The sequence below is a fragment of the Cytobacillus praedii genome (assembly GCF_001439605.1).
Taxonomy (GTDB): Bacteria; Bacillota; Bacilli; order Bacillales; family Cytobacillaceae; genus Cytobacillus; species Cytobacillus praedii.
Genome location: NZ_LMBX01000016.1, coordinates 69148 through 126818 on the forward strand (window position 1 = coordinate 69148; position 57671 = coordinate 126818).

At 38.7% G+C, this 57671-nt stretch carries 53 protein-coding genes and 1 other annotated feature (2 of these 54 only partly in view); of the genes, 45 read left to right on the forward strand and 8 right to left on the reverse strand.

Annotation, left to right across the window (positions count from 1 at the left end; genetic code table 11):
• The 17 genes from ASU02_RS16780 to ASU02_RS16860 all read left to right on the forward strand — a co-directional run.
• Window positions 1–1291 carry the 3' portion of a sigma 54-interacting transcriptional regulator gene (locus ASU02_RS16780; protein ID WP_057765690.1) on the forward strand. The gene continues 776 nt to the left of window position 1, outside the view, so the window shows 1291 of its 2067 coding nt (coding positions 777–2067); its start codon lies beyond the left edge, outside the window; the stop codon is at window positions 1289–1291.
• Between the two features lie 145 nt (window positions 1292–1436).
• Window positions 1437–2342, forward strand: coding sequence for a phosphate butyryltransferase (gene yqiS / locus ASU02_RS16785; RefSeq protein ID WP_057765692.1), 906 nt, complete (start codon window positions 1437–1439; stop codon window positions 2340–2342).
• A gap of 31 nt (window positions 2343–2373) precedes the next feature.
• Window positions 2374–3471, forward strand: coding sequence for a branched-chain amino acid dehydrogenase (gene bcd, locus ASU02_RS16790; protein ID WP_057765694.1), 1098 nt, complete (start codon window positions 2374–2376; stop codon window positions 3469–3471).
• Window positions 3472–3617: 146 nt separating this feature from the next.
• The gene (gene buk, locus ASU02_RS16795) at window positions 3618–4724 is read left to right on the forward strand and encodes a butyrate kinase (protein WP_057765696.1); all 1107 of its coding nucleotides are present in this window, start codon (window positions 3618–3620) and stop codon (window positions 4722–4724) included.
• A 291-nt stretch (window positions 4725–5015) separates the two neighbouring features.
• The gene (gene lpdA / locus ASU02_RS16800) at window positions 5016–6434 is read left to right on the forward strand and encodes a dihydrolipoyl dehydrogenase (RefSeq protein ID WP_057765698.1); all 1419 of its coding nucleotides are present in this window, start codon (window positions 5016–5018) and stop codon (window positions 6432–6434) included.
• A 57-nt stretch (window positions 6435–6491) separates the two neighbouring features.
• Entirely contained in the window at window positions 6492–7487 is a 996-nt protein-coding gene (locus ASU02_RS16805) for a thiamine pyrophosphate-dependent dehydrogenase E1 component subunit alpha (RefSeq protein ID WP_057765700.1), read from the forward strand.
• Between the two features lie 15 nt (window positions 7488–7502).
• Entirely contained in the window at window positions 7503–8486 is a 984-nt protein-coding gene (locus ASU02_RS16810) for an alpha-ketoacid dehydrogenase subunit beta (RefSeq protein WP_057765702.1), read from the forward strand.
• A gap of 307 nt (window positions 8487–8793) precedes the next feature.
• Complete coding sequence (locus ASU02_RS16815) at window positions 8794–10113, forward strand: dihydrolipoamide acetyltransferase family protein (RefSeq protein WP_057765705.1); 1320 nt, start codon at window positions 8794–8796, stop codon at window positions 10111–10113.
• 389 nt (window positions 10114–10502) lie between these two features.
• Window positions 10503–12332, forward strand: coding sequence for a methylmalonyl-CoA mutase subunit beta (locus ASU02_RS16820; protein WP_057765707.1), 1830 nt, complete (start codon window positions 10503–10505; stop codon window positions 12330–12332).
• Window positions 12325–14517, forward strand: a complete 2193-nt coding sequence (gene scpA, locus ASU02_RS16825; protein WP_057765709.1) for a methylmalonyl-CoA mutase — start codon at window positions 12325–12327, stop codon at window positions 14515–14517. The genes ASU02_RS16820 and scpA overlap by 8 nt, the downstream gene beginning before the upstream one ends.
• A gap of 1 nt (window position 14518) precedes the next feature.
• The gene (meaB, locus tag ASU02_RS16830) at window positions 14519–15640 is read left to right on the forward strand and encodes a methylmalonyl Co-A mutase-associated GTPase MeaB (RefSeq protein WP_057765711.1); all 1122 of its coding nucleotides are present in this window, start codon (window positions 14519–14521) and stop codon (window positions 15638–15640) included.
• A gap of 249 nt (window positions 15641–15889) precedes the next feature.
• On the forward strand, window positions 15890–16327 hold the full coding sequence (locus ASU02_RS16835; RefSeq protein WP_057765713.1) for a BrxA/BrxB family bacilliredoxin: 438 nt from the start codon (window positions 15890–15892) through the stop codon (window positions 16325–16327).
• Window positions 16328–16582: 255 nt separating this feature from the next.
• Window positions 16583–17371: a transporter substrate-binding domain-containing protein gene (locus ASU02_RS16840; protein WP_057765715.1), complete on the forward strand. Its 789-nt coding sequence runs from the start codon at window positions 16583–16585 to the stop codon at window positions 17369–17371.
• Window positions 17372–17608: 237 nt separating this feature from the next.
• A complete protein-coding gene (locus ASU02_RS16845; RefSeq protein ID WP_057765717.1) occupies window positions 17609–18268 on the forward strand; it encodes an amino acid ABC transporter permease in 660 nt (219 codons plus the stop codon).
• On the forward strand, window positions 18261–18983 hold the full coding sequence (locus tag ASU02_RS16850; protein ID WP_057765719.1) for an amino acid ABC transporter ATP-binding protein: 723 nt from the start codon (window positions 18261–18263) through the stop codon (window positions 18981–18983). The genes ASU02_RS16845 and ASU02_RS16850 overlap by 8 nt, the downstream gene beginning before the upstream one ends.
• A gap of 102 nt (window positions 18984–19085) precedes the next feature.
• Window positions 19086–20081: an aromatic acid exporter family protein gene (locus ASU02_RS16855; protein ID WP_057765722.1), complete on the forward strand. Its 996-nt coding sequence runs from the start codon at window positions 19086–19088 to the stop codon at window positions 20079–20081.
• Between the two features lie 32 nt (window positions 20082–20113).
• Window positions 20114–20614 carry a L,D-transpeptidase gene (locus tag ASU02_RS16860; protein ID WP_057765797.1) on the forward strand — a complete coding sequence of 167 codons (501 nt, stop codon included), beginning with the start codon at window positions 20114–20116 and terminating at the stop codon, window positions 20612–20614.
• 45 nt (window positions 20615–20659) lie between these two features.
• Here ASU02_RS16860 and prli42 read toward each other — a convergent pair whose 3' ends face one another.
• Complete coding sequence (gene prli42, locus ASU02_RS26460; protein WP_172797656.1) at window positions 20660–20755, reverse strand: stressosome-associated protein Prli42; 96 nt, start codon at window positions 20753–20755, stop codon at window positions 20660–20662.
• A gap of 207 nt (window positions 20756–20962) precedes the next feature.
• On the opposite strand from prli42, the gene mce reads away from it, so the two are divergent.
• The 19 genes from mce (at window position 20963) to ASU02_RS16955 (ending at window position 42643) form a co-directional block, all read left to right on the forward strand.
• The gene (gene mce, locus ASU02_RS16865) at window positions 20963–21373 is read left to right on the forward strand and encodes a methylmalonyl-CoA epimerase (RefSeq protein WP_057765724.1); all 411 of its coding nucleotides are present in this window, start codon (window positions 20963–20965) and stop codon (window positions 21371–21373) included.
• 4 nt (window positions 21374–21377) lie between these two features.
• The gene (locus ASU02_RS16870) at window positions 21378–22928 is read left to right on the forward strand and encodes an acyl-CoA carboxylase subunit beta (RefSeq protein WP_057765726.1); all 1551 of its coding nucleotides are present in this window, start codon (window positions 21378–21380) and stop codon (window positions 22926–22928) included.
• A gap of 128 nt (window positions 22929–23056) precedes the next feature.
• Complete coding sequence (locus ASU02_RS16875; RefSeq protein ID WP_057765729.1) at window positions 23057–24178, forward strand: tripeptidase T; 1122 nt, start codon at window positions 23057–23059, stop codon at window positions 24176–24178.
• Window positions 24179–24560: 382 nt separating this feature from the next.
• Window positions 24561–25037, forward strand: a complete 477-nt coding sequence (locus tag ASU02_RS16880) for a chemotaxis protein CheW (protein WP_057765730.1) — start codon at window positions 24561–24563, stop codon at window positions 25035–25037.
• 95 nt (window positions 25038–25132) lie between these two features.
• Window positions 25133–26419: a DNA polymerase IV gene (locus ASU02_RS16885; protein ID WP_057765732.1), complete on the forward strand. Its 1287-nt coding sequence runs from the start codon at window positions 25133–25135 to the stop codon at window positions 26417–26419.
• Window positions 26420–26506: 87 nt separating this feature from the next.
• Window positions 26507–27916: an NADP-dependent phosphogluconate dehydrogenase gene (gene gndA, locus ASU02_RS16890; protein ID WP_057765734.1), complete on the forward strand. Its 1410-nt coding sequence runs from the start codon at window positions 26507–26509 to the stop codon at window positions 27914–27916.
• A gap of 1064 nt (window positions 27917–28980) precedes the next feature.
• A complete protein-coding gene (gene cpaB, locus ASU02_RS16895; protein ID WP_082631844.1) occupies window positions 28981–29763 on the forward strand; it encodes a Flp pilus assembly protein CpaB in 783 nt (260 codons plus the stop codon).
• A 26-nt stretch (window positions 29764–29789) separates the two neighbouring features.
• On the forward strand, window positions 29790–30950 hold the full coding sequence (locus ASU02_RS16900) for an AAA family ATPase (protein ID WP_057765736.1): 1161 nt from the start codon (window positions 29790–29792) through the stop codon (window positions 30948–30950).
• Window positions 30951–30972: 22 nt separating this feature from the next.
• Window positions 30973–32295: a CpaF family protein gene (locus ASU02_RS16905; protein WP_057765738.1), complete on the forward strand. Its 1323-nt coding sequence runs from the start codon at window positions 30973–30975 to the stop codon at window positions 32293–32295.
• Window positions 32296–32307: 12 nt separating this feature from the next.
• Window positions 32308–33234 (forward strand): type II secretion system F family protein, encoded by a 927-nt coding sequence (locus ASU02_RS16910; protein WP_057765740.1) that lies wholly within the window; start codon window positions 32308–32310, stop codon window positions 33232–33234.
• Between the two features lie 5 nt (window positions 33235–33239).
• Window positions 33240–34178: a type II secretion system F family protein gene (locus ASU02_RS16915; protein ID WP_057765742.1), complete on the forward strand. Its 939-nt coding sequence runs from the start codon at window positions 33240–33242 to the stop codon at window positions 34176–34178.
• 100 nt (window positions 34179–34278) lie between these two features.
• Window positions 34279–34521 (forward strand): hypothetical protein, encoded by a 243-nt coding sequence (locus tag ASU02_RS16920; RefSeq protein WP_053476917.1) that lies wholly within the window; start codon window positions 34279–34281, stop codon window positions 34519–34521.
• 35 nt (window positions 34522–34556) lie between these two features.
• Window positions 34557–35957 (forward strand): vWA domain-containing protein, encoded by a 1401-nt coding sequence (locus ASU02_RS16925; protein WP_057765744.1) that lies wholly within the window; start codon window positions 34557–34559, stop codon window positions 35955–35957.
• A 17-nt stretch (window positions 35958–35974) separates the two neighbouring features.
• Complete coding sequence (locus ASU02_RS16930) at window positions 35975–36367, forward strand: TadE family protein (protein WP_057765746.1); 393 nt, start codon at window positions 35975–35977, stop codon at window positions 36365–36367.
• Window positions 36368–37060: a TadE/TadG family type IV pilus assembly protein gene (locus ASU02_RS16935; protein ID WP_057765748.1), complete on the forward strand. Its 693-nt coding sequence runs from the start codon at window positions 36368–36370 to the stop codon at window positions 37058–37060. It begins immediately after the preceding gene.
• A gap of 47 nt (window positions 37061–37107) precedes the next feature.
• A complete protein-coding gene (locus tag ASU02_RS16940; protein ID WP_057765750.1) occupies window positions 37108–38478 on the forward strand; it encodes a hypothetical protein in 1371 nt (456 codons plus the stop codon).
• 558 nt (window positions 38479–39036) lie between these two features.
• Window positions 39037–39759 carry a hypothetical protein gene (locus tag ASU02_RS16945; RefSeq protein WP_157684524.1) on the forward strand — a complete coding sequence of 241 codons (723 nt, stop codon included), beginning with the start codon at window positions 39037–39039 and terminating at the stop codon, window positions 39757–39759.
• Window positions 39760–39815: 56 nt separating this feature from the next.
• Window positions 39816–41285, forward strand: a complete 1470-nt coding sequence (locus ASU02_RS16950; protein ID WP_057765755.1) for a vWA domain-containing protein — start codon at window positions 39816–39818, stop codon at window positions 41283–41285.
• 503 nt (window positions 41286–41788) lie between these two features.
• Window positions 41789–42643, forward strand: a complete 855-nt coding sequence (locus tag ASU02_RS16955) for a hypothetical protein (RefSeq protein ID WP_057765756.1) — start codon at window positions 41789–41791, stop codon at window positions 42641–42643.
• Between the two features lie 72 nt (window positions 42644–42715).
• Here ASU02_RS16955 and zwf read toward each other — a convergent pair whose 3' ends face one another.
• Window positions 42716–44185, reverse strand: a complete 1470-nt coding sequence (zwf, locus tag ASU02_RS16960; RefSeq protein WP_057765798.1) for a glucose-6-phosphate dehydrogenase — start codon at window positions 44183–44185, stop codon at window positions 42716–42718.
• A gap of 233 nt (window positions 44186–44418) precedes the next feature.
• Between zwf and rnz the strand changes: the two genes are divergently transcribed.
• Window positions 44419–45351, forward strand: coding sequence for a ribonuclease Z (gene rnz / locus ASU02_RS16965; protein WP_057765758.1), 933 nt, complete (start codon window positions 44419–44421; stop codon window positions 45349–45351).
• Between the two features lie 72 nt (window positions 45352–45423).
• Window positions 45424–45642, forward strand: a binding site (T-box leader).
• An 86-nt stretch (window positions 45643–45728) separates the two neighbouring features.
• Window positions 45729–47069, forward strand: coding sequence for a sodium-dependent transporter (locus tag ASU02_RS16970; protein WP_057765760.1), 1341 nt, complete (start codon window positions 45729–45731; stop codon window positions 47067–47069).
• Between the two features lie 42 nt (window positions 47070–47111).
• Here ASU02_RS16970 and namA read toward each other — a convergent pair whose 3' ends face one another.
• The 4 genes from namA to tagU form a co-directional block, all read right to left on the reverse strand.
• Complete coding sequence (gene namA / locus ASU02_RS16975; RefSeq protein WP_057765762.1) at window positions 47112–48134, reverse strand: NADPH dehydrogenase NamA; 1023 nt, start codon at window positions 48132–48134, stop codon at window positions 47112–47114.
• Window positions 48135–48203: 69 nt separating this feature from the next.
• The gene (locus ASU02_RS16980; RefSeq protein WP_057765764.1) at window positions 48204–49340 is read right to left on the reverse strand and encodes a glycosyltransferase; all 1137 of its coding nucleotides are present in this window, start codon (window positions 49338–49340) and stop codon (window positions 48204–48206) included.
• A 144-nt stretch (window positions 49341–49484) separates the two neighbouring features.
• Complete coding sequence (proC, locus tag ASU02_RS16985; protein WP_057765766.1) at window positions 49485–50315, reverse strand: pyrroline-5-carboxylate reductase; 831 nt, start codon at window positions 50313–50315, stop codon at window positions 49485–49487.
• A 381-nt stretch (window positions 50316–50696) separates the two neighbouring features.
• The gene (tagU, locus tag ASU02_RS16990) at window positions 50697–51626 is read right to left on the reverse strand and encodes a polyisoprenyl-teichoic acid--peptidoglycan teichoic acid transferase TagU (protein ID WP_057765768.1); all 930 of its coding nucleotides are present in this window, start codon (window positions 51624–51626) and stop codon (window positions 50697–50699) included.
• 292 nt (window positions 51627–51918) lie between these two features.
• Here tagU and ASU02_RS16995 point away from each other — a divergent pair, with 292 nt between their 5' ends.
• On the forward strand, window positions 51919–52878 hold the full coding sequence (locus ASU02_RS16995) for an MBL fold metallo-hydrolase (protein WP_057765770.1): 960 nt from the start codon (window positions 51919–51921) through the stop codon (window positions 52876–52878).
• A 292-nt stretch (window positions 52879–53170) separates the two neighbouring features.
• Window positions 53171–53962 (forward strand): SDR family NAD(P)-dependent oxidoreductase, encoded by a 792-nt coding sequence (locus ASU02_RS17000; protein WP_057765773.1) that lies wholly within the window; start codon window positions 53171–53173, stop codon window positions 53960–53962.
• A 456-nt stretch (window positions 53963–54418) separates the two neighbouring features.
• On the opposite strand, the gene ASU02_RS17005 is transcribed toward ASU02_RS17000, so the two are convergent.
• Window positions 54419–54619 carry a YqzH family protein gene (locus ASU02_RS17005; RefSeq protein WP_057765775.1) on the reverse strand — a complete coding sequence of 67 codons (201 nt, stop codon included), beginning with the start codon at window positions 54617–54619 and terminating at the stop codon, window positions 54419–54421.
• 159 nt (window positions 54620–54778) lie between these two features.
• Between ASU02_RS17005 and ASU02_RS17010 the strand changes: the two genes are divergently transcribed.
• Genes ASU02_RS17010 through ASU02_RS26725 form a run of 3 tightly spaced genes read left to right on the forward strand, consistent with a single transcriptional unit; the run spans window position 54779 to window position 56610 of the window.
• Window positions 54779–56038, forward strand: a complete 1260-nt coding sequence (locus ASU02_RS17010) for a Y-family DNA polymerase (protein WP_057765777.1) — start codon at window positions 54779–54781, stop codon at window positions 56036–56038.
• A 19-nt stretch (window positions 56039–56057) separates the two neighbouring features.
• The gene (locus tag ASU02_RS17015; RefSeq protein ID WP_057765779.1) at window positions 56058–56390 is read left to right on the forward strand and encodes a YolD-like family protein; all 333 of its coding nucleotides are present in this window, start codon (window positions 56058–56060) and stop codon (window positions 56388–56390) included.
• A gap of 58 nt (window positions 56391–56448) precedes the next feature.
• Window positions 56449–56610, forward strand: coding sequence for a hypothetical protein (locus ASU02_RS26725; protein WP_057765782.1), 162 nt, complete (start codon window positions 56449–56451; stop codon window positions 56608–56610).
• 25 nt (window positions 56611–56635) lie between these two features.
• On the opposite strand, the gene ASU02_RS17025 is transcribed toward ASU02_RS26725, so the two are convergent.
• Window positions 56636–56848: a CDGSH iron-sulfur domain-containing protein gene (locus ASU02_RS17025; protein ID WP_057765784.1), complete on the reverse strand. Its 213-nt coding sequence runs from the start codon at window positions 56846–56848 to the stop codon at window positions 56636–56638.
• Between the two features lie 126 nt (window positions 56849–56974).
• On the opposite strand from ASU02_RS17025, the gene ASU02_RS17030 reads away from it, so the two are divergent.
• A complete protein-coding gene (locus ASU02_RS17030) occupies window positions 56975–57304 on the forward strand; it encodes an iron-sulfur cluster biosynthesis family protein (protein ID WP_057765786.1) in 330 nt (109 codons plus the stop codon).
• A 295-nt stretch (window positions 57305–57599) separates the two neighbouring features.
• Window positions 57600–57671, forward strand: partial view of a hypothetical protein gene (locus ASU02_RS17035; protein ID WP_057765788.1) — the start only. 462 nt of this gene lie beyond the right edge of the window; only the first 72 of its 534 coding nucleotides appear in the window; the start codon lies at window positions 57600–57602; its stop codon lies beyond the right edge, outside the window.

Consider the following 57671-nt stretch of genomic DNA (forward strand, 5'->3'; position numbering starts at 1 on the left):
ATTAATTAATCCTGCTTATTCTCGTATTACTGGTCTTTCAGAAGATGAAGTCCTAGGGAAACCTGCAACAACTGATATTTCAGAGGGTGAAAGCGTGCACATGAAGGTCCTTCAAACAAGAAGGGCTGTAAGGGGAGTTGCCATGCGAGTAGGCCCAAATAAAAAGGAAGTCGTAGTTAATGTAGCACCTGTCATTGTGGATGGCATCATTAAAGGAAGTGTCGGGGTTATCCATGATGTTTCCGAGATTGAATCATTAAACAGAGAATTGCATCGGGCCCGACAGATTATTCGTACACTTGAAGCAAAATATTCTTTTGATGATATTATTGGACGCTCTGAGGAGATGACCATTGCTGTTGAACAAGCGCGTCTTGGTGCAAAAACACCTGCCACTGTATTGCTAAGAGGAGAATCAGGAACTGGTAAAGAGTTATTTGCTCATGCCATTCATAATGGAAGTGATCGGAGGTACAATAAATTTATTCGTGTTAACTGTGCCGCTTTATCCGAGTCGCTTTTAGAAAGTGAACTTTTTGGTTATGAAGAGGGAGCATTTTCAGGAGCGAAAAGAGGCGGGAAAAGAGGACTATTTGAAGAGGCGAATAATGGGAGTATTTTCCTTGATGAAATTGGTGAGTTAACTGCGAATACACAGGCTAAACTATTAAGGATCTTGCAAGAAAAAGAAATCACTCGTGTAGGGGGTACTAAGTCTATCCCAATAAATGTTAGGGTGATTGCGGCAACTAATGTTAATTTAGAAAAAGGAATTGCGAGCGGAACATTTAGGGAAGACTTGTATTATAGGCTTAATAGGATGCCTATTCATATCCCTTCCTTACGAAAAAGGAAGGAAGATATTCCTTTGCTATGCAATCGGCTTATTCAAAAAATCAATCAAGAATATGGGCGAAATGTAGAAAGTATATCAGATTCCGCTATGAAAAAGCTCATGGAGTATGATTGGCCTGGCAATGTAAGAGAGCTGGAAAATATTCTGGGCAGGGCGATTATTTTTATGAATTACAATGAAATTCAGCTTGAAGGACACCATGTTCCTGAACTGATAAAAAAGGTGAATAATCCGAATGTACAAATGGAAGAGCCAATAAAAACTGATAAAACATTAGCCCAATTAGTTGAACATTATGAGGAAAGAATGATTCTAAAGACCCTTCAGGAAATGGAAGGGAATAAAACAATGACAGCCAAGTCTCTAGGGCTGTCTGTAAGGAATTTATACTATAAGCTTGAAAAATACGGGATTGCAAATAGTAGCACGCAATAATTTTCATGTATGAAAAATGTTGCACGGTAAAGTTATTGTAAAAAAGCGTTTTATCCACATTTTCATTTTGGCACGCTTCTTGCATATTAGAATAATGAGTGTAGCAACATGATATTGCAATAAGTGCTTTAAAGGGGTTGAGACGATGGAATTGGATTCGCTTATACAGAGAGCAACCCAATACGAAGAAAAAACTGTAGCAGTTGCTGCTGCAGAAGATCATGAGGTTATTGAAGCTGTCGCTTCTGCGATCGAAAGGAATTTAGCAAAATTCATATTATTTGGAGATAAGGAAAAAATTCTTCAAATAATGGAAGAGCATCATGGTGATTTAGCTAAAAACCCAAAGCTTCAAATCATTCATACTCATTCACCAGCTGCATCTGCAGAACATGCTGTTAAAGCTGTTAAATTGAATGAAGCGAATGTTTTAATGAAGGGGAATGTCCCAACTGCTACGATTTTAAAGGCTGTATTAAACAAAGAATATGGTCTGAGAGCAGGAAGTGTTTTATCACACGTTGCTGTTTTTGAGGTTCCCGGTTTTGACCGGTTTACAATTCTAACTGATGCAGCAATGAATATCGCACCGGATTTAGAGCAAAAGGCACAGATTACAAGAAATGCTGTCGGAATCGCGAAAAGCATCGGTGTTGACAATCCGAAAGTTGCACCTATCGCAGCTGTGGAAGTAGTTAACCCTGCAATGCAGGCAACTTTAGATGCTGCCGCTTTGACTGCTATGAATAAACGTGGTCAACTGGCTGGCTGTATTGTAGATGGTCCGCTTGCTTTAGATAATGCAGTATCCTTAACTGCTGCTGAACATAAAGGGATAAAAAGCGATGTTGCTGGACAAGCAGATATTCTGCTAGTTCCGACAATTGAAGTTGGAAATGCCCTTTATAAATCCTTAATTTACTTTGCAAAAGCTAAGGTAGGAGCAGTTATTGCTGGGGCAAAAGCACCGATCGTTTTAACATCTAGAGCTGATTCAGCTGAAAGCAAGCTATACTCATTAGCATTAGCGATCTGCTCTGCTTCAAAATAATAGACGTATAATTATTGGGAGGAATTTTAACATGGAAATTTTCAAGTATCTAGAAAAGTATGATTATGAACAAGTAGTATTTTGCCAAGACAAAACATCAGGCTTAAAAGCAATCATTGCTATCCATGACACTACATTAGGACCAGCACTTGGTGGTACTCGTATGTGGACATATGCTTCAGAAGAAGCTGCAATTGAAGATGCATTACGTCTTGCAAAAGGTATGACATACAAAAATGCTGCAGCTGGTCTTAACCTTGGCGGCGGTAAAACAGTTATCATCGGCGATCCTAAGAAGGATAAAAATGAAGAGTTATTCCGTGCATTCGGTCGTTATGTACAAGGCTTAAATGGCCGTTACATCACTGCTGAGGATGTAGGTACAACTGTTGCTGATATGGACCTTATCCATGAAGAAACTGATTTCGTTACAGGTATTTCTCCAGCATTCGGTTCATCAGGTAACCCATCTCCAGTAACAGCTTATGGTGTTTACGTTGGGATGAAAGCTGCTGCTAAAGCTGCATTTGGCACTGATTCTTTAGAAGGTAAAGTTGTTGCAGTACAAGGTGTAGGTAACGTTGCTTACCACCTATGTAAACATCTTCATGAAGAAGGCGCTCAATTAATCGTTACAGATATTAATAAAGAAGCTGTACAACGTGCAGTTAACGACTTTGGTGCAAAAGCAGTTGAGCCAGATGAAATCTACGGCGTTGAATGTGATATCTATGCACCATGTGCACTTGGCGCAACTGTAAACGACGATACAATTCCACAATTTAAAGCAAAAGTAATCGCTGGTTCTGCTAACAACCAATTAAAAGAAGAACGTCATGGCGATATTATCCATGAAATGGGTATCGTTTATGCTCCAGACTATGTAATCAACGCTGGTGGAGTTATTAACGTTGCTGACGAATTATATGGCTACAATGCTGAACGTGCAATGAAAAAAGTTGAAGGTCTTTACGATACAATTGAAAAAGTTATCGAAATTTCAAAACGCGATGGCATTCCTACTTATAAAGCAGCTGACCGTATGGCTGAAGAAAGAATTGAAAGAATGCGTAATTCTCGCAGCCAATTCCTTCAAAATGGCCACCACATTTTAAGCCGTAAAAAATAATAAGCAGTAATTGTTAGAACAAATGATCAGGTCAAAGCGCTAAATTGATATTTAGCGTCTTTGACTCATTTAGTAAAAATAGAGCGGAATTATTCAAGCACCTTGCTTTTAAGGTGCCAGACTGCTTTTTAACTGGAGGTTTAACTGTGCAAGAACAAGGACATCGAATTCTCGTTATCAACCCAGGTTCTACTTCAACGAAAATTGGAGTTTTCGATAATGATATTTCTATTTTAGAAAAAACATTACGCCATGATACTGATGTAATTAACTCATTTGAAAATATTATTGATCAATATGAATTCCGAAAAAACGCTATTCTTGAGACATTGGATCAAGAAGGCTTTAATATATCAAAACTAAGCGCTGTTTGTGGTCGCGGTGGATTGCTAAGACCAATTGAAGGCGGAACATACGCTGTAAATGATGATATGCTTCAAGATTTACGTGAAGGCTTTGCTGGACAGCATGCTTCCAATCTTGGCGGTATTATTGCATATGAGATTGCTACAGCTTTAAATATCCCTTCATATATCGTTGACCCTGTTGTAGTTGACGAAATGGAGCCAATTGCTCGTATTTCTGGTTTATCGAAAATCGAACGCATAAGTATTTTCCATGCCTTAAATCAAAAAGCGGTTGCTCGCAGAGTAGCAAAGGAATTAGGCAAGAAGTACGAAGATATGAACTTAATTGTCACTCATATGGGTGGAGGAATTACAGTTGGTGCTCATAAGCAAGGCCGAGTAATCGATGTAAATAATGGATTGCATGGGGAAGGTCCTTTCAGCCCTGAACGTGCAGGAACTGTTCCTATTGGCGATTTAGTTTCATTATGCTTCTCAGGTCAATACTACCGTGAAGAAATTACGAAAATGCTTGTTGGCCAAGGTGGTCTTGTTGGATACCTAGGTACGAATGATGCAGTTAAAGTAGAAAAAATGATCGAAGCTGGCGATGAAAAAGCGAAGCTTGTTTATTCAGCAATGGCTTATCAAGTTGCTAAAGAGATCGGTGCTGCAAGTGCTGTCCTTAATGGGAAAGTTGATGCGATCATCATTACTGGCGGACTTGCCTACGGTAAGAGCTTCGTAAAAGAAATCAGCGACCGCATTAGCTGGATTGCCGATGTAATTGTTCAACCAGGCGAAGACGAGCTACAAGCTCTTGCTGAAGGTGCACTTCGTGTCCTTCGTGGAGAAGAAAATGAAAAAGTATATCCAGGAAATGTGAATGTAGAAGCTACTGTTTAATAGTAGGGAACTTCTCTTCTTGTAGTATAAATACTGTCTAGCGCAAGCTGCCAGCCCCGCAGTACAGGACGTTCTCGTGTCGACTATCCGACTGGATAAGGAAAGCTTCAGCAGCGACACATCGCATGATCAAAAGCGAAGCTTTTGGGAGGACGTCACGCATTTGTCGACCTCGAGGTCACAAGACAACTCTCTCGCAAAAGGTAAAGAATACTTTTCTGTGGGAGAATTGTGTTGTGGGACTGAAGGGTGAGCAAGGCGCTTGCGCTTTTCTGATTAGGAGGAAATATTGTGGCAGAAGAATATGATTTGGTCATTCTTGGTGGAGGAACTGGCGGATATGTAGCAGCTATCCGTGCTTCTCAACTTGGATTAAAAACTGCATTGGTAGAAAAAGGAAAACTTGGTGGTACATGCTTACATAAGGGATGTATTCCAAGTAAAGCATTACTTCGCAGTGCAGAAGTATATGCACAAACAAAGCATAGTGAAGACTTTGGTGTTATCACAAGTGATGTTTCTGTGAACTTTGGTAAAGTTCAAGAGCGAAAAGGCAAAATCGTTGATCAGCTTCATAAAGGTGTTCAGCACTTAATGAAGCAAGGAAAAATTGACGTATTTGAAGGAATGGGACGTATTTTAGGTCCTTCAATCTTCTCTCCAATGCCAGGAACAATTTCTGTTGAAATGAACAACGGAGAAGAAAATGCTATGCTAGTTCCTAAAAATGTCATCGTTGCAACTGGCTCACGTCCACGTACATTGCCTGGACTTGAGATTGGCGGTAATGTAATGACATCTGATGAAGCTTTAGCAATGGAAGAAATTCCAAAGTCAATCATTATTGTTGGCGGCGGCGTTATCGGTATTGAGTGGGCTTCAATGCTATCAGATTTCGGAGCAGAAGTTACTGTTATCGAATATTCAGATCGTATTATCCCAACAGAAGATAAAGAAATCTCAAAAGAAATGCAGCGCCTGATGAAGAAAAAGGGTGTAAACATCGTAACAAGTGCAAAAGTTCTTCCTGAAACATTAAAACAAGGGAATACTGTTTCAATTTCTGCAGAAGTTAAAGGCGAACAAAAAGAATTTACAGCTGAGAAAATTCTTGTATCTGTTGGACGTCAAGCGAACGTAGAAGGCATCGGTCTTGAAAATACAGATATCCAAGTAGAAAAAGGCTATATCGTTGCAAATGAATATTTTCAAACAAAAGAATCTCATATTTATGCGATCGGTGATGTAATCGGCGGCTTACAGCTTGCACACGTTGCTTCACATGAAGGTATCGTTGCAGTTGAACATATCGCTGGTGAAAATCCATCTCCAATCGACTATGATCTTGTTTCTAAATGCATCTACAGTTCTCCTGAAGCGGCAAGTGTTGGGATAACTGAAGATCAAGCAAAAGAAAAAGGATTTAAAGTGAAAACTGGGAAGTTTTCTTTTAAAGGAATCGGAAAAGCACTTGTATTTGGTGAATCTGATGGTTTCGTGAAAATTGTTGCCGATGAAGAAACAAATGATATTCTTGGCGTGCATATGATTGGTCCACACGTAACAGACATGATTTCTGAAGCTGGACTTGCTAAAGTACTTGATGCAACACCTTGGGAAGTTGCTCATACAATTCATCCGCACCCAACACTATCAGAAGCAATCGGTGAAGCAGCTCTAGCTGTGGATGGAAAAGCTATTCATGGATAAAAATATAGAGAGCTAAATATTAGCTCTCTAGTACATATTTATTTAGGAGGTTACAAAATGGCTAAAAAAAATCGTCATAAAGATTTAGGATTAAGTGATGAGAAAGTATTAGAAATGTATGAAATGATGCTTTTATCACGTCGTATTGATGAGCGTATGTGGCTATTAAACCGCGCTGGTAAAATTCCATTTGTTATTTCATGTCAAGGTCAAGAGGCAGCACAAATTGGTGCAGCGTATGCGCTTGATAAAGAGAAGGATTATGTTCTTCCATACTACCGCGACATGGGTGTTGTATTAACTTTTGGTATGACTGCAAGAGACTTAATGCTTTCTGCATTCGCTAAAGCAGAAGATCCAAACTCAGGCGGCCGTCAAATGCCAGGACACTTTGGTCAAAAGAAAAATCGCATCGTAACAGGTTCTTCTCCAGTTACTACGCAAGTTCCACACGCAGTTGGTATTGCTTTAGCTGGAAAAATGGAAGGAAAAGACTTAGTAACTTTTGTAACATTTGGTGAAGGTTCTTCTAACCAAGGAGACTTTCATGAAGGTGCAAACTTTGCTGGAGTTCACAAGCTTCCTGTTATTTTCATGTGTGAAAATAACAAGTATGCGATCTCAATTCCAATTGAAAAACAATTAGCATGTGAAAAAGTTTCTGATCGTGCAATTGGTTACGGTATGCCAGGGGTTACTGTAGACGGAAATGATCCACTTGAAGTATATAAAGCAGTTAAAGAAGCAGCTGATAGAGGCCGCCGTGGTGAAGGTCCATCACTTGTTGAAACGGTATCTTACCGCTTAACTCCACACTCTTCTGATGATGATGATCGTCCATATCGTTCACGTGAAGAAGTTGAAGAAGCAAAATCGAAAGATTCTATTATTACTTTCGCTGCTTACTTAAAAGAAAATGGCATCTTAAATGATGAAAAAGAAAAAGAAATGAACGATCGTATTATGGCAATCGTTAATGATGCAACAGATTATGCTGAAAATGCTCCATATGCTGATGCAGAACATGCATTGAAATACGTATACGCAGAATAGTAAGGGGGAACAAACATGGCTGTAATTTCATATATTGACGCGGTAACAATGGCAATCCGCGAAGAAATGGAAAGAGATCCAAAGGTTTTTGTTTTAGGTGAAGATGTTGGCTTAAAGGGTGGAGTTTTTAAAGCTACCAATGGTTTATATGATAAATTTGGTGAAGACCGCGTACTTGATACACCACTTGCAGAATCTGCAATTGCTGGTGTAGGTGTTGGAGCAGCAATGTACGGAATGCGTCCAATCGCAGAAATGCAATTTGCTGATTTCATTATGCCTGCTGTAAACCAAATTATTTCTGAAGCAGCAAAAGTACGTTACCGTTCAAATAATGATTGGACTTGTCCAATGGTTATTCGTGCACCATATGGCGGCGGCGTTCACGGTGCATTATATCACTCTCAATCTGTTGAGGCTGTTTTTGCAAACCAACCTGGTTTAAAAATTGTTATGCCTTCTACTCCATATGATGTAAAAGGATTACTTAAAGCGGCAATCCGTGACGAAGATCCCGTTCTATTCTTCGAACACAAGCGTGCATACCGTCTAATCAAAGGCGAAGTTCCTGATGATGATTATGTATTGCCAATTGGTAAAGCTGATGTGAAGCGTGAAGGTGAAGACTTAACAATCATCACTTACGGTCTATGTGTACATTTTGCACTTCAAGCTGCTGAAAAGTTAGCAAAAGATGGTATTTCTGTACATGTACTTGATTTAAGAACGGTTTACCCGCTTGATAAAGAAGCTATCATCGAAGCTGCTTCAAAAACAGGTAAAGTATTACTATTAACTGAGGATACAAAAGAAGGAAGCATCATGGGTGAAGTAGCAGCAATCATTGCTGAAAACTGCCTATTTGATCTGGATGCACCGATTATGCGTCTTGCTGGACCTGATGTTCCTGCAATGCCATACGCTCCTACTATGGAGAAATTCTTTATGGTTAACCCAGATAAAGTAGAAAAAGCAGCACGAGAATTAGCTGAGTACTAAAAGCGAAGGCGACTGTACAGCCCCGACAAGCATAAGTCAGTCAGCTGTTGGGAAGTGATTTTCTTCCCATCGGCTGAATGGCTTATGACCTCGAGGTCGACAAAAACGCGACGTCCTGTCGCATTGTCGACACTAGTACGTCCTGTACGTCGGGGCTAGGAGCCGCAGCTGGACAAAAGAAAAGCTTAGGCGGTTGTACAGGACTTTAGTTCATGAACAACTGTTGTTTGACTTTTGCTAGAAATTTAAAACAGATCTTAGATAAATGGCAACTAGAAATAAAAATGCTTGAAGGAGGTCAATTCCATTGGCTATCGAACAAATTAAAATGCCCCAGCTTGGGGAAAGTGTAACAGAAGGTACAATCAATCAATGGTTAGTTTCTGTTGGTGATAAAGTAAGTAAATATGATCCACTTGCAGAAGTAACAACAGACAAAGTAAATTCTGAAGTTCCATCTTCTTTTGATGGTGTTATTAAAGAATTGATTGCTCAAGAAGGAGAAACGTATGAAGTTGGTGCAGTAATCCTTACTATCGAAACAGAAGGCGGCGGTTCAGCAGCTCCTGAAGCTCCAGCAGCACTAGCGGCTGAGGCTCCTGCAACACCTGCTGCTAGCACTCCTGCTCCAGCAGCAGCAGCTCCAGTTGCAAAAACTGACAATGGCGGCGCACGTTATTCACCAGCAGTTCTTAAGCTTTCTCAAGAGCACGGAATTGACTTAAGCCAAGTAACTGGCACTGGTGCTGGCGGCCGTATTACTCGTAAAGACTTAAATGCATTAATCGAGTCTGGCAATATTCCTAAAGCAGGCGCTGCACCAGTTGCACCTGTTCAAGAAACTGCACCAGCAGCTGCAGCAGCTCCAGCTCCACAAGCTGCGGCACCTAAAGCAGCAGCGGCTACAAATGTACCAGTTGTACCTGGTGATATTGAAATTCCAGTATCTGGCGTTCGTAAAGCAATCGCAGCAAACATGCTTAAGAGCAAGCACGAAGCTCCACATGCATGGACAATGATTGAAGTGGATGTGACAAATCTAATGAGTTTCCGTAACTCATTAAAAGCTGACTTCAAGAAGAAGGAAGGCTTCAACCTTACACCATTTGCTTTCTTCGTAAAAGCAGTTGCTCAAGCGCTTAAAGAGTTCCCTATGATCAACTCTATGTGGGCTGGCGACAAAATTGTTCAAAAGAAGGATATCAACCTATCAATCGCAGTTGCTACTGAAGATGCATTATACGTTCCAGTAATCAAAAATGCTGATGAAAAAACAATCAAAGGCATTGCTCGTGAAATCGGTGAGCTTGCTGGTAAAGTACGTTCAGGTAAATTATCTGGAGCAGATATGTCTGGTGGTACGTTCACAGTAAATAACACTGGTTCATTCGGTTCTATCCAATCAAACGGTATCATCAACCATCCACAAGCTGCAATTTTACAAGTTGAATCAATCGTAAAACGCGCAGTTGTTATGGATAACGGAATGATCGCTGTTCGCGACATGGTGAACCTATGTATGTCACTTGACCACCGCGTTTTAGATGGACTTGTATGCGGTAACTTCTTAAAACGTGTGAAAGAAATCCTTGAAAACACTTCTAAAGAAAATACATCTGTTTATTAATATTATGAAAAAGATTCGCTGCAATTATTGTAGCGGGTCTTTTTTATTTTGAAATAACTTATAGCCCCAAAGGGTTAATAGCGGAAGAGCTATCTTTACTCTAATAAGAAAATGATGGTTTCACCTATTTAGTTCGGACAGTAAGTTAGTTTTTAAAAGAATGGACTACATTTAGATGGGCACAAAACAGTATATAAACAGAATCGCTGCAGCGCAGAGGAATAAATTCTAAAGGAATCAGGAAACTTGATGCCTAATCATGAATTGCTTGTTTTTCGTATGTATATTAAAATAATAACGTAATGACAATTTTGAATTTTAATTTAATTTTGCTGGAGAATCCGAATTGCAGGTAAGGGGGGAAAGCTGTCTATTTTCGGGCAGTCTAGATGACATTAAATAAGATGATTAATGAAACTTTTGAAACGTATACACTGGAGAATTGGGAGAAAAAATCAGAAGAATCATTAAAGGGTAAATCCATTGCTTCCTTATCCAAAAATACATATGAAAACATTCTTTTGAAACCGCTTTATTCAAAAGAGGATTTGAAATTAAACAGTACTGGGCAGTTTCCAGGACAAACTGATTTTAGAAGAGGGGCAGATCCTGCAGGCTATCTAACCAGTCCTTGGAAGGTGGCGCAAAGGATTGATGCCGAGAATGGAGAAGAATTACGAAAAAAACTGCATGCGTCTTTTGAAAGAGGGCAAACGGCTATTTCCTTTCAGTTAGACGAGGACATTGTAAAGGATTTTGTGAAGATTATAGATGGCATCTATGCAACATTCGCCTTTAGTATCGAAGCAGGCAAGGATCAAGCAGATGTTTTAGAAAAATTATCTGATTTAGCTGATTGTGACAAAGTTTCAGGCTATATTGGCAGGGATCTCTTACAAATAGCATCTAATGATGGGCTCAAACAGGAATATGATAAATGGTCCGAAATGATCCAGTCATTCGATAAGAGAATGCCCAATTTGCGTACAATCCTAGTGGATACTAGTGTATATCATAAAGCAGGTGCAAATGCTATTCAGGAGTTAGCTGCCGCTCTTTCTACTGGAGTTCAACATATTCAGGAGCTTCTTGAAAGAGGGATGCCCATAGAGAAAATTTTATCAAAAATGGTTTTTAAATTTTCCATTGGCACAAACTTCTTTATGGAGGTGGCAAAGCTTCGTGCAGCAAGAGTTCTATGGAGCAAGATAGCAGAAGCATACGGAGCAAACGCGGAAGAACAAAAGATGGTGATTTCAGCTGAAACGTCCCCTTTTACAAAAACAGCTTATGACCCATATGTAAATTTGTTGAGGGCCGGAAATGAAGCTTTTGCAGGTGTACTAGGCGGAGTTCAATTTCTACATGTAAGCCCATTTAATGAGCCAGAAGGAAAAACAACCCCCTTTTCTGATCGAATTGCACGAAATACTCAGCTTATTTTAAAAGAAGAAGCCCATTTAAAGAATATTGTCGATCCAGCAGGCGGTTCATGGTATGTGGAGAATCTGACAAATGAACTTGCTGAAAAGGCTTGGGCATTATTTCTGAAGATTGAAGAGAAGGACGGAATGGCTTCAGTATTGAAAACAGGATGGATTCAAGAACAAATTGCCGAGGTAATGAAGAAGAGAAACGAAGATCTCTTCAAGCGTAAACAAAGTATGATCGGAACGAATATTTATGCTAATCTTAACGATCACCCATTGCAGAATGTAATGGAAAGCTTAGAAGCCAATCATGCATTGCCACATAATCGTTTATCAGAACCATTTGAAAAATTACGCAGGGCAGCTCAAAGGCTAGTGCAATCAGGCAGCGAACCAAAGGCTGGACTTATTTGTATCGGTGAGTTAAAGGAGCATAAAGCTCGAGCAGATTTCATGACAGGCTTTCTGGCACCTGGCGGGATTAAAACGGATGCTAGCACAAATATTGATCATCCGAAATCCGCTTTACAATTCATTCAGGAATCCAATTTGCACCATTATGTCTTGTGTGGAACGGACAAGCAATATGATGAGTTAGCGCTGGAGCTTGTCCACTCAATAAAGGAAAATTATCCGGATGTACGGCTATACTTAGCGGGACTTCCTGAGGAAAGCAAACAAGCAGCATTCCAGCAGGCGGGAATCGAGCAATTTATTTATGCGAAAAGCAATTGTTATGAAATATTAACTTCCTTGCTTAGTGAAATGGAGGCGGAAGTCAATGAGTAAAAAACCTGATTTTAATAAAATTTCGCTTTTTGACCATAAGCAAGCTTCAAAAGAAGAATGGAAAAAAATAGTACAGGAAGAGTTACATGAATCAATAGATAATCTTCTATTTGAAACGTACGAACAAATTCATGTAAAGCCTCTTTATACAGAAGAAGATGTTAATACTCTCGAACATCTTGACGGAAAACCAGGTCTTCCTCCTTATACTCGCGGGCCTTACCCGACTATGTATGTGAATAGACCGTGGACGGTCCGTCAGTATGCTGGGTTCTCAACCGCTGAAGAAAGCAATGCTTTTTATCGCCGCAATTTAGCAATGGGTCAGAAGGGCCTTTCAGTGGCCTTTGACCTTGCAACACACAGAGGCTATGATTCTGACCATCCAAGAGTAGTAGGGGATGTTGGAAAAGCTGGTGTAGCAATCGACTCTGTTCTTGATATGAAAACACTTTTTGACGGGATTCCTTTGGATCAAATGTCTGTCTCAATGACAATGAATGGAGCCGTACTACCCGTCATGGCCTTCTTTATTGTTACAGCAGAGGAACAAGGTGTGAGTCAGGAAAAACTTTCAGGCACGATCCAAAATGATATTTTGAAAGAGTACATGGTGCGTAATACGTACATTTATCCTCCGGAAATATCAATGAAAATTATTGCAGATATATTTGAATACACATCCAAATATATGCCTAAATTTAATAGCATCAGTATTTCTGGCTATCATATGCAAGAAGCAGGAGCACCAGCTGACATTGAATTAGCCTATACACTTGCTGACGGTCTAGAGTACGTAAGAACTGGACTCTCGGCAGGGATTGATATTGATTCATTTGCGCCGAGGCTCTCTTTCTTCTGGGCGATCGGGATGAACTACTTTATGGAAGTGGCAAAAATGCGTGCTGCCCGCTTTATCTGGGCAAAAATGATGAAAACATTTGAACCGAAAAATCCTAAGTCCATGGCATTAAGAACTCATTCCCAAACATCAGGCTGGAGTTTAACAGAGCAGGATCCATTTAACAATGTTACTAGGACGCTGATTGAAGCCCATGCAGCTGCGATGGGACATACACAGTCCCTCCATACGAATGCACTTGATGAAGCAATTGCTTTGCCGACAGATTTTTCGGCACGTATTGCCCGAAATACACAGCTATTTCTGCAGGAAGAAACGGGAATTACGAATGTGATTGATCCATGGGCGGGCTCATATTATGTAGAAGCATTAACAGATCAATTAATAAAGCGAGCTTGGGAGCATATTGAAGAGATTGAAAACCTTGGCGGGATGGCAAAAGCGATTGAAACTGGCTTGCCAAAGATGAAAATTGAAGAGGCAGCTGCCCGCAGACAAGCACAAATTGATTCTGGAAAAGAGACGATTATCGGTGTGAATAAATATCGCCTTGATCAAGAAGAACCAATTGAAATCCTTGATATTGATAACACGGCTGTTCGCTTAAAACAAATTGAAAAGCTGGAGAATTTAAAAGCAGCACGTGATGAGGAGAAAGTTATAGAAGCACTTGAAGCAATAACGAAAGCTGTAGAAACAAGAGAAGGCAATCTACTTGATCTTTCTGTACAGGCAGCAAGAGTGCGTGCAACACTTGGAGAAATTTCATATGCCATTGAAAAGGTAGCTAATCGCCATAAGGCAATTATTCGCTCCATAAGCGGCGTGTATAGCTCAGCATTCTCAAATGAAGAAGAGATTACAGAAGTGAAGCTTATGACTGATGAATTTCTTGAAAATGAAGGAAGAAGACCAAGGATTCTCGTAGCAAAAATGGGGCAGGATGGTCATGACCGAGGAGCTAAAGTCATTGCCACGGCATTCGCGGATTTAGGCTTTGACGTCGATATCGGCCCATTATTCCAAACACCGGAAGAAACGGCAAGACAAGCAGTAGAAAACGACGTCCATGTGATCGGTATGAGTTCACTTGCTGCAGGTCATAAAACTCTTCTTCCTCAGTTAATTGAAGAGCTTGCGAAGCTTGAAAGAGAGGACATCCTAGTTGTGATTGGCGGAGTGATTCCTGCACAGGATTATCAATTTCTTCTTGAAAATGGAGCTGCTGCAATTTTTGGACCTGGAACTATTATCCCAGTCGCTGCTCAAAAAGTAATTCGTGCCATCTATAACCGTCTTGGATATGAGGAAGTGTCACAGTAAAATGGATAAAAGACCAGAATGGTTTGATGGGAAAATTCCTGATAATTTTACTAGCGTTGTTAGAAAAGGTGTTCAAACAGGTCAGCCTGAATCTTCCTTTATTAAAAAAGGCCGCTTTCAACAGAAGAATCGGCCAGAAGTGAATATTGCTGAATGGACTGAAGGCGTTTTAACAGGAAACCGTGGAATGCTAGCTCAAGCGATCACATTAATTGAAAGCAATGCAGAGCATCATTTTCGAACAGCCCAAAAACTTCTGCAAGAGCTTCTTCCGCATTCAGGTAATGCGATCCGCATTGGAATTACAGGTGTACCAGGTGCTGGGAAAAGTACATTTATTGAAGCTTTTGGCACGTTCCTATGTGATCTAGGATTGAAGGTGGCTGTGCTCGCAGTTGATCCAAGTTCAAGTATAAGCGGAGGAAGTATTCTTGGGGACAAAACGAGAATGGAACAGCTTTCGCGAAACCCAAGAGCATTTATTCGTCCCTCTCCTTCTGCTGGTAAACTCGGAGGGGTTCACAGGAAGACGCGCGAAACAATTACTTTGTGCGAAGCAGCTGGCTTCAATGTCATTCTTGTAGAAACAGTTGGCGTGGGGCAAAGTGAAGTACTTGTTAGGGACATGGTCGATTTTTTCATGCTACTAGTTTTGACTGGTGCAGGAGATGAACTGCAAGGGATGAAGAAAGGGATCATGGAGCTGGCAGATGCTGTACTTGTTAACAAAGCGGATGGAGAGAACAAACGATTGGCATTAAAAACGAAAGCTGAATACAATCGGATCCTTCATTTTCTCCAGCCAGCAACAAAAGGATGGCAAACAAAAGCAGCCACATGCTCTGCGATCTATCAAGAAGGAATGAAAGATATTTGGGATACTATTCAATCATTCGAAAAGACAACAAAGAAATCTGGCGTATTTGAAAATAGGAGAAGAGCGCAAACGAAGGAATGGATCTACGCAATGATCATTGACCAGCTCCAATTTAGTTTTTTCAACCATCAAGAGGTGAAACCGCTGCTGCCTCAAATGGAAAATGAAGTAATTGCAGGAGCCCGAACAGTGACATCTGCAGTAGAGGAATTATTCCAAGCCTATTCGATTAATAAAAAATTGTAAGAAGCTGCCTTTGGCAGCTTTTTAACTTAATGGGCTAGGTAAACTTTTGTTTAAAAAGGTCAAATGTAATTTTGACAATCCACCTATTATTGCAAAAGGCCAAAAATAATTGCACCTCCCTAATTATTAATGCAAATCACCTAAATAGATTAACGCGTACCTTAAAGCCCTCTACGTTGAAAAGAATGTTCATCTATTGGTATGATGTAGGTATGGAAGTTTTATATCCAAAAAGGAGCGAACATACAGATGAATATGGATTTTAATTTTTTTATGAATGATGTTGTAGCAAATGCACGCAGAGAAATTGTTGATGCTGGCTATACAGAATTAAAAACACCTGAAGAGGTTGAAAAAGCAATTGCAGAAAAAGGAACAACTCTTGTAATGGTTAACTCTGTTTGTGGATGTGCGGGTGGGATTGCTCGTCCAGCAGCTGCTCATGCGCTGCATTATGATAAACGTCCAGATCATTTAGTGACAGTATTTGCAGGTCAGGATAAAGAAGCAACTGAAACTGCACGCAGCTATTTTACTGGATTCCCGCCTTCCTCTCCTTCCTTTGCATTATTAAAAGATGGAAAGCTATGTGCAATGATTGAGCGTCATGATATTGAAGGACATGAACCAATGGCAGTTATACAAAAGCTGCAAAATGCATTTGAGCAGCATTGCGAAGATCTATAATGTAGAAAGAAGCCTCGTATGAGGCTTTTTTTATTTCTGTTACATAATATCCTTAGAAAAAATAGGTCTAAATATTTATTTTCAAAATAATAATATATAAAAATAGTATTGCATAAATATAAAAATGTGTTAAAATACATTCAAGTGAATAATTATTAATATACGATTGATACTTGAAAATTAATAATTTATCGCTAATAATAGATAATAGTTAATTATAATAATTTTCAGAAAAGTTATAGGGGGAAAATAATAATGAAAAAAATAGTTTCTATCTTTTTTATTAGTATTCTATTAATTGGATTACTTGCTGCTTGTGGTAAAAGCGAAGAAAATGCATCTAACGGCTCTAAAGATAAGGATTCTGATAAAAAGGTTCTAACGATGGCAACATCTGCAGATTATGCGCCATTTGAATATATCGATACAGCTAAAGGTGATGAAATTATCGGGATTGATATTGATATTGCAAAAGCAGTAACTGAAAAGCTTGGCTATGAGTTTGAAGTCCGCGATATGGATTTCGGCGGATTAATTCAGGCACTTCAATCTGGTCAAGCGGATTTTGTTCTATCTGCAATGTCTGCAACAGATGAAAGAAAAGAGAGTGTAGATTTTAGTGAAATCTATTATACATCTAAACATATGATTGTTTCTAAAAAGGACAGCGGAATTACGAAGGTAGAAGATCTTAAAGGCAAAAAGGTTGGTGCACAGCTAGGCTCTATTCAAGAGGAAAAGGCGAAGGAATTAGCTGAAGAAGTGGATATGACTGTTGAAAACCGCAATCGTATTCCAGAATTAATTCAAGAAATAAAGGCAGGACGTTTTGATGCAGCAATTATTGAGGATACAGTTGCGCAGGGCTATTTAGAAAATAATGATGATATTGAAGGCTTCACAGTTGAAGATGCGGATGGCGGCTATGCAATTGCTCTGCCAAAGGACAGTGAATTGACTGAGGAATTCAACAAAGCATTAAAAGAAATGATTGATAACGGGGAATTAGATAAGATTTTGAAAAAGTGGTTTGAAGGTGAATGATTATAAGCTAGGCTTCTAATCTATTAAAAACGTTCAGAAGGATACTCAACTTCTGAACGTTTTTGCCCTCACACCAGCATCCGCATTTCTGGTTGTCTAGCTTCTGCGACTAGGGGCTCGAGGTCATAAGCCAATCCAGCAAGAAGGTTAAAGAACAACCTTCCCGCTGGCTCGTCTTATGCTTGTCGTCCCTGATCAAGTCGCATCCGCATTTCTTAATTGAGAGGATTGTTATACATGAACCTAGATTTTACATCCATTCTGCCTTCCCTCCCTTATATATTAAGAGGGATTGGCGTGACATTGCAAATTGTCGCTTTAGCAGGACTATTAGGATTTTTACTTGGAATTATTCTATCATTATTTAAAATAAGCTCCATTAAAGTGCTTGGATGGTTAGCAGATGCGTATACATCGATCTTTCGAGGCACACCTTTAGTATTGCAGCTAATGATTATTTATTTTGGTTCACCGCAAATATTTGGCTATCAAATTGAACCATATGTGGCTGCTGTACTCGCCTTTGGTTTGAATTCTGCTGCTTATATTTCTGAAATTATTCGTGCGGGTATTCTTGCAGTTGATAAAGGACAAAGTGAAGCAGCAATGGCACTAGGTGTTCCTTACCGAAAGATGATGCTCAACATCATTCTTCCACAGGCTTTGAAAAATATTTTACCAGCATTAATGAATGAATTTATTACTCTGACTAAGGAGTCGGCCATCGTTACCACCATTGGGGTAATGGATATCATGCGCAGAGCTTACCAAGTAGGAGCGGACAAGTTTCGTTTCTTTGAACCATTATTATTAGCAGGTCTTATCTATTACTTAATGGTCATTACATTAACCATTCTTGGAAAAGTTGTTGAAAGGAGGATGAGACGCGGTGATTAAAATTGAAAATCTGCATAAACAGTTTGGAAAGCTTGAAGTGCTTAAAGGGATTACCACAACGATAAAGGAAGGCGAAGTTGTGGCAATTATCGGTCCATCAGGTTCAGGAAAGTCAACCTTCCTCCGTTGTATTAACCTTTTAGAAAAGCCTACAAACGGGCGTATCTTTATCGGTGAGCAAGATATTACAGACAAAAAAACAAATATCATGAAGGTCCGTCAAAATGTAGGAATGGTTTTTCAGCATTTTCATTTATTCCCGCATAAGTCAGTCCTTGAGAATTTAACCTATGCACCTATGAAAGTGAAGGGGCAGTCCAAGCAGGAAGCTGAGAAAATTGGTCTTGGGCTATTAGCAAAAGTTGGACTATCTTCGAAAGCAAATGAATATCCTGGCCGATTATCAGGAGGGCAAAAACAAAGGGTTGCGATTGCCCGTGCATTAGCGATGCAGCCTGAGGTCATGCTTTTTGATGAACCGACATCAGCACTTGACCCAGAAATGGTTAAAGAGGTGTTAGATGTAATGAAATCACTGGCACATACAGGAATGACGATGGCCATTGTTACCCACGAAATGGGATTTGCTAGAGAAGTAGCAGATCGTGTCCTATTTTTAGATGGTGGTGTACTCGTAGAAGATGCACCGCCTAGTGAATTCTTTTCCAATCCAACCTCTGATCGTGCAAAAGACTTCTTGCAAAAAATGCTTTGAATTGTATAATAAAATGGATGAAGATGGTCTTAATGATCATCTTCTCTTTTTTTGGACATAATTTGTTATGAAGTTAAAAAAGTAATTGTAGGAGTTTTTTATATGAAGTTTAAAATAGGCTATCGAACAATAAAAACAGCCATTGGCACATCCGCAGCGATCATTCTTGCTCAGATTTTGGGGTTCGATAATTTTGTTTCGGCGGGAATATTAACCATTCTATGTATCCAGGTAACGAAAAAGAAATCGTTTAAGACTTCTTGGAACCGTTTCAGCGCCTGTTTGTTAGCGATGTTATTTTCTATTGTTTTTTTCGAAGGGATGGCTTATCATCCGATTATCATCGGCTTTTTATTACTATTTTTCATCCCGACGGCCGTTATGCTTAAAATTAGTGATGGCATCGTGACGAGCAGTGTGATCATTCTGCATATTTATTCGGCTGGAGAAGTCACTTTTGATATTCTAATGAATGAATTAGGGATTATAACGATTGGGATTGGTGTTGCTCTTCTGGCGAATCTTTATATGCCAAGTCTTGATCAAAAACTGCTGGAATATCAAATCCAGATTGAAGAAAATTTTAAAAGGATATTTGATGAAATTGTTATTTATTTACGAACAAATGAAAGTAATTGGGATGGGCTGGAGATAACCGAAACAGCCCAGTTAATTGAAGAAGCACAAGTCCTCGCCTATAGAGATGTGGAAAATCGCCTGCTTCGTAATGAAAATGTATATTATCACTATTTTAAAATGCGGGAAAAGCAATTTGAAATCATTGAAAGAGTTCTCCCTATTGTCATTTCGATTTCCTATACAATTGAACAAGGGGAAATGGTGGCTGATTTTATGGAAGAGTTAGCTGCAAATATCCATCCGGGAAATACAGCAAACCGCTTTTTGGAAAAGTTATACGAAATGAAATCTTCCTTTAAAAGCATGGAGCTGCCAAAAACGAGAGAAGAATTTGAAGCGCGTGCGGCTCTTTTTCAATTTGTAAGGGAAATGGAAGAGTATTTATGGATTAAAAGCTCTGCAAAGGAGTTAAAGCGGGGAAGAAAGGAGAATCATTTCACTGAATCCGGTGCAAACTAACGGAAAAAAGAGGTGATTCTTTGCTAAAAATCATGTCCTCGCTACTGATTGCGTTTATATTCTCTCCAATTTGGCCATTGGGACCTAATCCACTGCCTGGAGATCCATTCATTATCGTGAATAAAAAGCTAAATGAAGTAGTCTTTATTAATGACAATAGAGTTCAAACAGTGATTACTGCGGCGACAGGAAAGACAGAAGATTTAACGCCTGAGGGAATCTTTACGATAACGGTGAAGGCGAAGGATCCCTATTACCGGAAAAAGAATATAGAGGGTGGAGATGCAAACAATCCATTGGGTACGAGGTGGATTGGATTTGATGCCGAAGATACGGATGGGAGAATATATGGGCTTCATGGGACTAACGATCCTTCCTCTATTGGTAAATACGTATCTCAAGGATGCATTCGCCTGCAAAATGAAGCAATTGAATCGTTATATGACTTTGTTCCAGTTGGAACGAAAATATTAGTTACCTCTACTTCTGAAAACTATGAACAGCTTGGACAAACATATGGCGCAATAAAATGAAGGGACTGTCAAATTGACAGTCCCTCTTTATATGCAATAGTTTCTCTATAAAATCATCGTTAGTCCAATTAACAATGTTGAGGCAAGCATGGCAAAGATCATTAAATATACGATTATTTTTTGCATCTTTCTATTAGACAATGAATATACCCCCCTCTAAATCATCCTTTGCTTACTTCTATTTTACTAGGAATCATTAAAATGAACAACCGCTCGTTTTTTAAAAGGATTTTCGACATGATTAGCGAATATTTAAAGTATCTGTATATTCTTATTATAAAAAAAAGCGTATAATTTTTGAATGTAGAGAACTAACGTGAAATTGGATTGGAAAGGAAGGTGAACGAGTTGATTAAAAAAATTGATCATATTGGTATTGCTGTCCGTTCACTTGATGAGGCGCTGCCATTCTATACTGAAATTCTTAAACTCCCATTGCTTGGCGTGGAAGAGGTGGAAAGTGAAAAATTAAAGATAGCCTTTTTGAAAGCGGGAGAGACAAAGCTCGAGCTTTTAGAGCCGACGAATGAAGATAGCGCAGTTGCAAAATTTATTGAGAAGCGTGGGGAAGGACTGCATCATGTCGCACTTGGTGTAGACTCCATTCAAGATCGAATCAATGAAATAAAGGAAAAAGGCATTCGTATGATCCAGGATGTACCGAAAACTGGAGCAGGAGGAGCCGAGGTAGCTTTCATGCACCCGAAATCAACTGGGAGCGTTTTATATGAATTATGTGAGAAGAAAGGATTGAAATGAACTCATGACAGACATCTATGAAAAAATCAATGAACTATATGATCGCAAGCGAGAGATAGAATTAGGCGGCGGAGATGAGAAAATTGAAAAGCAGCATGAAAAAGGGAAGCTGACTGCTAGAGAACGAATCGAATTATTAGTTGATCCAGGAACATTTGTCGAGCTAAACCCGTTTATTGAACACCGATGCATGGACTTTGGTCTTGATGGTCAAAAAGGACCTGGAGATGGAGTGGTGACGGGTTATGGAAAAGTGAACGGCAGACCGATTTTCTTATTCTCACAGGATTTTACTGTTTTTGGCGGGGCACTGGGAGAGATGCATGCGAAGAAAATTGCTAATGTGATGGATCTGGCTGCAGAAAATGGAGCTCCTTTTGTTGGCTTGAATGACTCGGGCGGTGCGCGGATTCAAGAAGGCGTCGTTTCCTTAGATGGGTATGGGCATATTTTTTACCGGAACTCGATTTATTCAGGTGTCATTCCGCAAATTTCCGTAATTATGGGACCTTGTGCGGGAGGGGCCGTTTATTCTCCAGCGATTACAGATTTTGTTTTTATGGTGGAGAAGACAAGTCAGATGTTTATTACAGGTCCAAAGGTGATTGAAACTGTAACTGGTGAAAAAATTTCATCGGAAGATTTAGGCGGGGCTAGCGTACACAATTCAATTAGCGGAAATGCTCATTTTAAAGGGCAAACAGAAGCTGAAGTGATCGAACAGGTACGTCGATTATTAAGCTATCTTCCACAAAATAATGAAGAAAAGCCACCTAGAGCAGAGATGGATTTGGAGGAAGATTACCGGCCCGATCTAACAGATGTCATTCCTTTCGATGCCGTTCGTCCTTATGATGTCAGGAAAGTGATTGAACAGGTTGTTGATGGCGATTCATTTATGGAGGTTCAGCCTGACTTTGCAAAAAATATTGTTGTTGGTCTTGCGCGAATCAAGGGCGAGGTTGTTGGATTAGTTTGTAATCAGCCGAAAGTTATGGCAGGCGGTCTTGATATTGATTCATCTGATAAAGCAGCTCGATTTATTCGTTTTTGTGATTCATTCAATATCCCACTCATTACCTTTGAAGATGTCACAGGTTTCTTTCCTGGTGTAAAACAGGAACATGGAGGCATCATCCGACATGGTGCAAAGATTTTATATGCGTATTCCGAAGCAACTGTTCCGAAGCTTACTGTTATTTTACGAAAAGCTTATGGTGGAGCCTATGTGGCCTTGAACAGTAAGTCAATCGGTGCAGACCTTGTATTTGCTTGGCCAAATGCGGAAGTAGCTGTTATGGGTCCACAGGGAGCAGCGAATATCATTTTTGCAAGGGAAATTTCAAACAGTGATGATCCTGAAGCGATCAGAGCACAAAAAATTGAAGAGTATCGCGAAAAGTTTGCCAATCCATATGTCGCGGCAAGCAGAGGAATGATCGATGACGTGATTGATCCTCGGGAAACAAGGATAAAGCTCATTCAAGCACTTGACATGCTTAGGAACAAGAAGGAAACGAGACCGAAAAAGAAGCATGGAAATATCCCGTTATAAAAATAGAGATTTCGTTGGAAAATAGAATATGTCCGTAAATACTCATCTATTTGCAAACAGATTCTATAAAGGTATACTAGAATAGTAAATAAGTAAATATATACATAAATCGGGAGGATTGGACGAATATGATTAATCATGAACGGTTATTAAATGAGTTTTTAGAGCTTGTACAAATTGATTCTGAAACAAAATATGAAACGGAAATTGCAAAGGTTTTAAAGAAGAAGTTTACTGACTTGGGTGTTGAGGTATTTGAAGATGATACTACTGCACAAACTGGCCATGGAGCAGGAAATTTAATTTGTACACTTCAAGGGACAATAGAGGGTGTAGATACAATTTACTTTACATCTCATATGGATACAGTAGTTCCTGGAAAAGGCATTAAGCCATCTATTAAAGATGGGTATGTTGTAACTGACGGAACAACGATTCTTGGTGCTGATGATAAAGCAGGTCTTGCTGCAATGTTTGAAGTAATAAAAGTACTAAAAGAACAAAGCATCCCTCATGGAAAAATTGAATTTATTATTACAGTTGGTGAAGAATCCGGTCTTGTTGGTGCAAAGGCACTTGATTCTTCATTAGTTACTGCTAAATATGGCTATGCGCTTGATAGTGATGGCAAGGTAGGCAATATTATTGTTGCTGCGCCTACACAAGCTAAGGTGAAGGCAACAATTCTTGGAAAAACGGCTCATGCTGGTGTTGCACCAGAAAAAGGAGTTTCTGCTATCACAATCGCTGCTAAAGCGATTTCAAGAATGCCTCTAGGACGTATTGATGAAGAAACCACTGCGAATATTGGCCGCTTCGAAGGTGGTACGCAAACAAACATCGTTTGTGACCATGTGGAAATTTTGGCTGAGGCACGCTCATTAGTGAATGAAAAAATGGAGCAGCAAGTAAGTAAAATGAAAGAAGCCTTTGAAACAGCAGCTGTAGAAATGGGCGGAAAAGCTGAAGTGGAAGTAGAAGTTATGTACCCAGGCTTTAAATTTGGCGAAGGTGATCATGTGGTTGAAGTGGCACGCAAAGCTGCTGCAAAAATTGGCCGCAGCTGTGAGTTATTAAAGAGTGGGGGCGGAAGTGATGCGAACGTGATTGCAGGCTTTGACATCCCAACCGTTAATCTTGCTGTTGGCTACGAGGAAATTCATACAACGAATGAGCGGATGCCGATTGAAGAATTAAATAAATTAGCAGAAATGGTAATTGCAATTATTGAGGAAGTAACAGCCCAATAATAAAATGAGAGAAGAGAACCTTATTAAAAATGGGTTCTCTTCTCTATTTAAAAAAGACTCTATTCAAAAGATTGTTTTTGGATAAATGGAGTGAGTTAAAATACTAGGCAAAATAAGGTTGATTAAAGCTGAAGGTGCGAGATTCTTCGGGAGAGTGGACAGATGTGACCACACAGGCGCTTTAGCAATGAGAAGGTTCAGGGCCCATCCTGCAGAAAGCGAGTGACCTGGAGCGGAAATCAACTTCTGCGAATTCGTGTTAAAAGCAACAATGTTTATGAAAACATCCTTTAAAAAAGAAAGCAGCAGGAAGTAGAATATGTTATATTTAATCTAGTAATAGTGGTACTATACACCCACTTGAGTGCAGGAGGGGTAGATTTTGGAAGAGATGAATAAGGTAGTTGTATTTCAAGTTGGTAATGAAGAATACGCCATTCCCATTCATTTTGTTATGTCGATTGAAAAAGTAGAGGGGATTACACCAATCCCTCATTTACCTGCTTATGTAAATGGGATTACAAGAGTACGGGATGAGCTTATTCCGGTCGTTGACTTTGAAAGAATTCTTTATAATCGCTCATTTAAAGCAAATGAATCGACAAAAATGATTGTTTTACAAACAGAAATGCTGTCAATTGGCGTTATTGTTTCAGATGCGAAGGAAATCATTGATATTCCATCTGATAAATTAAAACAGCTAGGACTTCTTGCTTATCAAAAAACAACATACTTCACAGGCGTTGCAAACCTGGATTCACGAGTGATTACAATGATTGACCCATCTATTCTCGTTCAATCACTTGATGGGATTAGAGAGATTCAGGAGTTTATGAAGACACAAAAGGAAACGGTATAATTATGATTGAACAGAGGGTTAATGAATCCTCTGTTTTCTTTTTGTTAGATAAATTTGTTAAAATAGTAGAAGAATAAGTACAAGGAAGTGCCGGCATGAAACAAATGTATCCGAAAAATGGACGAGTCATTTTGCATGTTGATATGAATAGTTTTTATGCTTCGGTCGAAATGGCCTATGATCCATCTTTAAAGGGGAAACCATTAGCGATTGCAGGCAATCCAAAGGAACGACGGGGAATTATTGTGACGTGCAGCTATGAGGCGAGAAAGTTCGGTGTGAAAACAACGATGCCTCTTTGGGAGGCACAAAAGCTTTGCCCGCAGCTGATTGTAAAAAAGCCTAATTTTGATCGGTATCGTGCCGCTTCCATCGGGATGTTTGAAATATTAAATCAATATTCGTCATTAGTTGAGCCCGTTTCAATTGATGAAGGGTACGTAGACATAACGGAAAGCTATGAATTTGGAACCCCGCTTGAAATTGCTGAAACGATCCAAAGGCAGATTCAGAGGCAGCTTGATTTACCGTGCAGCATAGGGGTTGCACCGAATAAATTTCTAGCAAAAATGGCTTCGGATATGAAAAAGCCAATGGGGATCACTGTTCTTCGAAAAAGGGATGTGCCATCCGTTTTATGGCCGCTTGATGTGGAAGAAATGCATGGGGTTGGGAAGAAAACAGGGGAAAAACTACGGACCATCCATATAAAAACGATTGGTGATCTAGCCAAAGCAAATGATGTTCAATTGAAATCTGTTCTAGGAATCAATGGTCCGAGGTTAAAGGAGAGGGCGAATGGAACTGATCAAAGACTAGTTGACCCTGATGCAGCTTCCGAATTCAAAAGTATTGGCAATTCAACCACTTTGCCCCGTGATGTTTCCAATCAGCAGGAGCTCTTGCAGGTACTTGAAAAACTATCTGAAACGGTATGTGTCAGACTAAAAAGAAAAAAAGTCCTTGCTTCATCATTAGGGATAACTATCCGTTTCAAGGATCGAAAAACAATTACAAGAAGCAGGAAGCTTCAAAACCCAATTCAAAAGGAAGAGGAGTTATTCCAGATAGCTAAACAGCTTTTTTTAAAGCACTGGAATGGTGATTCCGTTCGGCTGCTTGGCATTACGGGAATGGATTTAATTGAGTATAATGAGGCAGTTAAACAGCTAGACCTCTTTAGCTATGAAAAAGAGGCAAGGAAAGAACCCTTGTTCGCAACATTAGCAAATCTTCGTGAAAAATTTGGCTCACATATTATTGATCGAGCAGTGATGATGCCGGAGGTTAAATCCGAGCAGCGAAATATTGGGGCAGAAACGAGCTTTAATAAAGATTTTTTGCAGGATTTCCCTTATAGGAAGGCCGAAAAAGAGGAATAGTATGCGAGAATTGCATTAATAATTGAATCTTGCTACAGTATAGAGGATTCTTAGCATGAAGATAGGCTTTAGAAGGGGTGTTAAAGGATGGAAAAAACACAAATTGGAATTATAGGTTTAGCGGTTATGGGAAAAAATCTTGCTATGAATATTGAGAGCAGAGGGTATTCCGTTTCCGTCTATAATCGATCACGAGAAAAGACAGATGATATGCTGAAGGAGACAAACGGAAAAAATATTAAGGGTACATATTCCATTGAAGAGTTTGTGAATTCGATTGAAAAGCCGAGAAAGATTATGTTAATGGTGAAAGCTGGCGCTCCTACGGATGCAACCATTGAGCAATTAAAACCCCTCCTTGAAAAAGGAGATATCTTAATTGACGGCGGCAATACGTTATTTACAGATACACAGCGCCGTAATAAAGAGTTAAGTGAATTAGGCTTCCATTTCATCGGTACAGGTGTTTCTGGCGGCGAAGAAGGAGCATTGCTCGGTCCTTCGCTTATGCCTGGTGGCCAAAAGGAAGCGTATGAGCTTGTTGCTCCAATTTTTAAAGATATTTCTGCAAAAGTAAATGGGGAACCTTGTACAACGTATATCGGCCCGGATGGTGCAGGACACTATGTAAAGATGGTGCATAACGGGATTGAATATGGAGATATGCAGCTGATTTCAGAGGCTTATTTCCTATTAAAACATGTTCTTGGTCTTGGAGCAGATGAGCTTCATGATGTATTTGCAGATTGGAATAAAGGGGAACTTGATAGTTATTTAATCGAGATTACTGCGGATATTTTTGCGAAAAAAGATGATGAGACAGGTGAACCGCTTGTCGATCGCATTCTTGATACAGCTGGTCAAAAAGGGACAGGGAAATGGACAAGCCAAAGCGCATTAGATATGGGCGTGCCGCTTCCAATTATTACTGAGTCTGTGTTTGCCCGCTATATTTCTGCGATGAAGGCTGAGCGTGTCTCAGCAAGCAAGGTGCTAAGCGGCCCTAGTAAACAAGCTTTTTCAGGGGATAAAAAAGCTTTCATTGAGTCTGTCCGCAAAGCCCTTTACATGAGCAAGATTTGCTCGTATGCGCAAGGATTTGCCCAAATGCGTGCAGCATCTGAGGAGTATAATTGGGATTTACGCTATGGCGATATTGCGATGATTTTCCGTGGAGGCTGTATTATTCGTGCACAATTCCTGCAAAAGATTAAGGATGCTTATGATCGGGATGCAGGCTTGAAAAATTTACTGCTCGACCCTTATTTCAAAGAAATTGTGGAAAGCTATCAGGGCGCACTTCGTGAAATCATTGGTGTGGCTGTTCAAAATGGCATTCCTGTGCCATGCTTATCAGCAGCTATTTCTTATTATGACAGCTACCGGACAGAAACCTTGCCAGCCAATCTCATTCAGGCACAGCGTGATTATTTCGGTGCCCACACATACGAGCGTATTGATAAAGAAGGCGTGTTTCATACAGAATGGATGAAATAAAAGAATACAAAAAACAGCAGCGTTCAATATGAATGCAGCTGTTTTTTTGTACAAATTGGAAAAGGGGATTAAAAATAAAATTAACTCTATTAGTAAAATTCGTTCTAATGCAAAAAAAGCAGGGATTATCTATTATTCATATGAACAAATTCAATGGTAAGAAAACGCGAAGAAGGTTAATGTAGAAATAGGATTAGAAGTTATGGAAACCCATATCTAACAGCTAAGATATCAAGCAGGCTGCGCTGAACCATTCATCGGAAGATTCTATATTCCAAAGGACAATCCAGTCGCAACAGCTCTTGAATCTATAATTACTGGAGCAAATACAAGGGAATTCCAATGTTTGACATTGGAATTCTGCAAAGTCTAGAGATTTTGTTTCATACGGACTTGACTATCATGTCTAGGACACTCAACAGGAACAGTGTCAGCCGACATCCTATATGGAAAAATCCAAGTGATATTCCAGTGTGGGATTCTCAGACAACTTAAGGATTGTCATTAATAAAAAGCAGATGAGGGTTGGAGTCTTAAAGGATGCTAAAAATTGTAGGGAATAGGAAAAAATCACATTGCTAATTTAGTGCAGTGTGTTTTTTTATTTTTTGAAATATTTCAATAAATTAATGGTTTATTCAGGTAGGTAATCAGCAAATTAGGGAGGCTTAGGAAGACAGCATCCGCCCCCTCCCTTTGCAATTCAAAAGAACTAAGTCGTCTACCCAATTCGTCAAAGGTGAGATGTGATTAATTTCCAAAAAATGAACAATTTGTCCTAATAAAATTAACATTTGTAACATAAAAAAGGTGAATTAATTCAATGAAATTTACAAAAGTAACTAAAAGATGACTTATGAATGAGACAAGTATAGTTCATTAGTTTTATTAATTATTCTAGTTTCAAGACAATATCAGGAATATTTTAACAGACAAAATTCGACATTTTTTTTGGGAGTATTTGACCAATTTGTGAACAGGTGGTAATTAATATTAAAGGCAAAAAAATTAAGAAAGTATATTTCAAACTACAAAAAGTGAATCGCTAAGAGAGGTAACAATTTATGTTGGAATCAAAGAGAAGAGCCATTATTTTCTTATCAATCTCTTTAATATTGGCGTTTATTGCTGGACTATTTTTCCTGCAAAAAATTAAAGAATTAAATAGTGAATTAGGGGGGATGACCAAAATATACGTGGCAGCAACTGATATCCCATCACGATCTTTACTTCAGCCTACCCATGTTATACAGGAGGAAATTCCAAATCGCTATGTGAATAATTCACATGTGACAAATGTTGAGGATTTGATTGATAAGGTTTTAGTTGTTCCATTAGTTGAGGGGGATATTATCACGAAATCCATGTTAAAACCTGTCTCAAATGCAACAGATGAAAATAATAGATTAGTAACGATGCTCCAATCAGACCGGATCCGTTTTGATGAAGAATTAGAAGGACTTGATCGTGTTGATATTGTAGTTTCACATAATTTTGACGGGAAGCCCGTTACTGAAATCTTTATGAAGGATGTTTTAGTTGCTGCTGTCTCTAAGAGCGAGAAAAACTTTTCTGGAGTAGCTGTTGAAGTTTCTGCCGAAGATGCGCCGAAAATTATCCATATGCAAAATTATGCGGATTCCATTCGAATACTAAAGGCGAATGTTGGAAAAGGACTCCAAATGAATACAGAGACCGATAAGCCGGAAGCTGAGCAGGAGAAAAAAGAAGAAAGTGCAGAAACTCAAAAGGCCCCAGTAACTCCAGTCGCACCACCGCAGGAGCAAAATAAAGAAAAAGTTGAAACAACTGAAAACGGGGCTGAAAGCGAAAATAATAAAAAATAGAACCGAACTTAATTTGGAGGGTGCAAATGAGTGCTGAGATAAAAATATTACTCGTTGGTGATCAAGAACAATCGAAAAATCATTTAAGGGGTGTATTAAATAGCTTCGAAAAAGTTGATTTAATCTCTTATCGTGATTTGAAGACTGAGCTGGATCGATTAGCTCCAGATTTAATATTTTTAATTGAATCTGACGATGAATCCTCTGCAGATGCCATTGAATATATCCATGCAATTAATCCGATGGCTCTAGTGGTTTTTATCGCATTCTCGCAAAATTTTGATGTATTAAAAAGCGTAATGAGAGCAGGCATTAAAGATTTCTTCGTATTGCCTGATGAAAATGCGATGCTGTATGGCCGAATGGATAGCATTATTCAAATGGTCTATCAACGAAAAAAGCAATTAATGGAAACCGCTGTTGCAAGCCAGTCCTTTAAAAGAGGCAGGGGAAAAATATATTCGTTTTATAGTGGAAAAGGCGGATCAGGCAAAACGCTAATATCTAGTGCTTTTGCACAAACTTTAAAGTTTGAATCGACTGCTCAAGTAATCTTCATCGATTTAAATTTACACTATGGTGGTGCAGAGGCTTTTCTTTCAATCACTTCTAACCGTTCTTTTGCCGATCTAATGCCGGTTATTGATGAACTAAATGAAAGCCATATTCGAAATGTATCCCAGGTGGAGAAGCTATCCAAATTAGAAGTGCTGCTAAGTCCGCGCGATGCAGAAATAGCTGAGCATTTGCCAGAAGGGTTCATTGCAAGACTATTAAGAACTTGCAGAAGAAGCTATGACTTTGTCATAGTGGATTTGCCTGTAGCCATGAATATTCATTCCTATGCGGCTCTTGAAGAATCCGACAAGATTTTTTACATATTAAATTTAGATACCCCTTCTATTAACACTTTAAAACAAGTGGAGGGGCTATTTCAAAGACTAGGAATTGAAACCGAGAGCAGAATGGAAATCCTCATTAACCAAGTGGGAAAAGAAAATGAGATTAAACCGAGTGATGTAAAGAATATCATTACTTATCCAATTGCTGCTAAGTTTCCGCGTGATTTTAAAGGAGTGCAGGCACATATTAATAAAAGCGTGCCCTTTAGAAAGGAAGCTAATGAAAAGAAATTAATCCCATTTGCAAAAGGTATTAGAAAATGGGTTGTTCAAATGGTGGAATAACTCTTAAAAGGATTGATGACAGATGTCATTATTTGAAAGAAGAACGATCAAGTTAAAAGAAGAACATAAAGGAAATTATGAAAATCAATATATAAGTGAACTAGTCGACCATTACAAAACGAGAATTTTGCGTGAAGCGAACTTAGAACTTTTAACAAGTCTTCCTCAAGGCGAAATGAGATTAAGAATTGAACAACTAATTAGCCAATTTATGAGTGAAGAAAAAGTTGTCATCCCTAGACTTGATAAAGAAGAGCTATTGACAAGAATTATTGATGAATCGGTAGGCTACGGCCCGCTAGAGCCGCTGCTCGATGATTCAACGATCACAGAGATTTTAATCAATGGCCATAAGGAAATTTATATTGAGAAGCTTGGTAAGCTGCAGCTTGCTCCCGTTGCGTTTAAGGATGACAATCATGTGCGGCATGTCATCGATCGAATTGTTGCTCCTATTGGCCGGCGAATCGATGAAAGTTCACCAATGGTAGATGCAAGATTACCAGATGGAAGCCGTGTAAATGCCGTTATACCGCCAATTAGCTTAATTGGTCCAGTTGTTTCCATCAGGAAGTTTCGAAAAGAACCATTTCAAATGACTGATTTGCTTAATTTTGAATCATTAAATAATGAAATGTCGATATTTTTAGATGCTGTTGTAAGGGCAAAATTAAATATTTTGATATCAGGCGGTACTGGAAGCGGAAAGACAACTTTGTTAAATGTAATGGGCAACTCCATTCCAAATGGGGAGAGAATCGTAACGATTGAGGATTCCGCGGAGCTGCGTCTTGATAAACAGAATGTTGTTGGGTTGGAAGCAAGACCTCCTAACGTTGAGGGCTCAGGTGAAATTACCATTCGACATTTAGTAAAAAACTCTTTGAGGATGCGTCCTGACAGAATTATCGTCGGAGAGGTACGTGGTGCGGAAGCGTTTGATATGCTTCAAGCAATGAATACTGGGCATGAAGGGTCAATTACAACCGTCCACGCCAATACTCCATTTGATGCGTTAAGGCGTGTAGAGGGAATGGTAGTCATGGCGGGAATGGATTTACCTACACATATCATCCGTGAGTATATTGTTGGTGCGCTAGATATTATCGTCCAAGGAGAAAGGCTAACGGATGGAACGAGAAAGTTAACATCCATTTGCGAGATTCATAGGGAAGACAATGGAGAAATTGTCATTAAGGAAATTTTCTCATTCAGAAGAATTGGGATGAAGAAAACGGGAGAAATTGAAGGGTATTTTGCACCTACTGGAGTAGTACCTAGATGTTTAGAAAGGATAAAAATGTTCGGCATTACTCTTCCAGAAAATCTTTTTAAAAGTAAATAGAGGGGGGATATTTTGGAAATTGCCTCTATATTCGGTATTTCTGTCTTGTTTTTTATTTGGGGAATTTATCAATTGCTCGGCTACAGAAAAGAGAAACGGGAAATAACAAAAAAGTATGAAAATATGTTTAAGAAAGAGAATGGCAGAAGCAGCTTTATTTCAAAGCTAGGTGATCGCTTTGATCAAACCCCATTCGCAAAGAAATTCAAGATTAAATTATTGTATGCGAATATATTAATTCTTCCTTCCGAGTTTTTTGCTATCTTGCTATTTTATTGCTTTGTCATGGTCATTATCTTTATGTGGCTATTTTCATTGAAGTTTAAGATTAGCATCATCATAGCTGTCGTCATAACTTTAGTATCTTATTGGCTTTTATTTTTAGGAAGAAGAAACAAGTATATTGAAAAGCTAAATAATCAGCTTTCAGAAGTTTGCCGATTGCTGGGGAATAGTACAAAAGCCGGAATGACGATTAATCAGGGAATTGAAGTGGTTGCTGCAGAGGTCGGATTTCCAGCAAGAGATGAATTTAAAGATCTAGCCCATAATTTACGTCTCGGCGTAGACTTTGAAAGGGCCTTAAAGGAAATTGAAAAAAGAGTGCCGACAAAAGAATTTAAATTATTTATTGCTGCTTTATTAATACAGAAGAAATCAGGCGGAAACTTAACAAAGGTTTTGGAGGAAATGGCCAAAACATTAGAAGAACGAAAAATTTTAAGGCAGACGATTAAAACAGCGACAGCTGAACAGCGCTTTATTTCATATATTTTACCGGCAATGCCGATATTTTTAATTTTAATGCTGAATTCAATGATGGATGGTTTTATTGATTTGATATTTACCATTCCGGGTGCCATTTTAACAACGGTTTTCTTAATCGGAATGGTCATATCTTTCATACTGGTTAGAGCTGTCACAAATATAAGGGTGTAGACGATATGGACGGAGTAATACTTTCAGCAATTTTATTATTTTGGTTGTTCTTGGTGCTAAGCTTTTTGAATTTATATAGTTATTCCAAAAGCAAGGAAACACTTAAAGTGCACTTAAATGAAGTTGCTCTAACTCAAGCAATGATAAGGGAAAAGAAAAGATCATTATTTGACAGAATGATTATGTTTCTATCCCGGTATGCTGATGATTTTTCAGCAATTGGAGAGAGAATTAATTTTTATAGTGAATCACCTGATGTTGAAATCTTGCTGACGAAGGCAGGGAAGCCATATGGACTAACGGTAGCCCGCTTCCAGGGATTTAAAATTGTGTGCGTCATTCTTGGGTTTATCATTGGAACCTTTCTCTTCATTTTGGGTTTTCCTTTTGCAAATGTTCTTTTTGTGACACTTCCGTTTATTGGATTTTTTATCCCTATTTTCTTAGTAAGGGGAAAAGCGAAAAAGCGTCAGGAGCAGCTCCGGCGAGATTTGCCGGACTTCCTTGATACGGTAAGTATAAGTTTGCAGGCAGGATCTGGATTAGATGGGGCAATAAAAGAAGTAATCAGTTATTATATCGGGCCAATTCAGGAAGAGTTTTCAAGGTTTATACAAGAAATTGAACTAGGTGTTCCGAGAGAAAAAGCGTATATGGAAATGCTGAATCGAAACGATAATCAGGATTTTCAAAATGTCATTAAATCTTTAATTCAAGGATCAAGATTAGGTGTGCCCGTTGCTACAACGTTTCAAAATCAAGCGAATGAAATGAGGAGGATAAGCCTAGAGCAAGTGAAGGAAAAAGCTGCAAAAGCTTCTCCGAAGGTGACACTCATTACTTCATTTCTTATCGCACCACTGATTATGTTAATGATTTTAGGTTTAATCATTCTCAATATGATCTATGGGGAAGACAGCATTATTAATCTATTTTCAACATAAAAAGAGTCTTTGAAAGGGGTGGTGTTTCAAAGGTTAGAAGAAACGATGACTTTGTTGTTATGAATTTAGATTGTAATTAAACATATTGAGGAGGAAGAAAATGAAGAAGAAATTGATTGAAATTAGAGAAAAAGTGAATAACAGCTTAACGTCTATGTATTTTGGTCTTAAAGGAAGAGTAGCAAATGAGAAGGGTGTATCCACTATTGAGTGGGTTGGCTTAGCGGCGGTTATTATTGCCTTGATGTTTGCATTAGCAACAGCAATGAAAACTAGCGGCGGGGATCTTTCTGAAGTAATCATAACTAAATTAAAAGAAATGATTGAGGGTATTAACAGCTGATTACGGTATGAAACAACTTTGAAAGGAGGGAGTTCATGCCTAGACTATTTACTCCTGCAGCTATTATATTTTTTTGCTTTATCTTTTTGGCTGGGTGCCAAGATAAACAGGAAACGGTTGATAAAGTAAAAGAAAAAGAGGTTGTTAAGGTAGAAGAAGAGGAAGAGAAACCTGCTTCCGAGGAAACGACAGCAGAGCCTGAAGCAAAACCGTTTCATATTGACGTTCCTGAAATGCCTAGCAATCTTGAAGAAGTAGTTTCCTATCCCGTTGGATTATTCGCATCCAAGGATACCAAGGTAAAAGATGAAGCGGTTCAAGAAGCGTTAGACGTAATCCCTCCTCTTTCTAAAACAGCTAATGATGAAGAACTATCTAATTTATTGGCTTATGTATACTCTCTTTTCAAGATGGATTATGATGACCCAAAGGTTATTATTGATTCGTTAAGCATTGCGACGACACCAGAATCAGAGGGGATTTCTGAAGAAGAGCAGACGGAGACATTCAATGTGGAAATCATACTGGATGCTAGTGGAAGTATGAAGAAAACGATTGGCTCTAAGTCTATGATGGAGATTGCCAAGGAGGCTATTCAAGAATTTGCCTCAACCTTACCTGAAGAGGCAAATGTTGGTTTGCGTGTTTATGGGCATAAAGGAACGGGTTCTGATGCGGATAAAGCCATGTCCTGTGCTGCAAATGAATTAGTCTACCCTATTCAGCCGTACAGTGACTCGGGACTGAAAGAGGCACTAGGAAAATTTAATCCTTCGGGCTGGACACCGCTTGCCCAATCATTACTCGAAGCCCAGCAAGATTTAGCTCAATTCAAAGGTGAAAACCATCGAAATATTATTTACCTAGTAAGTGATGGAGTGGAAACATGCGATGGCGATCCGGTTGCCGCGGCAAAAAGCTTAAAGGCATCTGAGATTTCACCAGTAGTGAATATCATTGGATTTGATTTAGGCAGTAAAGACGAGCAGCAATTAATGGACGTAGCAGAAGCAGCTGGTGGAACATACGTAAATGTTCGCAATCATGAGCAATTAAAAAGTCAATTTAATAAGGCTTCGGCTGATGCGAATAAATGGATGACGTGGTATCAGAAGGAAAAGTCAGCCACTTATGATTTAGCAATTAGTCAGCAGTCGGCAATTTATAAGCTATCAAACTCATGGAAAAATAATATTTTCAAAGAGAAATATTTAGTTCAATTTTCACTACAAAGCTTGCATACAAAGGGGAAAATTGAAAAAGAGCAGGAATTAAAAATGTATAACATGGCAAAAGAATTCTACAAGGAGCATTTTGAGTCAGTTGAAGAAATGAAGAATACACTCGTTGATGCTAGAGATGAGAATTTAGCCTCGTCCTTAGCCGAGATTAAAGAAATATATAATCAAAACGTCTCTCCAGGGAAAAAAGAGTAGGGGGACTTGATAAGTAAATGAAGAAGTTACTTAAAAATGAACGAGGGTCGGCAATCATTGAATTTATTTCAATGGTGCCCCTTGTCTTACTTTTAATGATGATCCTTTGGCAATTCCTTGTAGCTGGATATGCTGTTATTATTACTCAGTCAGCCGCAAACGAAGCCGCAAAAAACTATTCGGTAACAAAAGACCCGATGGAAGCTAATGCTGCAGCGGAGAACATTGTTCAAAATGCTAAAGGGATATTAAAGCTAAATGGAAATGTAAATATTCAAAACTTGAGCTCAAGAGATTTTAAGGCGACAGTTACTGTGGATATGTCGTTAAAGTTTTTGCCTAAAGATTTTCTCGGAATCCTTCCGCCATTAACTTTTGATAAGTCAATAAATGGCAGGACGGTGGAGTAAGTGAAGAGATTTATTGCAGATGAAAAAGGGAATACGATGATTTTTATGCTCGGCTCGATGACGATGCTTGTGTTAATGTTTGTCATTATTGGGAGCTTTGCCAATGTCTTTATTATTAAGGAAAAGGCATCCAATAATGCTGAACAGGCGAGCTTAGCAGCATCTGGGGAAATTTTGGCGGGTTTAAATACAGCGATCGAGCTGTATGACCAATTTCAATATAAATACTATCTGAGTATTGAACAGCCAGAATTATATGAATTACATTCAATCTTAAAAAAACTTGGTGAAGAAAAAGTAAAGCTAAGCAGCTCTGGCAGAGATTTATCAACTATAGAGATTAACCACAATGCCATAAATAATGTGATAAAGGCAGAATTAGAATCTCCAGGGATTACTAGTAGTGCATTGCAAGGGTATGTAACCAGTGAACTGGGTACTGCAGTCAGCAGAGTTCACAATGCAGTTGAAAAAAATATTAATGACAACAATGGTGTGCTTTCTGGAACAACAGTAATCATATTTAACAAGAATAAAAGGGTTGAAGTAAAGACAGCAACCAAATATAAGGCTATTAAATATGATAGCTTGTTTCCCGAAGATAAAAGGCTCATTAAGCAAAAAGGTGAAGGGTTAAAATTTGAGTTTTTAAGCGGTTTCGGCACGTTCAAATCGGAATACACATTTCCGTGATAAGAAATTTTAGGGAATAAATAAATCTGCAAGAAAGGAGAGGAGATATGATTAAACGATTAAGAATCGTTTTTGCGATCATAGCAACAGCAGCATTGTTGTTTCTCAACACGGGTCCATTTATTTTATATGCATCAGCATGGGGTGAATCGAACACATGGACGACTTCTCCATCGTGGAATAACGAGCCATCATGGAAAACCGCGCCTAAATGGGAGACTCCACAGTGGAAATCTCCTGGCTGGAATACACAGCCCACATGGAAAACGCAGCCAAACTGGCAGAATCCTGGCTGGAAAACCGAACCATCATGGAAAACATCACCAGATTGGAGTTCACCTGGTTGGGAGAATCAGCCAAATTGGAATTCACCTGGATGGGAAACGCAGCCTGGGTGGGAAAACCAGCCAAATTGGAATTCACCTGGATGGGAAACTCAGCCTGGATGGGAAAACCAGCCCGATTGGCAAGATCCAAACTGGAATGACCCTAATGGGGGAAACTCTAATTCGAACCCAACACCCGGCCAAAACAACAATATAAATGATCCTACTTCTCCAGATGGAACAAAGCCAAATAATCCGGGTGACCCAAACTCCCCAAACCCACCAGATGATAATAATCCACAATCGAACGATCAGACAGATAATCAAAATGACTCTAATACGGAAAATAAGAATAATAATGATAAGTCAGGGGATGACCTAGATGGCCCATTCTTTGATTTCAAAGATCCTAAAGTTAAAGATAGTATTGATTATATTGTAAAGGATATTGCTGGAGGGACGATTAATTTAGTAGACCAGAGTCTAAGAAAAGGAGACATTACTCTACAAGACTATCTTAAAAGCAAGGGTTCAATGGGGTTCTCCGGGTTTAAGGTATTTACAAAAGGAGATCCTACACTTGATGGATTGTATGATGGGATTGATCTAGTAAAAAACTCTAAAGAAGTTTATGATAAGTACAAAATTTTTAAAGAAGTAAAAGATGTTGATAACCTAAGAAAAGCTGGAGATTTACTAGAGTATGCTAGACATTCTCAAGATTTATATGAGGCTGGTAAATCCTTCTCAACTGGAAATGCAATAGTTTCAGCTATTACGATGCCATTAACGATATATGACACCGTCGGTAACATTAAGAAACTAAATGATGCCAAAACGGCTGAAGAAAAGACGGATGCTAAATGGGATATAGCAGAAAATACTGGAAGTCTAATAACAGGTGCTGCCCCATTTGTTGCAATGATTCCAGGTGCACAGCCTATTGCTGCAGGAATGGTTGTTGTAGGTACAGCAATAACTGCCGTAGCCGCAGGTAGAAAACTTTGGAAAAACCGCAAAGAAATTGGAAAGGATATAGTGAAAAAGGCTAAAAAGGTAGGAAAATGGTTTAAGTCATTATTTAAAGGGTGAGTTGCAGCTTGATCGACACAAAGCCTACCAAACTACACGAAAATAATGTCAAACAGTACAAAAAAGTCTTTGAAAAATGGGATATGTGGGACTTTGCCTATTTTGATGGAAGGGACTACTATTTTCTTACCCAATTTGAACAGGTTCTAAAGGTAATTACATGATATTTAATCTTAGATTACAAAGGAAATATTATTCCATTTGAAGAAGCTAAGACTCCAGCTCTAGCATTAGTAAGCTTTAATACGTTGATCCATAGTGCAATGAAGGAAATGGTTCCACAGATGCTGAAAGATATGTCTTCATATAAGGAAATGTCAATCCATCTGCCCGCAAAAAGATTTCTAATCTTTTACGGGCTTCTATTCAATCAAATAATGGTGCGCTGAAAAAGACTATGCAGAGGTTTGTTGAAGGTTTTGAGGAGGAAAATATTAAGCTAGACGAATCAAATTTACAGCAATCATTGATGAAAAAATAACGAAAAGCGGATTGAAGGCATTCGAAGAAAAAATTGTCCCTAAAATTAGAAATCCAAAGTAATGGCAGGTAAAGTACATGAAAAGAATTTTGTCTAACTCACTATACTTGTATTCAAGTAAATTTGTTCCACTTATTTGTATGTCGTTATTGACGTATGTCCCCTTATTATTTTTGCATACGATCATAGTTAACTCTATATATAATGAATCGCGTTTTATGGAATATCCTGGTGTGATCGGGGATGCAGCCAATGGAATATTCATGCTCGTTTTTCTAACTATTGCCCAAGTTCCGTTTATTAAGCTAACCATACTGGATCATGAAGATGAGGAATCTATATTTCGAAAATCTCTAGGGTTTTCAATGGATAGAATGATTTCTTTATATGTTTTTGCTTGCTTGTATTCATTATTGGTATTTCTTGGGGGACTGCTTTTTGTCATTCCAGGGTTAATTGTTTTACTTCTTTTTTATTTTGTTCCATATTTTATTGCGGATGGTGTTAAGTCATATAAAGTAGCCATTCGAAAGTCAGTCAGCTTAGTAAAAAAGCGCATTTTAATTACATTTGTAATCATTGGAGCTGTAACAGCCATTCAGTTATTATTTGAAAATGTTTTATTCCTTTTTATTTCTATCTATACGGATGTGTATTTCGTATTTCTATTTACAAAAATTATTTTACAAATGTTTATTTTGCCATTCCAAATCATCCTTGTTACAAATTTATTTATCGATATTAAGGAAGAAAACACGCTTGAACTCGAAACGAATTCTATCATTAAAGCTAGAATGTAAAGTAAGTGTCAAATGTTAAAGGGAAAAATGCTGAGACAAAAGGAGCTTGACATTTTATGATAAAACTGACGAAGAAGCACTATATTATTCTATTAATTATATTTGTTTCTATTATCTCAGCATTTTTATTCAGTATGGCTTTCTCGGGAAATCAGCCGAAGGAAGCATCTGTACAGCCCGAAAGTAATCAGGAAGAAATAGAAGAAACAGAGAAGGATGCAGAAGAGGGTCTGCAACCGAATCAGCAATTGAATGCAGATGAAATATTGGCTAATCTTCCATCAACATTAGAAAAGGTCGATGAGATCGTCAACTACCCAGTTGGGGGCTTTTCGGGAAGGAGTTACCGCGAGTTAAATAAAGAAGAAAAGCAATATATATTAGAACACTTTGAAAAGCTTCCTATTATCGAAGATTCAGATGGGAAACAAAGTCAGCCAGCAGAGGAAGAAATCGAAGCTTATTGGCGATTAGCCTATTCTTTGTTTCATGAGAACTATCCAGGTCCAAAAGAAATTTTAAAAGAATTAAATACCATCCTATTTGGAAGACCAGATTTAGAAGATGACCGGTATCGCTTTAAAGAGCATTTGAATGTGGAAATCATATTAGATGCCAGTGGCAGCATGGCAAAAAAAATTGACGGCAAGCCTATGATGGATATGGCTAAAGAGGCAATAAAAGAATTTACTGCAGACTTGCCGAAAGATGCACATGTGGCTCTTCGCGTTTATGGACATAAAGGAAGCGGCTCAAATCAAGATAAACAGCTTTCATGCTCGAGCAATGAACTTGTTTACCCGTTAAAGAAATATAGCGCAACTAGTTTAAATTCAGCGTTAAGGAAATTTAAACCTTCCGGATGGACGCCGCTTGCTAAGGCTATTGAAGAAGCCAAAAATGACTTAAAGGATTTTAATGGTGAAAATCATACGAATATTATTTATTTAGTAAGTGATGGGGTTGAAACGTGTGAAGGTGACCCTGTAAAGGCAGCGAAGGAACTAGCAGATTCAAATATTACGCCTATCGTTAATATTATTGGCTTCAATGTGGATAGTGAAGGGCAAAGACAATTAAAAGAGATTGCAGATGCGGCAAAAGGAACATATACAACAGTCTTAAACCAAGAGGGGCTATCAGAAGAATTCGACCGTTCAAAAGAAATCGCTCAAAAATGGGAAGAATGGGTTGCAGATGCTGTTAAGCAATTAGAGGATGAAAATAACCATCAATGGGATAACATCTTTAATGCTTCAACGATCTGGCTGGAAAAGAATAAACAGCAAAGAATGAACATTATGGATGTTACAGATGATTTACATAAAAGCGGTCAAATCAATAAGAAATCCGCTGAGATGATAAAAGAAAAAGCAAATGACCAATCTAGGAAAATATTAAAACTAAGTGCAGATTTAAGAGACGGTCTTTGGGTGCTAAAAGATAAAAAATACGAGGAAGTTAAAGAAGAAATTGATAAGCTATTTAATGAAAATGTCGAGCGGCTAAAAAACAGGAAAAAGTAAGGCATTGCCAATCTAGCTGCATAACCAATAGCAAGATAGGATAAATAAAAATAAGAACTCCTTTCATTCAATTTAAAAAGGTAATATGGAATACTCTAAGCTGATAGTTATATCTCTATCGGCTTATTAAATTCCCAAAATTGTTGAAAGAGGTAAGCCTTTAATCAAATCGTTCCAATAGTGTTGCAGAATCAATTTCATCTTCGGATTAAAGGAATAATTTATGAAACAAGAAGACTATTTTATTGTAGGGAAGTAAAGAACAAGGACGTATATATGTAGAAAAACGGAAAGTGGAGTAAAAAATCTTTACAAAGCTTTTCATTTTATCTTTGCATAACTTTTGAAGAGGACTTCTAGAATGGATGTGCTTTTTGGAAGTAAGCCTTTAGTCTATTGTTTAAAGAGGTATTTATACCTAGAAACTAAACTTCAGCCCAAACGTAAAAGATGATAAAGGCATGTAAATGTTTGATTTGTTATATAAGGAGTGAGTTGCAATATTGATAGACACAAAGCCTGCCAAACTACACGAAAAAAATATTAAACAGTACAAAAAAATATTTGAAAAATGGGATATGTGGGATTTTGCCTATTTTGATGGCAAAGATTATTATTTTTTAACTTTATATGAGCAGGTTCTTAAAGGAATAACAGGTTATTTGATCCTAGACTACAAAGGGAATATCGTTCCTTTTGTACAGGCAAAAGCCCCAGCTCTTTCTTTAATTAGATTTAATACGATGATCCATGGGGCAATGCAGGAAATGGTTCCGCAAATGCGGAAAAGTATGACTCCGTATAAAGAAGTAGTATCCTTGTTATCAAAATATAAAACAAATCTAGTCAGTAAGCATCCCAACCTGGAATCATCTGTTGAAAAGGTTATTCAATACACAACTCACGCGTTAGGAAACAGTATGCGAATTGAGGGATTTATTAATAAATTAGGCCATTTGCAGCGTTTTGCTACGAGAGAACATGGATATTTTGATGATGAAATCTTAAAGGCAATGAAAGAAGAAAGTGTTAAGTATAATGCCATGATGTATGAGTATGGTCTCAATGAATTTGATATGATGAATGATTACCAGCAAATAATCAATGCTTTAAGTGAGGGATCTTCTACTATTCCTTTTACTGACCGTAAAAAAATAAATGAACTATTGAAGGCAGCAATGCAATCAAATAATGGTTCGTTAAAAAGGACAATGCAGGAATTTGATGATGGATTTAAGGAGGTCAATGTACTTCTAAATCCAGCAAATTTAGAGCAATCGTTTGATGAAAAAATGTCAAAAAGCGGGTTGAAGGCATTTGAAGAAAAAATAGTCCCTATCATTCGAAATCCATCATAATACAGGTATAGTACATATAAAAATAAGAACCCCTTTCATTCAATTTGAAAAGGGTTCTTATTTTTATTTAATTTAGCAATTATCCACATTTAAATCGGTCACAGGCCACCAGAAGAATCCATCTTTTTCTAATAATTGATCTGCTTCTCTTGGTCCCATCGTTCCGGACTCGTAGTTCGGGAAGTTCTCTGCTTTTTCCGACTCCCAAACCTCAGATATTTTATCGACGAAGCTCCAAGAAAGGGCCACTTCGTCCCAATGGGTAAAGTTGGTTGCGTCTCCGCGCATGCAGTCATATAATAGCTTTTCATATGCTTCTGGCGTATTGATTCCATCAATCCCTTTATTGGCAAAGTTTAACTTTACAGGTGTGGCCTCCACATTTTGTCCGCTCTTTTTAGCATTCAAATAGAGCGAAATTCCTTCACCCGGCTGAATGTGGATAACGAGTAAATTTGGATTTAGCGTTTGCTCAGATTGATAGTACAAGTTCATCGGAATATCTTTAAATTGGATTACAATTTTAGTTGACTTTGTTTCCATTCTTTTTCCTGTACGGATATAGATTGGTACGCCTGCCCAGCGGAAATTATCAATTAAAAGCTTTCCAGCGACAAATGTTTCGGTATTAGAAGCAGGATTCACCATCGGCTCATCGCGATAGGCTGGCACTTCTTCTCCGTCTATTTTCCCTTTGCCATATTGACCGCGGACAAAATGCTCATTGACGGCATCGCCTTCTAACGGCCTCATTGCACGAAGTACTTTTACTTTCTCAGATCTAATTTCTTCTGTTGTCAGGCGAATAGGCGGTTCCATCGCAAGGAGGGCGACCATTTGCAGCATATGGTTTTGGACCATGTCTCGGAGAGCACCGCTTGTTTCATAGTAGCGGCCTCGTTCCTCTACTCCAAGCACTTCACTTGATGTCAACTGGATATTAGAAATGTAGCGATTATTCCATAGCGGTTCAAAAATCGCATTTGCAAAACGGATCACTTCAATATTCTGTACCATTTCTTTTCCTAAGTAGTGGTCAATTCGGTAAATCTCATCTTCTGAAAACGCATTTCTGATTTGTTTATTGAGCTGCTTCGCGGACTCTACATCATGGCCAAAAGGCTTTTCAATGACAAGCCGCTTAAAGCCTGCTACATCTGTCAATCCATCTGCCTTTAGATGCTCAGCAATTGTCCCAAAAAACTCAGGAGCCATTGCTAGATAAAAGATCCGATTTCCTCCTAATCCATAGTGACTATCCAGATCCGATGCCATTTGTTTTAAGGATAGATAGGAACTTGAATCTGTAACATCATGTGAATGATAGTGAAAATGGGAAATAAACTCATCGTGATTTCCGTTTTTATCAGATGCAGCCTCAATCGATTCCTTTACACTTAACTGAAATTCTTCATTTGAGAGTGCACGTCTTGCAACACCTACTACTGCAAATCGTTCAGATAGCTTGCCTTTTTGATACAATCGATAAAGTGATGGGAATAATTTTCTCTTAGCTAAATCTCCTGTTGCGCCAAATATCATAATTAATGCAGTTGGTTTTTCAGTATGTATCACGTTTCTTGAACCTCTTTTCAACAAGAATTCTTTAATTATAAAAGAATAAAGGATGTTTTTCATCATAAATATCTCGCAAATATAGTTTTTCGCGAATACATCCTTCCTATCCAAATGTTTTTAATTAAAGATTATATGGTATAGTAAGTACATTCAATATAGCACGAATTTATTTTTAAAGCTTTAAAGGGGAGTTATGTATGGAAGTCTTTTTTTTAGGCACGGGTGCGGGAATGCCTGCTAAACTGCGAAATGTTACTTCAATTGCGCTGAAATTGCTAGAAGAGCGGGGAGCCATCTGGCTTTTTGACTGTGGAGAAGCAACCCAGCATCAAATTTTACATACATCGATTAAGCCGCGCAGAATAGAAAAAATTTTCATTACCCATTTGCATGGGGATCATATTTATGGGCTTCCAGGACTATTATCAAGCAGATCGTTTCAAGGAGGAGAATCAGAGGTTGTTTTGTATGGACCAAAGGGGATAAAGGAATTTGTTGACATCTCACTATCTGTTAGCCAGACCTATTTGAAATATCCGCTGAAAATAGTCGAAATCGAGGAAGGAATTATTTTTGAGGATGAAGAATTTACGGTAGAAGCCAGGCTTCTTGAACATGGGATTCCTTCGTATGGCTTTCGAGTGAGCGAAAAGGACAGACCTGGTACATTGCTTGCAGATAAGCTTATGGAAGCAGGTGTAAAGCCAGGACCGCTTTATAAAAAAATAAAAAATGGAGAGGCAGTAAAGCTTGAAAATGGAAATATAATTGAGCCTGGAGCTTTTTTAGGACCTTCGCAAAAGGGACGAATCATTACGATTCTTGGGGATACGAGAATTTGTGAGGCAGCCGCATATTTAGCCCAAGATGCGGATTTGCTTGTTCATGAAGCAACATTCTCCAATGGAGAAGAGAAGCTCGCATATGATTACTTTCACTCAACAACTGTTCAAGCCGCACAGGTTGCCAAAGAGGCAGGTGTGAAAAAGCTGTGCTTAACTCATATTAGCTCAAGGTATGATCGTACTGATTGGAATCATCTTGAGGAAGAGGCAAGAAAGATTTTCCAGAATACAGTTATTTCAGAGGATTTTAAGGAAATATCATTGCCAATTTGTAAAGGAAATTGAATTTTTCCGATAATTTTATTGACTTGACCAAAAATGCATACTATAATCTCATTTAAACCTAAACATTATATTTATAAAGCTATGAAGAGTATTTATTAAGTCTTATTTCCCTGTTATAGAGAGTCAGTGGTTGGTGAAAACTGATACACAGGTAAGATGAATTTCAGCTTGGAGCTTTTTCTTGCTGCATGTATTATGCGGGAAGAACGGAAGAATCCGTTAACATGTCAAGTGGAAAGTCACATGCTTTCAAAAAGGGTGGTACCGCGTGAATCAAATCACGTCCCTTTTAGATAGCTGTGACTTTTTTGTTTTTAGTAAGAAATCGGCCAATTTCTGAACGATTCATGCTTATTTGAAAAACTAAGGAGGAGCAAATGATGCAAAATGAACAATGGTCTTCAAAAATTGGCTTTATATTAGCTTCTGCCGGTTCAGCAATTGGACTAGGAGCAATTTGGAAGCTTCCGTATGTAACAGGGAATAGCGGAGGCGGCGCATTTATTCTATTATTCTTAATTTTTTCCTTACTTATTGGGTTTCCTCTTTTACTTGGTGAGTTTGTTATTGGACGCAGTACAGGAAAAGAAGCGATTTCTGCCTATAAGGCGATTGCACCGAAATCTAAGTGGCATTGGATTGGTTATTTAGGCGTATTTACTTGTTTTCTTCTTCTGTCATTTTATAGTGTAATTGGCGGCTGGATTATTAAATATTTGATGGCTAGTTTGACTGGAGGGATGCCTGCTGAAGCAGAAGGTTATGCAGCGTTTTTTGAAAAGTCGGTTGCAAATCCACTCGAGGTTGTCATTTCTCAGGGAATCTTTTTAATCATTACTATTGTGGTTGTTGCAAGAGGTGTACAAAAAGGGATTGAGCAAATAAGCAAAATTTTAATGCCTGCTCTGTTCTTATTATTCATTGTTTTAATTATCCGTTCCTTAACGCTGGATGGGGCAATGGATGGGGTTGCTTTCTTCCTAAAGCCTGATTTTTCAAGCTTAACGTCTGAAAGTGTCCTTTATGCGATGGGACAATCGTTTTTCTCGTTGAGTGTTGGAGTTTCGGTTATGGTAACGTATAGCTCCTATTTATCAAAAAAGGAAAGCCTTCTGCAGCCAGCGTTATCTATTGTAGTCATGAATCTATTCATCTCCATTTTAGCTGGACTTGCTATTTTCCCAGCTGTATTTTCCCTAGGGTTTGAGCCAGCAGCTGGTCCGGGATTATTATTTATTGTTCTGCCATCTGTATTTGACCAAATTGTTTTTGGTAAGGTATTTTTGCTCTTATTCCTTTCTCTGTTTTTATTCGCTACCTTAACTTCTGCTTTTTCAATGCTTGAAATTGTTGTCGCGGCGCTGACGAATAAGAAGGGAAAAGGGAGGGCTCGAATGGCTTGGCTAATGGGAGCAGCAATTTTCATTGTCGGCATTCCTTCTGCCTTATCTTACAGTACATTATCTGACATCTTGATTTTTGGAAAAAGTATTTTTGACAGTGCTGATTTTCTTGTCAGCAATATTTTGATGCCAATTGGGGCTTTACTCATCTCTATATTCGTTTCGTTTAAAATGAAGAAGGATCTTTTAAGAAGTGAGCTGATTCAGGGGAAAAAAAGCTTGAATTTTATTTTTACCGTCTGGTTTTTCCTAATGAGATATGTCGTTCCTCTTGTTATTATTATTGTGTTTCTTGATACAGTGGACATTATTTAAACGTAAAAGCGGGATGGACACTTTCGTCCATCCCGCTTTTAATTAAATAAGCCACCCTCGTTCATATTGCTTCGGTGATTCAATGTTAACGCCAAGTTCCTTCGCTGCTGTGCGCGGCCAGTATGGATCACGCAGAAGCTCACGAGCAAGGAAAATTAAATCGGCACGGTCATTTTGGAGAATCTCTTCTGCATGAAGCGGTGCTGTAATTAAGCCTACCGCTCCTGTAGGGATACCAGCCTCCTCTTTAATTTTTTCGGAGAACTTTACCTGATAGCCAGGGTACGTGTGAATCCTAGCTGGGACTACTGCACCAGAGCTAACATCAATAAGATCGATTCCTTGTTCTTTCATCCATTTCCCAAATTGTACATAATCTTTAGCAGTTAAGCCTTTCTCATGATAATCATGTGCAGAAACTCGAACAAATAATGGCCCATCCCATACAGTTTTAATTGCCTCAATGATTTCACGAAGGAAACGATAACGATTTTCAGGAGATCCACCGTATTCGTCTGTCCGCTGGTTAGAAAGAGGGGATAGGAATTCATTAATTAGATAGCCATGGGCCCCGTGAATTTCGATAATATCAAAGCCTGCTTTTTGTGCTCTTTCTGCTCCTTGCTTGAATGAGTCAATTGTTTCTTGTATTTCTTCAATCGTCATTTCTTTTGGCTGTTTCATTTTTTCATTGAATGCTAGAGCGGATGGTGCAATGATTTCACCCTCGAGCACTGCTTTTCGGCCAGCATGGGCAAGCTGAATGCCGGTTGCTGCTCCATGTTCCTTCATTAAATCAGTGAGTTCCTTTAACCCAGCAATGTGATCATCGCTCCAAATCCCTAAGTCATTTGGGGAAATCCGTCCTTGTGGAGTGACAGCAGTTGCTTCTAAAATAATCAGACCTACTTGACCGACAGCTCTGCTCGTATAATGTGTTTTATGCCAATTCTCTACCATGCCATCCTCGTTCGGGCATGAGTACATACACATCGGTGCCATGACAATCCGGTTTTTAATCGTCGTATTCTTAATCGTAAAAGGGGTAAAGAGCTTTGCTTCCATTTGAAAAACCTCCTCTTATGTATGTAGCTTTTCTCTAGTATAACAATCGTTTCTTAAAATGAAAAAGAACTAGCTTCTCTTTTCGCGCAATTCACTCAGACGGTACTTTGTTCCTCTCCATATGATGCCGCCTCTTTTAAATGTCAAGAAGCTCGCACGGATAATTGAATAAATAAAGACAAGTGCAGTTATGGGAAATAAGAGAAAGAGCAGTGGAGAGAAGGTTGTCATCCGCTTAATGATGAATGTATAAACAATGGCGAGCAGAAGGATATTGGCTGCACTTAAAATAATCTGGTCTTGGGAAAACAATGTGAAGAAAGGAAGAACTTGTGAAAGGAATACACCAGCTATCGCGAATAGAACCATGCTGATCCGATAGTGAAGACCGGCAAACGTATTTTTCTCAAGGCCAATTAATGCTTCTTGTAAGCTTCCATACCACTCTACCTCAAGTAATTCCATTGCAGTCACCATTCGCTGATGATGCCCCATTTCCTTCATTTTCTTCCCGAGCATTAAATCATCATCGGGGCGCATTTTAATCGCTTTGTGCGTTCCAAAAGCATGATAAGCCTTTTTCGCAATCATATTGAAGGCACCGATACCCATTCCAGTTTTCGATCGCGGTCTGTTCGCCATCCACGGGCGCTTATAGTAGGAAAAGCCAAACATAAAAAAAGCGATAAAGGATTGGAGAAAAAAGTTCTTTCCATAAAGATTTGGAGCGGCAGTTAAGTGTTCAAGTTTATTGTTTGTAAAATAGCTGATTGCCTTGCCAATAGCTTGTTGTTGGAATTGAACATCTGCATCTGTAAATAATAGGAGGTCCCCGGCAGCATCTTGTGAACCTGTATAAAGTGCATAATTTTTTCCCAGCCATCCTTCTGGAAGCTCGCGAATATGAATGACCCTTATTCGTTTGTCAGTCTTCTGTAATTTGTCCATGATCTTTCCTGTTTTATCAGTAGAGCGGTCATTCACTAAAATCCATTCGATGTTTTTATAATTTTGTTTCAGCTGACTGATGATGCTGCTTTCAATGTTTTCCTCCTCATTCCTGGCTGCAACAATGATTGAAAGCAGCGGACCGTTTATTCGTTCCGTTTCATCTTCAAGTCGATCTAATTTTCTAAAACCTGTACTGGCATCAACTAGAACTGCCACCCAAACAAGCAGGTTTAAAAAAAGAAGAACGGTTAGCATTGGGACACTTCCTTTTTTGAGACTTTGTATTATCAGCAAATATAGTGTAATCCTGCAAAAATTGTGTGAAGTTTGCAAAGGAAATGGCTATTTGCAAAAATAAAGCGGAGTTCGCAAAAAAACTCAGCTTTTACCAAAATTCAGCTACACCTTTATTCCTGCACGAATATGATCGCCAAGGCGCTTGGATTGGGCAGTTGCTTCTTTTATGCAATCGATAAAGGCGTGCTGTACGCGATAGTTTTCCAAAACCTTCAGTCCAGCTTCTGTTGTTCCGCCTGGACTTGTTACTTCCTTACGAAGCTGCCCGGGTTCTTTTGCTGACTTAGATAACATTTCTGCTGCTCCCAGCAATGTTTGCACGATGAATTCCTTTGCGACCTCTTTCTCAAGCCCGACATCGACTGCGCTTTTTTCCATTGCTTCTGCTAAATAGTAAATATAGGCTGGACCGCTTCCTGACAAGCCAGTAACGGCATCGAGCTGCTCTTCTTCAACAATGGCTGTTACACCAACAGTTGCGAACATTTTTGATACAAGCCTCATCTGTTCAGCTGATACTGCTTGATTAATTGCAAGGGCGGTAGCTGACTTTCCGACTGCTGCCGATGTATTAGGCATTGCTCTTACAATGGCCAATGATTGTCCGGCAAGCATTTCAATACTGTTTATTGAAACACCAGCCAATACCGAAATAATTAGCATCTCCTCTGTTAAGTACTTCTTAATATGCTCAATTGCCTCAGCCGCATCCTTTGGTTTCATTGCTAATATAACAAGGCTGGCATTTTGGAAAAGTTCCTTTAAATCATAGGTCGTTTGCACATTATATTGATTTTGTAAGATTATTAATTTTTCATGGTCTGTCTTGTTTGTTACCCATATTTGCCTGCTGTCCATTAGCTTATTTTTTACTATGCCAGCTATTAAAGCCTCCGCCATGGAGCCTGCGCCAATGACCGCTAATTTTTCCATTTTTTATTCCTCCTGTGTAAATAAATGATTGAAAACAAAAAAGCCCTTCCATCCTATAAAGGACGAAAGGACTAAGCTTTTCGCGGTACCACCTTCAATTACCTTTTTCATAAAAATTGCAAAAAGGCATCTCAACTCCGTTAACGCCGGAAACACGTTTAGGTTTGCCTAACCGCTCATAAGGTAGGTTCAATGGTCAAGTGGACGGTGAAGCCTTTCAGCCTGCCGGGCTTCACTCTCTTTCGTCTTTTTCCATTTACTGGCCTTACTCATCGCTATTTCCAATCTAAAGATATTAATAGTGATTATGAAGGGGGACAGGCACGGTTGTCAAGAGTTAATTGTTTAAATAAACAGAAAATAATCTTTTGAAGGATTTTATCATTGTAACTCCAGATGCCCTCTCAATTCATCTTGAACCCTCTGTTTTTCTTCGTCAGGCACAATAAAATAATAAATATCCTTGATTAATTTTCCATCACCATCAATAGAAAGCTGTTCGACTGTTTTAGCAGCATGGCGGTAATTTTTTTGAATATCGACCATTTCATTGAAAATAAGGTTAGTCTTTATATTTTTTCCTAAAGCACTAAAAATCTTCTGATAATTTGTTAAGGATGAAAGGCTTGCCCCTTTATTTATCACTGCCTGGATTACCTCTCTCTGTCTTAGCTGGCGTCCAAAATCGCCTCTTGCATCCTCGTATCTCATACGTGAAAACATTAGTGCTTCTTTTCCATTTAAAGTGATTTTACCTTTAGGAAAATGTTTTCCATCAACGGTAAAATCTAAATCATTGTTTACTGTCACTCCACCTACAGAGTCAACAATATCCTTGAAGCCCTCCATATTAATTTGCAAGTAGTAATCAATGGGGATATTCAAGAAATCCTCCACGGTTGCCATCGACATTTCAATGCCGCCAAATGCATAGGCATGATTTATTTTATCTTCTGTTCCATGGCCAACAATTTCTGTTCTTGTATCCCGTGGAATGCTGAGCATTTTGATAGAATTTTGGTTTGGGTTAACTGTTAAGACAATCATCGTATCAGAACGTCCGCGATCACCTTTGCGTTCATCAACCCCAAGGATTAGAACAGAGAACGGTTCCTTTTTTTTAAAAGTTACCTCTTCTATTCTTTTTTCAGATAGTTCTCTTTCAATGGGCTGATGCATGGTGTCAACTGCATTCGTTAATGACTTATATACTGAATATCCATATACGCCTGTACAGATTAGCATAAATAAAATGACTATCCCTGCTACCCGGAGCCAGGTTCTTTTTTTCTTTTTGGATTCAGATCTCATTTCCTTGTCCTCCATTAAAAGGGTAGGTCTTTTTAATAAAGAATAACAGATATTCTTTTAAAAGAACACCAAAGACTTATATAAAAAAATGAATCTTTGGCTGACAGCAGTGTCTGCCATCCGTGGACAAAACTACTTCATTTGTCCACGAGCGGTGTTTGATATTAATTAATTATGTGAAAATAATGACAATTAACTAAAAGAGGGTTACACTTATTTATATACACAGAAGGCTGCAAAAATACGCAGGGATAATTCTATCGAGATATAGTGATTTAGAGGAGTGGGAATAATGACACAGTGGAAAGATGGGATTGCTAAAATAGTCATCCCGACGCCTTTTCCAGTCGGAGATGTAAATGTATATGTAGTGAAAGGAGAAAGGCTGACACTCGTTGATGTTGGACCGAAAACGGCTGAGGCGTGGGTGGCAATGACTGAGCAGCTGAAGGAGTTAAATTTAACCACTGATGATATTGAGCAGGTTGTGCTCACCCATCATCATCCGGATCATTCCGGTCTGTTGGATTATTTTTCTCCAGCCTTGGAAGTGTATGGACATCGATTTAATCAAAGGTGGCTTTCCCGTACCGATCAATTTTTAGAGGCACACGACGAATTTTATCATCAGCTGTTTGGAGAATTTGGCATACCAGAACAATATTTTCCGCTCATTGGGGCATTGAAAAAAACGCTGCGTTTTGCATGCAGCCGTTCCCTTTCCGGTGAATTGGCAGAAGGAGATACACCTTTTGGTCTGGAGGAATGGATGGTGATTGAAACACCGGGACATGCCCAGAGCCATATCGGTCTTCTGAGAGAAAAGGATGGTGTATATTTAGGCGGGGATCATCTGCTTGCGCATATCTCGCCCAATCCTTTATTAGAACCGCCTCTTCCAGGTGAAACGGTGCGTCCAAAACCCCAGCTGCAATACAATGAATCATTAAGAAAGCTTTCGAAGCTCCCGATTCAGCTCGTTTATTCGGGACATGGCGACGATATTTATCAGGTAAATGAGCTGATTGAAAAAAGACTGGCTCGCCAGCACGATAGAGCAATGAATATAAGAAAATGGCTTGAGGCAGAATCGCTTACTGTATTTGATATTTGCCGCCGGCTGTTTCCACTGGTATACGAGAAAGAGTTTTCACTAACTATGTCTGAAACAATTGCTCAGCTTGACTATTTACTTGCGATTGAAGAAGTGAAGGTAAATAAAGAGGGGAATGCATTTTTATATTTTGTCTAGCTGCAAATTAGACCTAAATTAAGACTCATTTAAATAGATGTGAGGGAGAAGAGTCGAAACAGGAATATCCAACTATTATAATTTGGATCAATCTAGCTACATGGATTGATCTTTTTTATTTCTGGGGTACGTTGCTCAAAGGTCATTATCAGCTATGATTTAGAAATCTATGATCACTTCATGAGGTGGGAATAACTTAGTAACTAGCATAAGAATAGAGTAAAATGATATAAAGACACGATATAGCTGCCAGGTAAATTATATGGTGAATAATCTTTGCTGAGGTGATTAAATGGGGAAATTATCAAATAAAAATATTGTTATAACAGGTGCTTCGTCAGGTATTGGTGAAAAAGTTGCTCTGATGATTGCTGAAATGGGTGCTCGCCCAATCCTACTTGCCCGGACGATAGGGAAACTGGAGGAAATATCAGAAGAAGTTAATCGGAAATATGCTGCAGGCTGTATCTATTTTCAACTCGATGTAAGTGACTTTGAACAAGTAAAATCTGTTTTTCAAAAGATACTCCATGAGACTGGCCATATTGATATACTTTTAAATAATGCTGGATTTGGCATTTTTGAGTCATTTTATGAAGCGAATTTTGAGGACATTGAAAAAATGTTTGAAGTAAACGTGTTAGGATTAATGGCTTGTGCGAAGGAAGTTCTTCCTTCAATGCTTGAACGTAACTCTGGTCACATTATAAACGTCGCATCCCAAGCAGGTAAATTAGCCACACCAAAGTCAAGCGGGTACTCAGCAACAAAGCATGCTGTTCTCGGTTTTACAAATAGCTTGAGGATGGAGCTTTTAAAAACTAACATTTCTGTATCTGCAGTTAACCCAGGTCCTATAGAAACAAATTTTTTTAACACTGCTGATAAATCTGGGAACTATGTGAAAAACGTTAAAAAATTAATGTTAAAATCGGATTATGTAGCTGAGCAGATAATTAAATTAATGATTAGTCCTAAGCGTGAGTTGAATTTACCAAGGTGGATGAATCTGGGGAGTGTGCTGTACAATTTGTTCCCTAACATAGCTGAAAAGCTGACAGGAAATATGTTTGATAAAAAATAATGTTGAATTTATACATAGTAGATGAAATTCATAAAAAAAGCTTTACTCCTAATAGGAGTAAAGCTTTTTTGCTGTTTCCTCTTCTTATGCTTTAATGATGATAAATTGTTTATAGTTTTGTAAAGAATCTTGCTGATGAGATTATTAGTGTTGATACAGGTTCAGTGGATAGAACAAAGAAAATTGTTTTAAATTATACCGATCAAATTTTTGACTTTGAATGATTGTCATTTCTCGAAAATGGATTACATTTTTTGGTTAGATTTGTAAGTGTTACTGGAAAAGGATCGTCACAATAATTAAGAGAAACATAAATCCAATGATTGATTGTTACTATGCGATACAATTTATTGTGTTAAATCTTTTTTTCGTTAAAGACAAAGAGTACAAAACTGTTTAGAACAATATACTCGTGCTTTCCGATAAAGATCAGTTCATAGCGGTTTTTTCTTTTGCCTAAAAATAAGGAGAATCCGTTATGTAACCATAAACAACATCATTAACGATGTCATGCAAATCATCATCAACTTGTTTTGCCGCAACAATTTTATTGTAGATCTCTTCAAATGTTCTGCTGTTTAGTGTGATCGAATCGCCATCCTCATTGTATTGCTTCAGGCAGTTCTGTACCATTTTTAAAATAAGTTTTCGATTCATTTCCGTCGCCCCCTTTACAAGATTATACATGTTAAAGGAGGAGAGCTTCTCGCATAAGAAATTGGTCGATAAATTTCTGTTGTAAACGAACGTATATTCGATTAATATAATGGGTATAATCAGAACAAATGTTCCTTTTGGTTTTGGGAGATGACGAATATGATTGATTACAGCATGATGCCAAAGAACAAAATTCTGTGTATTGATATGAAAAGTTTTTATGCAAGCTGCTCGGCTGTCATGCGAGGGCTTGATCCGCTTGAGTGCTATCTTGTGGTTGCCGGCAATCAGGAGCGAAAGGGGAGTGTTGTCTTGGCAGCATCCCCCCAGATGAAAAAGGTATTTGGAATAAAGACTGGTGCCCGTCTTTTCGAAGTGCCAAACGATCCGCGCATCATCGTGGACGAACCGAAAATGGCAACCTATTTAAGAGTAGCTGCTGAAATTACACGTGTTTTTAATCGCTATGTCCCGAAGGAGGACATTCATGTGTACAGTGTAGATGAGAGCTTTATTAAAGTGGATAGTGTCCTTCATCTTTGGGGGGATGCTTTTACGATTGCAAGAAAAATAAAAGATGATATTGAGCGGGAATTCCAATTGCCATGTGCAATTGGAATTGGGCCTAATATGCTGCTGGCAAAGCTTGTGCTTGATTTAGAGGCAAAAAAGAAAGAAATTGCCGAATGGACCTACGAGGATGTTCAAGCGAAGCTGTGGAAAGTTTCTCCTTTGAGGGAAATGTGGGGAATCGGGCGCCGTGTGGAAAAAACGCTGAATGGGATGGGGATTTTTTCAGTTGGCCAGTTAGCTAAATATGATTTGGAAAAACTGGAAAAAAAGTTTGGAGTTATGGGCAATCAGTTATACCATCATGCATGGGGAATAGATCTTTCTGATTTAGGCGCACCGATCATGGAAGGGCAAATTAGCTTCGGAAAAAGTCAAATTCTGCTGCGGGATTATAAAGAGGAGCATGAAATTAAGGCTGTTATGTTAGAAATGTGTGAGGAGGTAGCAAGAAGGGCACGAGATCATCGAAAAGCCGCACGCACCGTTAGTTTTGGCGTCAGCTATAGCCAGGATGAATTTGGCGGCGGTTTTTATCGTTCCCAAACAATCGATGAACCGACGAATATCACAATGGATATTTACGGTGTCTGTTTAAAGCTTTTTCACAAGCATTATGAAGGTAAAACCGTTCGGCAAATTTCCATTTCGCTTAGCAAGCTTGTTGATGATACGGAAATGCAGCTAAATCTTTTTGATACAAATGGCTGGAAGAAGCGGGAGTTAGGTTACACAGTAGATCATATCCGATCTAAATTTGGAGCTGGGGCTCTTCTAAGGGCCGTTTCTTACACAAGCGCGGGAACCGCTAAACACAGGGCAACACTTGTTGGCGGTCATAAAATGTAGGTAAAGGAGGATAAATCAAATGATTCGGGATCGCGGCAGAATAAAATGGACATCAATGATGCTTCCTGAACATGTAAAGTTACTGAGAGACTGGGCTGAGGAAGATAGGCACGAACATAAGCGGGAAATTGATGAGCAAGCACTAGAGAGCATGAACGATTGTATTTCCGAGGCAATGGAATATGGAAAGGCAGTGACACTTACCTATTATCAGCATAAAAATTACCGGCTTGTCATTGGGAATATTCATTATTGGGATGAAATCAATCATAAAGTGCATATTGTCGATCACTTTGGGGAGGTACATCAAATTCGAACTTCTGAAATAGCCGATGTGCGGTTTTCGGATTAAAAGAAGAAGGGGTAGTTTTTCATTATTGAAGCACCTTAAGTGAAGGGGGTGATTCATTTTGCCAAGAGGAAAAGAACTTGAACAGCTTCCCATGTCGACGATTGCTCCTGGTACAGGAGAGGACAGCAGGAGGATGGATCGGGAAAATCTCCAAGGAATGATGGATGGAGAACAAGTGACTCCAGCAAAGGCTGGAAATAATAAGAAAAAGCGAGGGTGAGCTCCCTCGCTTTTCTTTACCTCAGTTAGTCCTCAGATGGCTTTGGTGCACGAACAACAGATTCAAATACCCCTTTATGGCTTCCGTCACAAAATGGAGCATTGGCCGATCTGCCACAGCGGCAAAGCGAAAATGTTGGCTTCGTAACGAATGGATTTCCTTCCGCGTCAACGAGCTCCACATCACCAGTAATACGGAAAGACCCATTATCATTCACTTTTATTGTAACTTTTGACATAAATATCCCCCATTTCACAAAATTGACACATTTCTTTTCATGTTAAAGGGAAAAAGGAAAAATTGCAATAGAAGGAGATTATACAGCAAATTATGATAAAATGAAGCAGTAGAGGAGGTTATATAATTGGAAATTATCGTAACCGAAGAAGCAGAAAAGAAAATAAAAGCGAAAATAGACGGCCAAAACGGCTATTTAAAGCTGAAGTATGATACAGAAGGATGCGGGTGTGTAGTCAGCGGTGTATCGGCTCTATGGCTCGTAAATGAGCTGGCTGATGATGACCATGAGGTTCATACCAATATAGGCAGCATCTATATTGAAAAATCCAAGGAAGTCTTTTTCGAGGAAACAATGACAATCGCTTTCTCAGAAAAGGCGAATTGCTTTCAATTAAAAAGTCCGAATCAATACTTGAATCCGAGAATGAGTTTGTATGACAGAACAGACGGATAAATAACGAAAACATAAAGTGAAACTTCTAGCAGATCTCTGAGAAGTTTCACTTTTTATTTTCAGAAAATGTCACACAAGCAGGCGGTAATGTGTCCTAAGAAGTTTTTAGTCTCTATTTCCACTTCATGGCGAGGAGATGACTTTGACGAAGAGGAAGAGAAAGAAGCATTAATCGTAATTGCAAAGACAATTTTAAATTAATTCTGTTCTTTATCCAAAAATTACAAAAAACAGGTATGTTCCCTCCATCACCAACATTTAATGATAAAGATGTTGCTAAAGTGGAGGGAACTGTGTGAATCAAAAATGGATTGTCGTATTGCTAACAGTGATGCTATTGCTGACAGCCTGCAGGGCAGTGCCGATA

Bases quoted from the DNA above. Each gene is read 5' to 3' on its own strand.
- ASU02_RS16875 (WP_057765729.1), top strand. From the start codon at position 23,057: ATGATTAATCATGAACGGTTATTAAATGAGTTTTTAGAGCTTGTACAA.
- cpaB (WP_082631844.1), top strand. From the start codon at position 28,981: ATGTTGGAATCAAAGAGAAGAGCCATTATTTTCTTATCAATCTCTTTA.
- ASU02_RS17015 (WP_057765779.1), top strand. From the start codon at position 56,058: ATGATTCGGGATCGCGGCAGAATAAAATGGACATCAATGATGCTTCCT.
- ASU02_RS16810 (WP_057765702.1), top strand. From the start codon at position 7,503: ATGGCTGTAATTTCATATATTGACGCGGTAACAATGGCAATCCGCGAA.
- ASU02_RS16855 (WP_057765722.1), top strand. From the start codon at position 19,086: ATGAAGTTTAAAATAGGCTATCGAACAATAAAAACAGCCATTGGCACA.
- ASU02_RS17005 (WP_057765775.1), bottom strand. From the start codon at position 54,619: ATGAATCGAAAACTTATTTTAAAAATGGTACAGAACTGCCTGAAGCAA.
- meaB (WP_057765711.1), top strand. From the start codon at position 14,519: ATGGATAAAAGACCAGAATGGTTTGATGGGAAAATTCCTGATAATTTT.
- ASU02_RS16945 (WP_157684524.1), top strand. From the start codon at position 39,037: ATGAAAAGAATTTTGTCTAACTCACTATACTTGTATTCAAGTAAATTT.
- yqiS (WP_057765692.1), top strand. From the start codon at position 1,437: ATGGAATTGGATTCGCTTATACAGAGAGCAACCCAATACGAAGAAAAA.
- ASU02_RS16870 (WP_057765726.1), top strand. From the start codon at position 21,378: ATGACAGACATCTATGAAAAAATCAATGAACTATATGATCGCAAGCGA.
- bcd (WP_057765694.1), top strand. From the start codon at position 2,374: ATGGAAATTTTCAAGTATCTAGAAAAGTATGATTATGAACAAGTAGTA.
- ASU02_RS16995 (WP_057765770.1), top strand. From the start codon at position 51,919: ATGACACAGTGGAAAGATGGGATTGCTAAAATAGTCATCCCGACGCCT.
- ASU02_RS16860 (WP_057765797.1), top strand. From the start codon at position 20,114: ATGTCCTCGCTACTGATTGCGTTTATATTCTCTCCAATTTGGCCATTG.
- ASU02_RS16840 (WP_057765715.1), top strand. From the start codon at position 16,583: ATGAAAAAAATAGTTTCTATCTTTTTTATTAGTATTCTATTAATTGGA.
- zwf (WP_057765798.1), bottom strand. From the start codon at position 44,185: ATGATATTTGGCGCAACAGGAGATTTAGCTAAGAGAAAATTATTCCCA.
- ASU02_RS16845 (WP_057765717.1), top strand. From the start codon at position 17,609: ATGAACCTAGATTTTACATCCATTCTGCCTTCCCTCCCTTATATATTA.
- ASU02_RS16805 (WP_057765700.1), top strand. From the start codon at position 6,492: ATGGCTAAAAAAAATCGTCATAAAGATTTAGGATTAAGTGATGAGAAA.
- ASU02_RS16950 (WP_057765755.1), top strand. From the start codon at position 39,816: ATGATAAAACTGACGAAGAAGCACTATATTATTCTATTAATTATATTT.
- ASU02_RS17000 (WP_057765773.1), top strand. From the start codon at position 53,171: ATGGGGAAATTATCAAATAAAAATATTGTTATAACAGGTGCTTCGTCA.
- scpA (WP_057765709.1), top strand. From the start codon at position 12,325: ATGAGTAAAAAACCTGATTTTAATAAAATTTCGCTTTTTGACCATAAG.
- ASU02_RS16820 (WP_057765707.1), top strand. From the start codon at position 10,503: ATGACATTAAATAAGATGATTAATGAAACTTTTGAAACGTATACACTG.
- ASU02_RS16925 (WP_057765744.1), top strand. From the start codon at position 34,557: ATGCCTAGACTATTTACTCCTGCAGCTATTATATTTTTTTGCTTTATC.
- ASU02_RS16930 (WP_057765746.1), top strand. From the start codon at position 35,975: ATGAAGAAGTTACTTAAAAATGAACGAGGGTCGGCAATCATTGAATTT.
- ASU02_RS16835 (WP_057765713.1), top strand. From the start codon at position 15,890: ATGAATATGGATTTTAATTTTTTTATGAATGATGTTGTAGCAAATGCA.
- ASU02_RS17010 (WP_057765777.1), top strand. From the start codon at position 54,779: ATGATTGATTACAGCATGATGCCAAAGAACAAAATTCTGTGTATTGAT.
- ASU02_RS16885 (WP_057765732.1), top strand. From the start codon at position 25,133: ATGAAACAAATGTATCCGAAAAATGGACGAGTCATTTTGCATGTTGAT.
- ASU02_RS16900 (WP_057765736.1), top strand. From the start codon at position 29,790: ATGAGTGCTGAGATAAAAATATTACTCGTTGGTGATCAAGAACAATCG.
- ASU02_RS16920 (WP_053476917.1), top strand. From the start codon at position 34,279: ATGAAGAAGAAATTGATTGAAATTAGAGAAAAAGTGAATAACAGCTTA.
- ASU02_RS17025 (WP_057765784.1), bottom strand. From the start codon at position 56,848: ATGTCAAAAGTTACAATAAAAGTGAATGATAATGGGTCTTTCCGTATT.
- ASU02_RS16915 (WP_057765742.1), top strand. From the start codon at position 33,240: ATGGACGGAGTAATACTTTCAGCAATTTTATTATTTTGGTTGTTCTTG.
- ASU02_RS16940 (WP_057765750.1), top strand. From the start codon at position 37,108: ATGATTAAACGATTAAGAATCGTTTTTGCGATCATAGCAACAGCAGCA.
- ASU02_RS16905 (WP_057765738.1), top strand. From the start codon at position 30,973: ATGTCATTATTTGAAAGAAGAACGATCAAGTTAAAAGAAGAACATAAA.
- namA (WP_057765762.1), bottom strand. From the start codon at position 48,134: ATGGAAGCAAAGCTCTTTACCCCTTTTACGATTAAGAATACGACGATT.
- rnz (WP_057765758.1), top strand. From the start codon at position 44,419: ATGGAAGTCTTTTTTTTAGGCACGGGTGCGGGAATGCCTGCTAAACTG.
- proC (WP_057765766.1), bottom strand. From the start codon at position 50,315: ATGGAAAAATTAGCGGTCATTGGCGCAGGCTCCATGGCGGAGGCTTTA.
- ASU02_RS16970 (WP_057765760.1), top strand. From the start codon at position 45,729: ATGATGCAAAATGAACAATGGTCTTCAAAAATTGGCTTTATATTAGCT.
- gndA (WP_057765734.1), top strand. From the start codon at position 26,507: ATGGAAAAAACACAAATTGGAATTATAGGTTTAGCGGTTATGGGAAAA.
- ASU02_RS16980 (WP_057765764.1), bottom strand. From the start codon at position 49,340: ATGCTAACCGTTCTTCTTTTTTTAAACCTGCTTGTTTGGGTGGCAGTT.
- tagU (WP_057765768.1), bottom strand. From the start codon at position 51,626: ATGAGATCTGAATCCAAAAAGAAAAAAAGAACCTGGCTCCGGGTAGCA.